We start from the raw sequence: 57671 nt of genomic DNA on the forward strand, positions 1-57671 counted from the left end.
TCGTCGAGAGAATAAAGCGTCGGCCAAGGATGGGGAGGGTGCAGGGAGGGGCCCGTGCGGCCTTCGCAACTCCGAGCTGGGGCCCCGCCCGCATGAAGTGCTATTTTGATTTGAAAAAGATTTAAAAAAGATTTGAAAAAGATGTATTATCTTTTTTCAAATCCATTGTCGAACTCGACCTTAAACCATTTCTCTTCGATGATTTCGTAATCGGAACCGCCGTTAAAGACGTTTGCGTTTCCGTAGACTTCGTAGCCTTTGCGCATGGAAACAGGGCACACGAATTTTATGGATAGCTGCTTGCAGACTTCCTTGACGTCTTCTTCCGAGATGTTCTGACAGTCGGCGCAGTTGCAGAGCCTTGCGCTGATCTGCTTATTGAACTTGCGGAGCAAAAACGTGTAGCTCTTGAACATGAATTCGGAGGATTCTTTTTCTCTGGCAAGGGCGTCCTCGCTACAGGAAATTGAACCTATGACGCTGTATTCGTAATCCATCGTCTATAAAGATAATAAAAAAGCCTGCTTTCGTTTTAGACCGGTTGGGTGTATGCGAATATTTTCACTTCTTGTCAAAAACAGACATTATCTATTTGTATATTTGCAATGAGGTAAAAAGATGGATATGACTTCCTTGATTGTTGCGACTGTTGCGATTGTAGCCTTTGCGCTTGGTGCACTGGTGGGGGCGCTTGTGATGCATAAAATGGAGCGCTCGATGCATGATGATCGCGAGGCTCTGTTCAATGCGGAACTTTCGGCCATGAAATCGCAATTTGAGGCGGTGTCGGCACGGCTCCTCAAGGAACGCAGTGAAGAATTTAAAGGCGAAAACCGTGAGCACATGGAAATGATCACGAAGCCTTTGTTCAAGGAACTCGACAACATGCGCGAAATGCTTGGCCGCGCGAAAGAAGGCAATGACAAGAATATAGCGGAGCTGAATGGAGCCATCAAGACGATGGTGGAACAGTCCAGAAAACTCGGGCTTGATGCCGAAAATCTGGCCGATGCGCTCAAGAACCGTGGCAAGGTGCAAGGCGACTGGGGCGAGGTGGTGCTCTCGAATATTTTAAGCGATAGCGGCCTGCGTGAAAATCAGGAATATTTTGTGCAAAAGAGCTACACTGACGAAAATGGGCGCGAGTTGCGTCCGGATGTGGTTGTGAAGTGTTCCGATGGCTCGAATGTCATAGTCGATTCGAAGGTCTCGCTGACGGCTTATTCGGAATACGTCTCGGCGGAAAATGACGAGGCTCGTGACGCGGCATGCAAGGAGAACTTGGCAAGCATCATGAAGCATGTCGATGAGCTTGCTGAAAAGAACTACCCGAAGGTCGTGCCGCATGCGGTACCGTATGTGCTCATGTTCGTGCCGAACGAAGGAAGCTATATTCTTGCGGTGAACAAGGACCCTGCCATTGCGCAAAAGGCGTATCGCAAGGGTGTACTGATTATCAATCCGACAAATCTGATGCTTGCGCTGAACTTGATTTTGCTGACCTGGCAGAATACGCGCCAGGAAGAAAACTGCGTGAATATCATGAAGACTGCCGAAGGGCTTTACGAAAAGTTCTGCGGCTTTACGGACAACTTTGTAAAGGTTGGACGTCAGTTAAATACGGTGCAGACGGCTTATGCCGATGCGCTTGGGCAGCTGAAGGATGGCAAGGGCAATATTTTAAGCCGTTTTGAAACGATGAAGCAACTCGGGATCGCAAGCACCAAGACAGTGAATGAAAAGTTGAAGTAATATATTGGGCGATTTAAAAAAGTATCTTTGTCTTGAGTAGAGGCGTTTTTACATGAAGTTTATCCATACCGCAGACTGGCATCTTGGCAATACGATGCATGACATTGACCGCACGGAAGAAACGGGCGCATTTTTTGACTGGCTGAAGTGTGAAATTGAATCTGCCGGTGCGCAGGCGCTTGTCATCGCGGGCGATATTTTTGATGTGGTGAATCCTTCGAACATTGCAAAGACGCAATATTACCGTTTTTTGGCATCGCTCTTGAATACTCGCTGTACCAATGTGATTGTCGTGGGCGGCAATCATGATTCTGGGACGCTTCTTGATGCGCCGGCGGGCATTCTTGATGCGCTGAACATAAAAGTTGTGGGTTCCATTAACAATCGCAAGGTTGAAGATCTGGTGATAGAACTCAAGGATGGCGGCGGCGATGTCATTGGCATTTGCTGTGCCGTGCCGTTCATGCGCAATCTGGAACTCGAACAATTCTATAAGGCGAACGGGCTACGCGAATCTGGCGAAAGCGCCGATGCGGTGTCTGACGAGGATTTACTGAAGCGCCTTTATGCAGATGCGTACCGTTGTGCACTTGAACTGCGTGGCGATCGGGATATCCCGATTATTGCAACGGGGCATTTGTATGCGGCGAAGCTTTCAGGTCGCGAAAACGATGGGCAAGAATCTGGTGCTGAAATTGCAAATGTTGAAAATGTAGCGCTTCCTGGAAATTCTGTTGACGATGGCGTTCGCGAAGTGATAGGAACGCTTGGCAATGTCGATGTTTCGACGTTCCCGGACGGACTCGATTATGTGGCGCTGGGCCATATCCATTATACGTCAATGGTCGCCAAGAATCCGAAAGTGCGCTATTCGGGTTCTCCGTTCGTGATGGGCTTTGATGAATCGTATTGCAAGCGCTATGTTCTTGGCGTTGATGCTCAAGCGAATGTGCCCCCGACTGTTGAAAAAATTTTGGTGCCCCAGACGATGCGGTTTGAACAGTTCAAGGGAAGCGTGGAGTCGCTCAAGCGCGATTTGCGCAATCTTGAAAAGGAACTGCTTCAAAATCCGGTGGAAACGTATGTTGACTTGCTTTTGACTTCTGGCGATTTTGTGAGCCTGAATGAAGCGCTCGAAGCCGAAGAATCCGGCAAGCATTTTGTGGTCAAGCGCCACCGCATTTCGCGTGATGTTTTGCGCAGCGCGAATGCGTTTGATGAATGCGTGGAATCGACAACGCAATACACGAAAGAAGATTATTTCAGAATGCTAATCGCCTCGAATGCAGAAGAAAGTGACGATTCCGAAGTTGTGAAAAGCCAGTACGACAAGTTTATTGGTCTGTTTAATGAAGCCGTGGCGAAAGCGCATGAGAACGCATAAGAGGGACCGATGAAGATTAAGAAGATCGAGTTTTGCAATATCAATTCCCTTGCGGGCGAATGGACGATTGATTTTGAATCTCCTGATTTTGCAAATAGCGGCATGTTCTGCATTTCGGGTCCGACAGGTTCTGGAAAGACATCGATTCTCGATGCAATTTGCCTTGGACTTTACGGCAAGACGCCGCGCTTGGGCGCCATTGTTGGAGATTCCAACGAGGTGATGACCTATGGTTCCAAGAGCTGCTATGCAAAGGTGGTTTTTGAATGTGGCGGAAATATTTATTCGGCGCACTGGAGCCAGCACCGCTCTTCGAGAACGAATAAGTTGCAAAAGTATTCCTGGGTGCTCTCGAATGAAACTACGCATACCGTAGAAGCGTCTTTTTCAAAGCAGTCCGAAATTGAATCGACGATGACTCGCGTGATTGGGCTTGACTTTGGGCAGTTTACCAAGTCCATGATGCTTGCACAGGGCGAATTCAACAAGTTCCTGAAATGCAATGAAAATGAACGAGCCGCCATTCTCGAAAAGCTGACGGGCGATAGCATCTACAGAAAAATTGCCGTTGCCGTTCACGATTTGTACGCAAGTGCCAATAAGGCTGTCGAAGATGTTGAAAACAAGATGGGCGCGGTCGCTTTGCTGAGTGAAGAAGAACTTGCTGAACTGAATTCAAAAATTGAGACAGCCTCGTCGCAAAAAGAATCGCTTGCTCTTGATGAAAAACGCTTTGGCGATATTTGCATTTGGTTCGAGAATCTGCACAACATTGAATCGCTTTTGCAAAAGGCAAAAAACGGGCTAGAAATTGCCGAACGTGAAAAGGCGGAATTCGAGCCGAATTGCGAAAGGCTCGAACGCGCCATGTGCGCGCAAGAAGTCGAATCGTCGTATGCCGAATTCAATTCTGTGCGCGGAAATCTTGAACGCATGAAAACGCAACTCGGCGAATGCAATAGTAAACTCCCGGTTGCTGTAGCCGATCTTGAAAAAGCTTCGAAGGATAGCGGTGAAAAACAGGCATCGTTCGAAAAGTGTAAAGCAGATTATTCTGAGAATGAATCTGTTTGGCAGCAGGTTTCTACGCTGGATGGCGATATTCGAAATGTCCGTGCGCAATTTAAGAATGCAGAGACGGATGCCACGAAGATTGAACAGGAAATTGTGGCGATTCAAACGAAAATCAAGGAGTACGGCGATAGAATTTCTGAAAATGAAAAGGCGTTAAAAAAAGTTGAAACGTATATCGCGGAAAACAGCAAGGACGAATCGATTGATGGATTGCTGACGCTCCTGAAATCGCAGGCGGCGGAATGGAAAACTGAAAGTTCGAATGTTGCTGAGGCTTTGCGAACGCTTGAATCTCAGAAAAAAGCGTTGCAAGAGTTTGACTGCGCTTGCGAACAGCAAAAGCTGGAATTGGGCGGGTTGCGGAATTACTTGACGGAACACCAGATTGATGCGGATCTTGTGAACCTTTTGCCCGAATTGAACGGCTATACCAACGATGTAGAGCGTCACCACAATGAATCGGCGCGTTTGCAGGGCGAAATTGAATCTAGACAGGGCCAGAGGGTGAACCTCTCAAGCGAACGCGAAAAGGCGCAAGCGGATTTAGCGGCGCTCCTGAAAGAGAAGGAATCTGTTATTCAAAACGATATCCCGGTTGTCGTTGCGGAACTTCGCCGTAGTTTGAAGCCGGGTGAGCCATGCCCTGTTTGCGGTTCGCGAGAACACCTGTCGTGCGAAGATTCGACGGCGATTGAAAATGGCGCTGACCGCCTGAACGATTTTGCGGATAAGTTGCGTAAGATCAATAGTGAAATGGAAAAGGTCCAGCGCTTGCTAGATAGCCTGGCTGCACGTGAGCAGAACCTCAATGAAGCGCTTTGTGAGCTTGCCGAAAGACAGAAGGTCGAAAAGGCTGCGGAAACATCTGCGATTAAGCTTTTGGATTCTAGGCTTGAACCGTGGCGAATCTCGGCGAATCTCGAAAGTGCGAATCTCGAAAATGAACGTGTAAATCTCGAAAGTGCGACTCCTGAAAAATTTCGCGAAATTTTGCAGAACTTGCAGACGCTTAAGACAACGTATCTGCAAAAAAAGGAAAGCGCGGATGACTTGCAGAACAAGGTCAACAATGATGTGGTCAATCGAGCAAAGCTTGCGGGCGAGTTGAATATCGTCGAAGATGCGGTCAAGAAATCGCAGGACAAATCGCAAAGCCTTTCGCAGAAAATTGAAGCTTCGCTTTCGCCGTGGTTCCCGGATATCCGCATGGAAAATGTGGATGATTCACTTCTCGAACTTGAAAAGAAGAATACCTGGTGGAAAAAGGCGCAAGAGAAAAAAGTCAGGGTTGAAGGTGAACTGGAAAAAGACCGCTCAGGTGTGGATCAGCACAAGGATCATCTTGAACAGGCGCAGTCGAGACTCGATGAATCCAAGCGAAAGCTAGACGGCCTTCGTGAAAATCTCGCCGCGCTCGAAAAGAACCGCAAGGAACTCTTTGGCGAAAAATCTGTGGACGACGAACGCCACAAAGCGAGAGCTTTGCGCGATTCTGCTGAACGTATGGCCAATGATGCCCGCCGCCTAGAACAGCAAATGCGCGAAGCGAAAATTGCGCTTGACAATACCATCGTAGAACTGAACCGCCACATTGCAGATGCTGAACCGAAACTTGCAGAACTTCAGACGATGTTCCTCGAGAATCTTGCTTCGAAGAATTTTGCTGATGAGCTGGAATTCATGGCCGCAAGGCTCCCGGAATCGGAACGCAAAATACTCCAGCAAAAGCAAAAGTCTGTGGACGATAACTTGACAACGGCGCAAACGTCGGTCAAGAATTTTAAAGACCAGCTGGCGGAACATCTGCAGAAGCGCAACTTCGAGGAATCCGAAGACGTAGCAAAGCAGAATCGCGATGATGCGAAGTCCAAGCTGAACGAATGCACCGTAAATCTTGCGACCTGGATTGCGCAGAAAAATAGCGATGTGCAGCAACGCCGAAAGTTTAGCGATATGCAGGCGGAACTTTCTCTACTCAAGTCCAAGCGAAACGACTGGGAACAGATGCAGCGCTGGTTTAATGGCAACAGGCTCGATACAGGCAACGGCGATGTGTTTGTCAAGTTTATCCAGACCATCACACTCCGCAATTTGCTGAAAATTGCAAACGGCTATTTGCGAGACATGTTCCCGCGTTACGAGATGGTGACTGAGCCCAATACGCTCAACATCCAGCTCGTGGACCATGACAATAGCGATGCCGTTCGCCCGATCGACAACATCTCCGGTGGCGAAGGATTCCTCGTGAGCCTCTCCTTGGCGCTTGGAATTTCGACGCTCGCGAGTCGCAATGTGCGCATCGATTCCATGTTCCTCGATGAAGGCTTTGGAACGCTTGATGCCAAGATGCTCCAGGAAACGGTCATCGTGCTACAGAAAATGCAGCAGGAGAAAGGCAAGCTCCTGGGTGTCATTACGCATGTTGATTTGGTCAAGAGCGAACTTCCCACGCATATTGAGGTCACGCCTTGCGGAGGGCGGAGCGTTCTCTCTGGCGCGGGTGTCGTATCATCTCGGGCTTAAGCCGGGAACCGTGAAATTAACTATAATATATTTGAATTTGTCGGGAGCATTTTTATGAATTTTAATGGTTTGATTAAAGGCGCTTGGTCGAATGGCATCGCCAAGAAGCTCTTGATTTTGCTTGGCTTGTCCTTGATTATTTTTGTCGTGGGCGTTTTGCTTGGCTCATGGGTACTTGGCGAAAAGACGCTTGGCTGGAAGGGGTTCCTGTCTGGCTACGTTGTTTTTGCGGTGCTCTTTATCAGCGTCATCATCAATGTTTTCAAGAATACGTCCGAATCGATGCGCGAAGGGAAAAAACATGTTGATGTGCGTGGCCATGTGCTTGTGCTTGGCGCAGGGCACCAGCTCAAAAGTATCTTGCGTGTGCTCAAGGGCGATAAGCGCCCGGTTGTTGTCGTGAGCCGCCGTGATATCGATGGGCATTTTATCCATTACAAAAAGGATTACGAAAACGAAGAAGATTTGCTCTTTGCTGGGGCGCTCCTGGCGGATCAGATTCTTGTGATTGGCGAAGACGGCCCGGAACGCGATTCCCGGAACTTGCATTGCATCGAGGTATTGCGAAACATTACGGAAAAAGCTCCGCGCGACATCCATTGTCATCTGTTGTTGTGCGAACCGTCGTCTTCTGAAATCTTGTGGTATTTGAAGGCGCCTGAACAGAGCAAGGGCCATTTGCTTGTTGATGTTTTTAATGAATATGAATTCATGTCGGAACAGTTGCTTGTGGGCACGGATTTTTTGCCGACCATCCGTGAACCGGAAAATGAACGTTTGCATGTGGTGCTGATTGGCACAGGGCCGATTGCGCAGGCGGTTGCTTTTGAGGTTGCGAATATTTGCCATTATCCGAATTATAGCCGCACGAATTTAAAGACCTGCATCACGTTTGTCGATGAAGATTGTGAAAAGTGGGTGGACCGCCTTGTGGTTTCGCGCATGGGGCTTTTCAGGCTTTCGAAGTACACTTATGTCGATGCGAATGGTAACAAAGTAACTCACGAGCCGGAGACGGCACGAGGCGACTATCTCGATGTGGAATGGAACTTTGTCGATGCCTACTGCGAAGCGGACTTGGCACGTAACTTTATTGCAGCCGTAGCCGCAAGCCCAAAGGAACGCCTTGTCGTTTGCATTTGTAAGGAAGATGCTTCCAAGGCTATTTCGACGCTTGTGCATTTACCACGTGCCGTTTATGACAATGCCGACATTGCCGTCTACTGGCGCGAAGCGAATGACGATATCATCAAGCGAATCAATGAAAGCGGAATGTATGGCTATGTGCGCATCATGGGTGACATTGATGAAATGAAGGAGTTTGTGCATTCCAAGCGTGTAGAACGCGGGCAGCGCGCAAATTATGTCCGTGAACGCCACCTGAATCCCGATACGCGTGATACCGAAGAGAAAATGTGGTATCGCTTGAGCGAGGCCGACAAAACCTCCGCTATTTACTGTGCGAACGCGCTCCCGCTCCGCAAGCGTTGTTTTGAAATTTCGGGCGATGACTACCTCCTCCGTGAGGCGGAACATCGCCGCTGGATGATGTCCATGCTCTTGATGGGGTACCACTCGGGGCCTACCGATGAACGCACGTTTACGCGTCACGATATCATCCCGTTCGAGCGCTTGCCGGAAGATCAAAAGTCGAAAGATTCGTACATTCTCGAAAATGCCGAATACATTATGAACGGGTAGTTTGCAACAAAAAAGCCTCCGCTTTTGCGGAGGCCTTTTCAAATACTTGCACGTTTAAGTTTGCGCAATCCTGAACATTACTGGATGCGGATGTTCACGCGGCGGTATTCTTCTCTGGAACCGTACTTGAACTTCTTGAACATGCGCTTGCCGTACCACTTGGCAGTGATCTTGGAAGCCGGGATGTACTTCGAGAATTCAGCCTTGACGGTTTCAGCACGGCGCTGAGAGAGCTCGTCGTTGTATGCGACAGAGCCGAGATCGCAGGTGTAGCCTTCCACGAGGAGAGATGCTGCATCGACGTTGGTCTGGGCGAACTTGGAGCCGAGTGTTGCGATGACTGCGCGGCCTTCGCTGCTGAGTTCGGCACTGGCGAGTTCGAACATGCTGCTTACGTTCGGGAATTCGATAGAGGTGGCCTGGCCGTTTTCAACCTTGGCGAATGCGTCGTTGAGGAATGCTTCTACTTCGCTGTTGGTGGTCAAGAATACCTGAGAGTTGTTCTTGGCGGCTGCAAACTTGGAGAAGTCAAACGGTGCCGGCTGTTCTGGTTCCGGTGCTGGAGCTTCGACCTTGGCCGGTTCCGGCTGCTTGACCGGAGCTGCCTTTTCAGATTTCTTGTCGCCGCAGGCAACGAGCACAGCAAGCGAGATGGCGACCGGAAGAATACGACCAATTGTTTTTACCAGATTCATTATAAAACCTCCGATTGAAAAGTGGTATAATCCTTGGATCGCTTTTTAATATAAGTAAAAAAAGCTAAAGAGGTAATTTTTTTTTATTTGTACAAAAAAAATTCGCCTTTTTAGACGAATTTTTATATGAAATTTGGGCGTCTTGTTTGAAAAAGTAGCCTAAAGCGTTATTTAAGTTTCCATTCGAGCGTTTGTCCGGCTGCAAGCGGTACGACGCCGTTCACGACGGCAGGAACGGTCCACGATTCCTTGACAACCTCGATTTGCTTTGTTGTTCGCGGGAGGTGGTAGAAGTCTGCGCCAAATCCTGCGATGAAGTTCGGGAGCTTATCGAGGGCGCCTGCGCGGTCAAATTCCTGCACCAAAAGCGGGATGGCGACCGGTGCGCTGTAGACGCCTGCGGCGCCGCACGGGCATTCCTTTTTGCCCTGCTGGTGCGGGGCGGAATCGGTACCGAGGAAGAACTTCGGGTTTCCGCTGAAGGCGGCTTCGCGGATGGCCTTGCGGTCTTCCGGGCGTTTCGGGAGCGGTTTGCAGAAGTGGTGCGGGCGGAGCGCGTCACCGACGATATCGTCGAGAGTCATCATCAGGTGGTGTACCGTGAATGTGGCGGCGACGTTTGCAGGGAGGCGCTTTACGGCTTCCACGGATTTTGCGCTGCTCAAGTGCTCGAATACAATGCGGAGCTTCGGGAACTTTTCGGCGAGCGTTTCGACACGCTTGATAAATGCGGGTTCGCGGTCCAGGCAGAATTCACCCGGCTCTTCGCCGTGAACGCAAAGCACGAGGCCGAGCTTTTCCATCATCGCGACAACCGGGAAGACCGCTTCGAAATCGCTGATGCCGTCTGCGCTGTTGGTTGTCACGCCTGCGGGGTAGTACTTGCCTGCGACAACGCCAACGGCCATCATGTCCTTCAAGTCCTGTTCCGTGTAGTTCGGGTTCAGCTTGAACGTCATGAGCGGCTCGAAGTCCGGGCGTACAGGAGCGGCGGCTTCGAGAATCTGCTTCTTGTATTCTGCGATGGCTTTTGCGCTTGTCATCGCGGGGACTGTGTTCGGCATGATGATGGCGCGGCCAAACTGGGCTGCGAGATCGCGGACGTAACCGGGCATAAATTCGCCCTGGCGCAAGTGCGCATGAAAATCGTCTGGTAATGGAAGGAACATAACTTTTATCAGGTGTTAGGTGAAACGGATTGAAGATCGCGGAACTGGTCTTTGGAAATTTCGCTGTCCGAACGGAGCCAGTAGTCAAAGGAATGCGGCTCGGTGAGCTTTTTCTGGTGCAAGAATACGAGATTGCAGTCCAGTTCCTTTGCAATCATGAGGTCGTGCGTGACGATGATGATGGATGTCTTGAACATCGTTCGCATGTTGTCGATCAACGGCAAGAGGTTTCTGCGGTTGTAGTTGTCGAGACCTGCGGTCGGTTCGTCCATGAGCAAGAGCTTTGGGTCCATTGCCCACGACCTTGCGATGGCGACGCGCTTTTGCATGCCCACGCTGAGTTCATGCGGGTACATGTATGCGAAGTTGCGGACGCGCATCAGGTCCATGGCCATGTTGACCTTCTTCGTAATTTCTCCTTCGGAACCCATCTTGTGGTAGCGAAGTGGTAATGCGATGTTGTCTACAACTTTTAGGTTTGAAATCAGTGCTGCATTCTGGAGCACGTAACCCACCTGGCGCTTAGCGACTTCAAGTGCGGTGAGTCTTTCTGACGGAATGTATTCGCCAAAATAATAGATGTGCCCCTTGAGCGGACGCGCAAGCCCAGCAATCATGCGGAGAATGGCGCTCTTTCCTTTGCCGGAGGGGCCTGCGATGCAAATCGTCTCGCCAAGTTTTAGCGTGAGGTTTGCCCCTGCGATGAGCTGGTAGTCCTTGTTGCTTTCGCTGGCCTTTATATTCTCGAAATAGCTGACTGCCCTCGGGATCGAAAACATCGTTCCCGACAATTCGTTGGTAGAAAGGTAAACATCTTCAAGTCTGAGGGCTTCGTCTAGCATATTTTAGATAATCGCTGAAAGGTTCTGCATATAATCGTTAACGAAGTACATCAAGAATAAGGCGTCAGTAAAAACGATATAGAGGAAGGACATGATGACCGAGCGGGATGTTGCCTTGGGGACTTGGCGGATATCACGCTTGATGTTCAGCGCCTGGTAACATGCGTTGATCGTAATGATGATGCCGAATACGAGCGGCTTTATGATTGCAAAAACGAAGTCCGGGATGGTAAGTGCCTTGATAATTTCGGTAGAGAGGATGCTCCATGTGATCTGCAGGTTGGACAAGTTTCCAGTAACGAAGACGATTCCTTTCGTGACGAGGAACCCAGCACCGATAGCGCATGCGCTAAAGATGATGTTCATGATGATCATGGCGATGGTTCCGCCGATAACGCTTGGCATGACAAGGTAACGGATCGGGTTAATGCCCATGGTCGCAAGAGCGTCAACTTCGGAATCGATAACCATGCTGCCAATGTAAGTGGTCAGAGAGGATCCTGTACGGCCTGCAATGAGGAACGCCGTGAAGATGGGACTCAGTTCGCGGATGATGATCACCACGATGAGGGTGCCGATGTTGTTTGAAAAACCCATCTTGCCCATGAGGGAGAACAGGTAGATAATGACGACGGTTCCGAACAACGTGGCCACGGCAAAGAGCGGCGGAAAAATTTCAACGCCGGTGAAGAACGTCTGCAAGATAATGTTGCGGGAGTCGCTCTTGAAGTTATGGCTTTTGTCGAAAAGGGATGCAACTGTGCGGAGAAACAGGGCGACGAGTTGCCCCATTCTTCTTTTCAAGATGAATATCCCGAGCGTATGGAATAATCGCCCGACGGGAGTCATCTTTTGCCAGTTCTTAAGTTGCGTCTTTTCCATTATCGCTATGTATTGCCTCTAGGATTTCGGTCCAGAGTTCGTCGAGTCCTGTTTTCTTGAGCGAACTGACGCAAAGCGGCTTTTGGTCGAGGTCCAGGCGCTGCTGGATGTCCCTGAGTCCCTTGGCGAGTTCGGACTGGTTCACCTTGTCACGCTTGCTCGCGACAACCAGCACGGGGCAGCCCGTGGCTCGGATGCTTTCGACGGTCTCGATGTCGATCGGCGTTCCTCCGTGGCGGATATCTACGAGGTAGATGAGCCCCTTGAGGTCCTTGCACTTCTCGACATATTCACGGATAAAGTCGGACATCTGGTCGCGCTTCGCATTGTTGACTTTGGCGAACCCTACACCAGGTAAATCTACAAGAAAAAATTCGTCATTGACTTTGAAAAAATTCAATTCGCGCGTTTTTCCGGGGGTCGAACTGATTTTCACGAGCTTTTTCTGGCCCATGAGCGTGTTCATGAGCGAGGACTTGCCTACGTTGGAGCGTCCGAGGAACGCAATTTGCGGGAGGTGTTCTTCGGGGAGGCCCTTGAGGCTCACGGCGGCCTTGACAAACTTTGCCGAACGGACGGTGTAACCGCCAACTTCAACAGGGGCCTGGTGGACGACTTTTTCTTTTGTACTCATAAGGAAACTCTCCCTTCGAATGCGCGAAGCATGGTAACTTCGTCGATGAATTCCAGGTCGCTGCCCATCGGAATGCCGCGGGCAAGGCGGGTGCGCTTGACGTTGACGCCGGCGAGCATGCGATCGATCATGAGCGCGGTACTGTCGGCTTCTGGGCTAGAACCCAAGGCAAGGACAAGTTCTTCGATGTTTTCTGCTTTGATGCGTTCCACGAGTTGCGGCAGATGGAGCGCTTCGGGGCCGATGCCGTCGAGCGGTGAAATTACGCCGCCAAGGACAAAGTAAAGACCCTTGTGCACGGAGGATCGTTCAAAAGGCAGGATGTCCGAATTCTTTTCGACAACGCAAATGGACTTGGCGCCTTCGCGGGCCCTGCATGTGGGGCAGATGTCTTCGTCAGTGAAGGCGTGGCAGCGCGGACACTGGTGTACCTTTTCGGCGGCCTGCATCAGGCTATCGGCAAAGCGCTCGACATCGCCTTTCTTGCGCGAGAGCATGTGATAGGCGAGGCGGCGTGCCGTCTTTAAGCCAATCCCCGGGAGGGAGGCAAATTCAGAAATCAGGTTTTCCAGACTTTGCGGTTCTACGTTCATGAGCGTGTGTCCAAATGCGCGTACAGCATGATCGTCAGCCATTCCTGGATGTGCTTCATGCCGACCCAGACGATGGCGCCTTTGACGTTTTCGATGACGGGCTTGTTGCGGATGTCGGAATTTACGAATTGCAAAAGGTTTGCCGAAATGTCCGGGTGCTTGTCGAATTCATCGCAGAGGCTTTCGAGCGTCGGGCGTGTGCGCAAGAGCTTGATGATTTCAAGGATGGCGGCCGATGTCGCGTCGATCTTTTGGCCTGTTACGATTTCGGGCTTTGCAAAATAGAATCCCTGGAAGTAATCGTAGCCGAAGTCCTTGCAACGTTTGTATGTTGGTTCATCTTCGACTTTTTCGGCGAGCAGCTTGATGTTTCTTGCCTTGAAGAACTGCGATGCTTTCGCGATATCCTCGGGCGAGTTATCGACCAGGTCCATCTTGACGTAGGAGACGTATTCAAACAGCGGTTCGAAGCGGCGGATATATTCGTCGCTCATGATAAAGTCATCGAGCGCAAGCTCGAAACCGAAAGACTTGTGGCGCTGAATGGCCCGGATGAGATTTTCGTCTACAGCGACGTCTTCAAGAATCTCGAGGACGAAACGGTCGGGGTTCAAAAGCCCGAACAAGTTGTCGAGAAGAATCTCGCGGCTGCAGTTGATGAACGCCTTGCTTTCACCGACGAGGCGCGTAAGCCCGATGCTGTTCAAGATGTTCTCGAGCACCTGGGCGGTCGCCTGCAAGTCGCTAGCAATTATTGCGGTATCGCTGCTTGGCGAGTCTCGGAATAGCAATTCGTACGCGAAGATATTTCCATCGCGGTCGAGAATCGGTTGACGTGCCAAGTAAGCGAGAGATTGCATGGTTTAGATGAGAGACGAAAGACTAAAGACGAGAGAGTTTCTTTTCAAGAATTTTAGAAACTCGTTGATTGAAAATTAGATGAAAAAACGGACAGAGAGAGAAAAATTTAAGTGTGTTTTTGCTGAATTGCAAAATTGTGCGAAGCACGACTATTAAATCTTTCGTCTCTCGTCTGTAGCCCGCTGTGGCGGGCGTTCTTTCGTCTAAATGCGAGCGCTTTCGATGCCGAACAGGAGGATGCTCCTTGCGCCTGCGTCCCAGAGCTTGTCCATGATGGCGTTGGCTTCTTCACGCGGCACCATAGCCTTCACGGAGTACCATTCGCGACCGTGGAGCTTTGTGACTGTCGGGGCGTCGAGACCCGGAGTCATTTCGCATGCCTTGGCCAAGAGTTCGGAGGGGCAGTCGTACTCGATCATCATGTACGTCTGGGCGACGAGCTTGCCCTGGATGCGGCGGATGAGCGTGTTGACTTCTTCGAGTTCGGTCTTCTGCGGGTTGCAGAAAATGGCGGCGTTAGAGCGGAAGAGCGGTTCGCCGATAATGCGCAGCCCTGCCTGCTTGAGCGTCGTACCCGTTTCGACCACGTCCACGATGGCGTTTGCAACACCGAGACTCACGGAGATTTCGACGGCGCCTTCGAGCACCACGAAGTCCATCTTCTTCTTGTAGTAGCCTTCCACGATGTTCGGGAAGCTTGTGGCGATCGTTGCGTCCTTGAGGTCAGCGAGACTCTGGATCGGGCTTTCGTTCGGCACTGCAGCGCAGAGCTTGGAAGCGCCAAACGGGAGGTCCAAAACCTTCACGGCCGGGCTTTTTGCTTCGGCGTTGAAGTCGATACCCGTGATGCCAGCGTCGATGATGCCGCGACCCACGTACATCGGGATGTCGCTCGGGCGCAGGAAGAAGAATTCGATACCGTTCTTGGAATCGATCTGGGTCAAAGTCTTGTAGGGCTTCGATGCCTTGTAACCGCAGGCCTTGAGGAGTTCCTGGGTCGGTTCAAAGAGCATGCCCTTGTTGGGGAGAGCTACCTTAATCATAGTTTAGCGTACACTTCTTCGAGGGTGAGACCTTTTTCTGCCATCATGACGGCAACATAGTAGAGCACTTGAGAAAGTTCGAGACACTGGGCGTCGCGCGATTCAAAGCGTGCAGCCATCCAGCTTTCGGCGGCTTCTTCGACGAGCTTCTTGCCGATGCCGTGCGGACCCTTCTTGAAGAGTTCCGTGGTGCCCTTGCCTTCCGGCATGTCTTTCTTGCGCTGGCAGGCCAGTGCGTACATTTCTTCAAACGTCATAATTAGACCTCTTTAGTTTTACACGCGCAAAGATAGAAATTTAGGAGTTGCTTGTACCGACGCATTCAGTGAAAATGCTGGGAAATCGTTGATTTGTCATATCTGTAGTCAAACGTGCATGTCCTTTCACAAAATGTCATGCCCCACTTGATGGGGCATCTCCTTTTTAACGATTTTATATTTATATTCATTACTATGAGTTGGTTTGTACATTCGACATTTGGGTTTGCTTTGTTCGGGGCTTGTGTGTTTTCCGCGTCTTTGGCGTGGGCAGAAACATCATCTGAAGAAAACATCGTGATGGAAAAAATCATCTACACCGGTGATATGCTCCAAGCGCGCACTCCAAGCGGAATGTCTAAAATCCGTTCCAGCAACGATGCCGAGGTTTTCTCGTCTGGTGAACGTTATTTCCCGGTGATGCTTGTATCGACGGCCGACTACAAGGCTCTGGATTCATCGTTTATCTCGCGCCTGTTCAACGAAGAGGGTTTTAAGGACAACGGAAACTTTGGTAGCGTTCGTGATTATTTTATTGCAAGTTCTGCTGGACAGTTTAAGCCGACTTACGATATTTACCCTATAACGCTCCCTAAGAATTTTAGCAGTTATGCTAGCGATAGCGCCCTGATTTTGCCTTCGCTGGATATTCTTATTGAACGCGATGATTTTAAATCCCGGGCCGTGAAATACGAAAGCGTAATTCCGTTTGTCATTTTGCATCCCTTGTCTAGGGAAAAGGCGATTTCGTATAATTCGAGCCTGTTTAACCATCAGTACAAACTACAGTATAGCGCAAAACGGGTCTATTCGAAAAATGGCTACAAGTTTAACAGCTATGCGTTTGTCTCGCAGAAGGCAGAAAGCAAGGCTTCCTCGACAAGTACAAATGATGTCAACATGCTTGGCACTTTTGTTCATGAATTTAGTCATGTGATTGGACTTCAGGACTTGTACAGCAACGATGCGAACGGCTATGCAACTATTGGGCCTTTGCCTTATGACGTCATGGCGCTTGGGCTTCGCAATGGGAGTGGCTGCTATCCTCCGACGTTTTCTGCGTTTGAACGTGAAGCGGTGGGATGGCTCAAGCCCACGGAGATTGTGAATCGCGATACCGTCTATGAACTTAGAAATATTTCTGGGATGCAGGCGTATGCGGTATCGAACCCGAATCATCCCGATGAGTATTTTCTCATTGAGTACCGCCCAGCGGTTGGATTCGATTCGAAAATCGGAAGCTCGTCTTACAGTGGCAAGCAGGGCAAGAACGGAGTTATGATCTGGTACATTGACTATGACTTCAACGCCTTTTTCAGCAACGACCCGAACGGAGATGTAAACCACCAGCGCGTTGAAGTGCGCTCTGTGCTTAGCAAAGACCAGGAATCTTTTGCAAAGTTCAATTTTGTCAACAAAAATGGCAAAGCTTCTATTGATGGCATTTTCAATGTGGTCTTCGACGGAAACGACCGCGTATGCTTTACGGTGAACCCTTCCAGGAGTCTAGACAAGTGTCCCGAAAAGATTGCAGAGTCGTCGAGTTCTGTGGCTTCGAGTTCGTCGGAAACCGTGAAATTGCCTATGGGAAAAATGCTGCCCCAAATGCAGATGCGCGTTGATGGTAAAAAATTGAATGTCGAGGTCCACCTGGAGGGTAAGAAAAACCTTCGTTTTTACGATGCGCTCGGAAACATGATCGGTTCGCATTCCTTTGAAGAACATTTTGCGTCAATCGATATTTCTGGGTGGAATCGTCCCGTATTTGTGCAACTCGACGTCAATGGAATTTTGTTGCTTACAAAACGAGTCCTGCGCCGTTAAACTTTCTCTATCCCCAAAGAGGAGTTAATTATATTTTAAATGTTGAATAGATACCTAGCCGTGGTGCATTAGCAGGATGAGGAATTGATGAAGAACATTTATTTGTTGGGGAGCGCGTTTGCTCTTGCGTTACTTGGATGTGCATTTACAAGAGGCGACAGCGTCTCTAAGGCGGAAAATTTCCAGGGTAAAACAGGCATTATTGGCGTGTTTCGCCAGCCCGCCTATTACTGTGGCGAAGGTATTCCGCATACAATGATGCTTGGCGGCAAGTCCATCATCGTAAAGCCAGCCTTTAGCAGCGAACAGGAAAATGTGTTCTTTAGCGAAATGAAGCCTGGTGTGGCAACGCTGACGGAATACAATTACACATGCGGTGAAAATGAAAACAAGATGGCGCTTGATACGGCGGGTGCTGGGAATGAGCGCTTCCCGACGTCGGTCGTGATTCCCGAAAAGGGGTTCTGCAAGGTTGTCATTTCCTTTATGGAAGGCGACAAGCTTTTTTCGTATAACGGCGAAATCTTGAGCGAACAGTTTGCAAAGGCGGAAGTTGCCGTGAATACCGACAGCATCCCGTATTGCGAAATTCGCGACAACAAGGGTAATAAGGTTTCGATGGCGAACCGCGATTCCATTCTGGATGTAAAATTTGAAGCTGCGGTGAAAGATGCGTCGGAAGCGCTGGAAGAAGAAAAGTTCACGATCGTGACGCTTGATGAGTACAGTGACAAGGTCACCTGGAACGGCGACAAATCTAGGCTTCTCGTCGTGACGCTTACTTCGGATCCGGAAACTTATAAGGATGGCGAACTTGTCAAGTCCGATAGCGTGGTCTGGGTCGTGAATGAAAAGGAACTTTTGATTTGGTTCCAGGATCACAAGGACGGGGTCCGCAACTGGGACTTGAGATTCAAGCAGCTGTTTGGTGAACCGAGAACTTCCAAGGCGACGCACATGGCGTTCTTGTGGGTGAAACCTGAAGATTTGATGCGCCCAGCTTATGTGCCCGACGTAAAAGCTTTTGATATGCGTACGGCATTCGAAGGAGAGCTGAGCAACGATGCCGAAATCTCGGAACGCATGATGTGGTTCAAGAACTGGTTTGACGCTCGAGCTTCTAAGATTTATTCAGGACCGGATGCCCGCCCATGGACGCGTCTAGGTTATACGTACGACTGGGGCAGCAAGGGCGACAAGTACGGACTTACGGAATTTATTGTAGTGCCCGGAGCCGAGATGGATGTGCGCTTTACACGCAACTTGAAGTTCATCGCCAACTGGATGAAGGACCGTAAATAATTAGGATTTAGGAAATAGGAATTAGGACTAATGCATAGGGCGAGTGAAGCTGGATTGCTTGCAAGCCTATTTCCGAGTCCAGCATTAGGTACTTTGATTTAATGTGGCGGCTTTGCCGCGATTATTATAATTCCGTATTCCGAACTCCGAATTCCTAATTATTCAGTTTTAATTATAGTTCTCCACAGCTTTTGTCCGGCTTCTTTGTACTTGCGTTCGAACGCCGTTTCAGGATTCTCGGGGTCGAAGCTCTCGCATTTGATTGTCTTTCCCGTCCCCGAGTGGGAATCTCCTCTTTCGTCATCCTCGAAGCGAAGCGTAGGGGATCCATTAAGTTCTTTCGCGGCAATCCTTGCAGCTTCGGCAAATTCCCGGGCGTAGATTTCCCAGTTCGTGCGGAGTTCAATTGTTTCTCCGAGCGCAAGGAGCGTCGGGAATATCGGGTGCATGTGGAAGCGTCTTGTGGCCTCGCTTTGCTTGGGCCACGGATTCGGGTAATACACCGCATGGTACGGGATTGTCCACTGGCCCGATCTGACGTGATCCAGTGCGAGCCGCCAAAAGTCTAAGAGTTCAGCGCGGATCCAGAATGCGTTTGACGGAACGTCTTCGCCCGCCGTTTGCGATGGGTTCCCGGCCTTGTTCAGGCGGGCGCAGGACTTGTCTATCCCGATGACGGGAATGCCCGGAAAGCGGCGAGCGATGTGGATCGTGCTTTCGCCAGTTCCGCAGCCGGAATCTAGAATGACCGCGACCGGCGCAGTCACGTCGCGCTTGTCATCCTCGGAGCAACGCGGAGGGGATCCATTATTTCTAGCATCGTAGAACTTTTTGACGAATTCTTCGACTTCCGCAAATGCTTCTCGCGTGTGGTCTGCGATAGGGCGCAAAAAAGTTGTCCGCGCGTACTTGCGGACAACTTCTTCAAGATCTTTGTGCAGAGTTTCCTGGTTCGATGTTACAGAATTTGCGCCTGGCATTATTCCTTTGGTTTCCAGATGTTGAGCAAGTCCTTGCCGATGAACTCAAGATTGTCCAAGTGGAATTCTGCATCGCTATGGAATACAAATGCAAGCGAGCTTACGTTTTTGCGGTCAATCTCGTTCGGAAAGAGGTCGGAGAATGCAAGCTTGTACTTTGTCTTGGTCTCAGCAAGTGTAATGGTGTAATTTCCCGCCGTATATGTAACTACTCCTGGTGGCGGATTTTCTGGCTTGCGGTTCTCGTCGGACATCTGGATTTCTGCGGTGCCTTTTCCCCAGGCTTCAAAAGCGATGGAGTCTACAGAACTCAAGTCATAAGTCCGAGAAAGGTTGCCGATAGCCATGCTGACGCAAAGCCAGGACTGTTTAACCAGCGTTGTATCCGGGAATCCAAAGGTAAAGTTGACTTCCTTGCCTCCGTTTTCAGAATCCTGGATGCCAAGATTAAACGGGTGACCCGACACAAACATTGGAAGTTCTGGAATTATTTTGAAATCGTACAGGCTGGGGTATGTGCTTATATTCCACATGCCGTCCAAAGCGCTGGTTGCGTATTCGGGAGCGATAAGGTTGATATTGTCTCCGTCTTCGAAATCGTCGATGAGGAGGGTTTCGTTTTCGGATTCGGGAGCCTTCGGCTTGAGTGTCGTAATCGAGTCGCCGGCGTCCGTTTCGACAGAAATCTTTACCGTATCCGTCACGCTTTCTGGAATGAACACCATGTTGATGGTGCCTGCCGGGAGTCCAAAGACCTGGAACTTGCCGTTCGTGATGGCGGCGGAATGGTCAAGACCACGGAACTTGACAAAGCCGTTCATGTTCTTAAAGCTTTCGCTGCTGGAGTCGTCAATAAAGTCGGCAATCGAGCCGCCGATGAAGACGGACTTCTGCAAGCTCTGCTGGCCAAGATCGATGTCGTTCACCGTATCCTTGACATTGACAGGGAGCTGGAGCGAAAGCGCGGAATCATCAACGATGGCTTCCATCGTGTAATTGCCAACGGCGACTTTTTCAATGGTCACGATGCCGCTGTCATTTGTGACGGCCGTGTAGCCTTCACCGTCGAGACTGTTTTGCACGACGAGCTTCACTTGGGCGTGTGCGGCAGGTGCATTTGCAATAAGGATCTGTGCAGTGATGGCGTTGCCGGCTTCTGTGCCGCTTGGGCCGCCACCTGCAACCTTTTCAGAACCGCAGGCGCAAAGCGAGAACCCGATTGCAAGCGGTGCAATCAGCGAAACCATGCGTCTGTACTTGTTCTGTTTCAATTCCATACCCTTAATATATAATTTCTTTCTGAAAATCATTTGGCACCTCCGTTGTTTTCGGGCGAGGTAGGGCCTGTTGCCGGGTCGTCCACCTTGTCGGAGAGGGGGTACATGGCGATGTTCAGTGCGTAAACGCGGTCAGCGCGTTCGCTCTTGCGGGCAAATTGCAAAAGTCCGCGGCGAAATTCTTCGATCTTGTGCTTGATTTCGGGCAGGTCGGATTCATCAGCGGTAAACACCACGCTCGAAATGTCGCGTTCTTCGGGCTTGTGGCGGTCGAGCGATTCCTGCGCAAGTTCCATCGTGTGCCTGTGGAAGCTACGGACTGCGGAACTCTTGACTTCGCCGCCGGTGCTGATGATCTGGTCGGTGATGTTCCAGCCGCCAGTGCCGTCCGGCACGACGAGTCCAAGCTGCTTCAAGATGCCGAGCGCATTGCGGGCGTCATCCTGCGAAATAGGCGGGTTCAAGTGCTTGCCGAGGCCAGCGATATCGCTCGTGTCCTTCGTGATGCCGATGAGGGCGCGGAGGGCTGCGCATGCCCAGCTGCCAAAGTAGGCAAGTTCCGGTTCCGAAAGCACACGCGTTTCAAGCGAGCGGAGTTCCAGAAGCTTGTAGTAAAGCTCGGAAAGCGTCTGCTTTGCCTTGGTCTTGTTGAACCTGTAAAGGGTCTTGAAGTATTCGGCGCGACGGTCGTCAAGGCCGCAAATTCTGATGAACACGGGGAGTGTGCTCTCGTTCAGATGGCCTTCTTTTTGGAAAACACGAACAAGCCAGGCCGGGTCCACGCCGGTTTTCTGGCCGAGATAGCGGTACGATGTGAACGGGTTGTCTTTTTTGGTCTCGACAAACCAGTCTTTGAGGTACTCGCGATATTCCAGGTAGTCTAATACTTCGGGCATACCCTATAATCTATATTATTATAGGGATGTGTTGCGAAAACCCGTTGAGAAACCGTGCTTCGCGTTGTAAAATTTTCAACGAGTGTTGTAAATTGCCGTTTTTTCGCAAAAAAAAACGCAGGGTACCCGGCTGCGTCATCCCGAGCGGATGCGAGGGATCCAGTGATTATCCTTCCAAAAATTTCAGCAATTCGGGCATTTTGTTGTGTGCGTCTTCCTTGCCGAGCTCGTAAAGTTGGGTGATTTTCTTCTTGTTGTGCTCGATGTCCGAAATCTTGATGAGGCGGCTCGGACGGTAGATAAAGACTTTGCCCTCGGATTCGAGTTTCGCGAGCCTGTCGAGCGCCTGGTTGTAGCGGATATGGCGCGTGGCGACCGCTTCGACGAATTTCGGGTAATGGCGGAATGCAAGCTTGACGAGCGGGAGCGCCTTGTTGATTTTCTTGCGGTAGCCGAGCGGTCGCGTAAGAATCACCACGGCGCGTTCGAAACCGCTTTTGAACATGGGCTCGAACGGGATGCTGTCGGCAACGCCGCCGTCCAGGAACTTTCTCCCGTGAATCTCGACGATTTTGCTCAAAATCGGGAGGCTTGCCGATGCACGGATGCTATTCATGTCGTCTTCGTTGCGGTAGTCCAGAATGCGCGGGTATTCGGCAAGACCTGTTTCGACATCTGTCATGCAGACGCGGAATTCGGTCTCTTGGCATTGGGCTGCGAACTTGTCAAATTCGAACGGGTCGATTTTATACGGAATCTGCTTGTAGCAATAGTCAAAAGCAAAGTAGTCGCCTGTGAAAAGCAAATTCCTGAAGCTCATGTAGCGCGGACTCTTGGAGTGTACGGTATCAACGCGGAAATTGCGACCGATTTGCCCCGAAAGGAAACTGCACAGGTGCGTGGCGCCTGCAGAGGTGCCGCATGCCCCGCCAAACTTGATTTCTTTGTCGGCGAGTACATCAAGAACGCCGCCGGCATACGACCCGCGTAAACCGCCGCCCTCGACAACGATGGCTGTGTTTTTGTACTTCATAAAATTAACCCGAACCCGATTTATTAATCTACATTAATTAGTTTGGCTTTTTAACTACTTTAAACTTATTTTTGCATAATTTGTATTGACTGTATCCAAGCGTAATCTTTGGGGTGGTCCACAAATTTTTCGGGATTTTGGGTGTGCATGGCCAAAAAATCTTCGCGCGTCATCAAAATGAAGTCGTCCACTTCGCCTGGCTGCGGAACAAGGTTTTTTACCTCTTCGTTAGATAGTGTTATTTTGTACGTGTCGTAATACTCGTTGTCGAAATACGTTCCGTTGTTCAGGATGTTCTCGTGGGTCGCTTCGAAAAGGTATTCCAGATCTTCGGGACGCTTGGTGACGCCCATTTCCTCGTGGAGTTCACGGACGCCGGCGTGACGGCTGTCGTCGCCTGCCGAAATGTGCCCTGCGCAGCTCGTGTCGAGCAGGTTCGGGTTGTTTTCCTTGAGATGGCTCCGGAGCTGAAAGACGATTCTACCGTCGGGTGCAAATGCCCAGATGTGGACGGTGCGGTGCCAGAGACCCTTCGCATGGACTTCTGTTCGGCCGCGGGAATACCCCGCCGGAGTTCCGTCGCTGTTCAAAATGTCAATCATCTCTTCTGCCATGTTCGCCACCCGCGGTTTGAGGAATTATTGAAGAATATAGCAATGTTCCCTGAAAAAGTATTTATATTACTATAGCAGGGGAGCGATGCTCAGAATGATAAATATCTATCATTTTTTATGATTAATCTAATATGAATAATCTATTAGTCATTATTAATCTCCTATGCTACATTTGGGTGCGAAAAAAAGAAGGTGTATAAAATGGACTGGCTAATTGACCTGTTTGCAAAGCCCTCCGTGGGGCAACAAGTACTCGCGCTATCCTTGACGGCTGCCATCGGCATCATGCTGGGAAAAGTCAAGGTGAAAGGCGTGAGTCTTGGGGGAGCTGGCGCTCTTTTCGTAGGAATCCTTCTCGGTCATATCGGAATGCGAATCGAGCCCAGCGTTCTCCATTTTATGCAGGAATTCGGTCTCATTCTCTTTGTCTATACAATCGGTATGCAAGTAGGCCCGGGCTTTATTGACTCCATAAAGCGACACGGTCTGGTGCTCAATATTCTTGCAGTGAGCATTGTCCTCCTGGGTGTACTTGCTACCGTTCTTATTTACTTCACGACGAACATGCACGATAACGTGCCGGTGCTTATCGGTATGCTTTGCGGTGCAGTGACAAACACTCCGTCGCTCGGTGCTGCAAATTCGGCGCTTACGGCGGCTGGCGTGGATGCGTCCTTGACGGGCGTTGGCTATGCGGTGGCTTATCCGTTCGGCGTGATTGGCATTATCCTCGTGATGATTCTTGTGCGCATCTTCTTTAGGCAAAAGCCGGACACCGCTGCTGCTGAATACCAGAAAGAAATTGCAGAACAGTCCAAGGAAATCGTCTCTTGCACACTCCGTGTGGACAACGCAAATCTTGTGGGCTGCAAAATCAAGGACATTCCGGGACTTACTTCTTCGGGTGCTGTGGTGACGCGCCATGCTCGTGACCAGGTGATTAACATGCCGAAGGGCGATATGACGCTTGAACTCCATGACTTGGTGCATGTCGTCGGGATGCCGGATGCGATTGAAAGCTTGCAGAAGATTATTGGCGAAAAGCAGGAAACTCCGATTACGCTCCAGAAGTCGAATCTGGCGGTCAAGACGATTCTCGTGACGAACAAGAAAATTCTTGGTAAGAGCATCCAGCAGCTTGCGCTCAACGACCGCTTTGGCGTGACCGTGAGCCGTGTGACGCGTGGCGGATTCAAGTTCACCGGGCGCCTCGATATTCGTGTGAAGTTTGCTGATAAGTTGCTTGTTGTCGGTACGCCGGAAAGCATTGCCGCTGCTGCAAAGGAACTCGGTGACTCTCTCACGGCGCTTGACCATCCGGAAATTCTCCCTGCTTTCCTCGGCATTTTCCTCGGCGTGATTGTCGGAAGCATCCCGCTTGCAATTCCTGGAATGCCGACACCCTTGAAGCTTGGCCTTGCTGGCGGTCCTTTGATTGTCGCGATTATCCTTAGCCGCAAGCGTAAGATTGGTCCGCTCAACTTCTTCATGGCAAACAGCGCAAACCTCATGCTGCGTGAACTCGGCATTACGATATTCCTCAGCTGCGTGGGCCTCAATGCCGGTATCAAGTTCTTTGATGTGCTCTTGAATGGCGACGGATTCTACTACATGGCGCTCTCGGCAATTATCACGTTCTTCCCGCTGATGATTGTGGCGATTGTTGGCAAGGCGGTGTTCAAGGTCAATTACCTCTCGCTTTGCGGTGTGCTTGCAGGTGCAACGACAGACCCTCCGGCACTTGCTTTTGCGAACGGCCTCAGCAGTTCTGAAGCGACGAACGTCGGTTATGCGTCTGTCTATCCGCTTACGATGTTGCTCAGAATTTTAAGCGGTCAGGTGCTTGCGATACTCTTGATTTCGTGATGAAATAAGCACCATTTTTAAGTTCTTTTTTGTTTTTCCTGATGAATCAAAGGGCGGCCCAGAAGGGTCGCCCTTTTCGAATGAATTGTCTTTGCGTCTACGCATGACTGTTTGCCTTGGATATAGAAACACGCAAGCAGTTTCTGCATCACTCGGCTCAGCAGTCATCCTCCGTTAGGAGGATCCATACAGTCTTGATTATGCTTGCCTAAACCATTATTTCCCGTTTCTACGTTTGCGAGATGATTTATTAAGCCTGGACTTTCTTCTTGTCCATGTGCGCGTAGATGCCGGCGAGGATTGTTCCGCTGATGGAATGGTAGGCGCAGCTGATGGCACAAGGCACGACGCAGAGCGCTGCTTCCGGGTGGAGGGCTAGATTTTCCGGGTTCGCGAAGAATGCGCCTGCGAGTACGGTTGCCATGCCTGCGTTCTGCACACCGACTTCGATGGAGATGGTGCGCTTCTTGGCGGTGTTGAATTTGAACAAACGACCGACGTTGTAACCGAGCACGTAACCGAGGGCGTTGTGCAGGAACACGACAGCGAGAACGAGCGCGATAAGCCCCATGCCGTTTGTCAAGAGCTGCGGACGCACGGTCACGATGACGCCACCGACGATTAAAGCGAGACCGATGACGCTCACGGCAGGCATGTTGGATTGGAATTCCTTGAAGCCTGCGCGCTTACCGAAGAAGTAGTTGCAGGTGAAACCGATCACAATTGGGAAAACGGTCACGTAAAGGATGTTGAGGAACATGCCGACGGCGTTCACTTCAATGCTCGTGTCGGCGAGCCAAAGGACCAAAAGCGGAGTCATGAGCGGGGCGAGAAGCGTACTTGCCATAGTCATGCTCACGGAGTAGGTCACGTCGCCTTTAGCCAAGAAACTCATGACGTTGCTCGAAACGCCACCCGGGCAGCAGCCGACGAGAATAATGCCGATTGCCAAATACGGGTCAAGCCCAAAAATCTTCGTGAGCGTAAACGCGACGAGCGGCATGATGGTGTACTGTGCCACGGCGCCGAGGAAAATGTCGGCGGGGCGTTTCATCAAGTTGCGGACGTCGTCCATGGTAATGGTAAGGCCCATGCTGAGCATAATGATGCCGAGAATGATCGAGCTTGTGTTGCCGTGAACCCAGCCAAAAAGCGTGGGAATGAAAAACGCGATGACTGCGCATGCGATGACGAAAAGCGATGTGTATGTCGATAAAAAGCGGCTAACTGCCCTTATTAAATTAAGCATTATTATATCCTTCTTTTTGAGGTGCCCTAAATATAGGCATATACGCGGGGCGTGGCTAGGTAATAAAAACACGGCACCGAATGCCGGTGCCGTGTTTTTTGGTGTATAGAAGTGTAAAAAATTAGACCTTGTCGAGAGCCTGCGTGAGGTCGGCGATAATGTCTTCGACATTTTCGATACCGACGCTGAAGCGGATCAAATCCGGTGCAACGCCTGCTTCAATGAGCTGTTCGTCGCTGAGCTGACGGTGCGTGTGACTTGCCGGGTGCAGTACGCAGCTGCGGGCATCGGCCACGTGGGTCACGATGCAGATCATCTTGAGGCTATCCATGAACTGGATGGACTTTTCACGACCGCCCTTGATGCCGAACGTGAGAACGCCGCACGGGAGGCCGCCCTTGAACTGCTTCTGGGAAAGTTCATAGTACTTGTCGCCTTCGAGACCAGCGTAGTTGACCCAAGCGACCTTCGGGTGGTTCTTAAGGAACTTGGCGCAAGCGAGAGCGTTTTCGCAGTGGCGCGGCATGCGGAGGTGAAGCGTTTCAAGACCGACGTTCAGGAGGAATGCGTTCTGCGGAGACTGGATTGAACCGAAGTCGCGCATGAGCTGTGCGGTAGCCTTCGTGATGTAAGCGCCCTTGCCGAATGCCTTCGTGTAGGCGAGACCGTGGTAGCTCGGATCCGGTTCGGTGAGGCCCTTGAAACGGTCGTGGTTTGCTTCCCAGTCAAAGTTGCCGCTATCGACGATGCAGCCACCGACTGCCATGGCGTGGCCGTCCATGTACTTGGTCGTGGAGTGGGTCACGATGTCAACGCCGAATTCAATCGGACGGCAGAGAATCGGGGTCGGGAAGGTGTTATCGACGATCATCGGAACGCCGTGCTTGTGGGCGAGATCGGCAAAGCGTTTGAGGTCCAAAACCTTACCAGCCGGGTTTGCGACAGTTTCGCCGAAGACGCACTTGGTGTTCGGGCGGAAAGCCTTTTCGATTTCTTCGTCGGAGGCATCCTGGTCCACGAACGTGCATTCGATGCCGAGCTTCTTCATCGTGACGGAGAAGAGGTTGCTCGTGCCACCGTAAATAGCGGAAGTGCTGATGAAGTGGTCGCCGGATTCGCAGATGTTAAAGACGGCGTAGAAGTTTGCGGCCTGACCGGAACTCGTGAGCATGGCGGCAACACCACCTTCGAGAGCGGCGATCTTGTTGGCGACAGCGTCGTTTGTCGGGTTCTGCAAACGGGTGTAGAAGTAGCCGGAAGCCTTCAGGTCGAACAAGTCGGCCATGTCATTGGTGGTTTCGTACTTGAACGTAGTGCTCTGGTAGATGGGGAGAACGCGCGGTTCGCCATTTTTCGGCTGCCAACCGCCCTGAATGCAAAGAGTTTCGATCTTGGACATTTTTTTAGAATCCTTTATAAAATTTTTATGGCTTGTAATATAGCTAGATTCTATAGCTTGGTCTAGTAAAAAGGTTCTTGAAAGTGGGTGAAATTTAGAAAATGTGGGTGAAGTTAGGGAAAAGTTATAGATGGTAATAGTTTTAAGTTATAACTAAGGGCGTAATTGCTCTTTTGGCTTTATTGCGAATTTTCGTTTTGTCCTTTTAGTTTATATATTATGAACAAGAAAAGGAGACCGTATGCGGAACGCTAAACTTGCAATTACACTATTCAGTTTTGCAATTTATTTTGCTTCTTGTGGGGATGTTTCTCCGTCGTCGAGTAGTTTTTTGACGGTGCCTGAATCGAACGGTTCAATGTCTTCTGAAGTTGTAACATCTTCTAGCAGTTCTATCGAGGGCGTTTCGTCTCTAGAGGTTTCTTCTTCAAGTGCCCTTTCTTCATCGAGTGAATTGTCGTCATCGAGTGTTCCTAATGTCAAATCGAGTTCGTCGGTTCGAGTCAATGGCGTTATTATAAAGAATGGAGATAAAGAAGAGACTGTTCAAAAATTCGATGCGGATCCTAAAATGACGCAGTCTGCCGGACGTTTTTGGTTGTTGATGGCGGGCGATCTTGATAAAACCGAAACAGAATCTCTTGAAAAAATTGGAATTCATAGACAGCGTTGCTACAGTGGCTCCATTCATTATCTCTTTGAATATAGCGGTAATAGAAGTGAATATTCCTATATGTGTCTTTGTCTGATGAATGCTGATAAAGATGTTGAAAAAATGACCATTATGTCTTTGGTTGATGAGGTGTACAATACGTATGATGCTGATGAATCTGTAGCGAATGGTATTGTATATCGTTCTCGCGGTAAAGAAACTCTAGTTAGAAGGATTGATGAAGATTCGCTTATGACGCAAGTGGCAGGGCGATTTTGGATCATCAAGGATTACCCAATGGACAAAGAGGAACGCAATTCGCTTAAGGAAATCGGCATTGACATTGTAAATTGTTCTGCTCTTCATGCGGATAACTTAGATATGGGCATCTGCTTTGCAACATCGGAAAAGGATGTTGAAAAGACGGCTATCAATTCTCGTATTGATGGGCTGTATAATACGTTCAGTGTCAATGATACGACGAAACTGGAATTTGACTACACGGGGGCACATTGGGTTGTTGAAGATGTGTCTCTTGAAATCGTTGTGGGCTGTTGGAATGATGTTCCAATGGATGCTTGTAAAGAAATTCTGAAAGCTTGCAAAGGCGAGGATGTCGCATTAGATAGATCAATCATTCTTGGCACCGCTACGAGCGAAACGATCGATTGCCTTTTGTCGAATAAAGATGTTAACAGTGTGGAACCTTTGCGATATGGGACCCCGTTATAGACTACTGGCTTTATAAAAAAAAACTATCTTTTCGTTCGATGAAACCGACACCGATTAAAAATTTTTGGGGGCTAATGAACTAATTGCATGTTTATAACCGTGTAATAAATATGTAATATATTTTCTGGCTTGTTTTTTGTTACTTGGTGCGAAATAGAATAAATTTGTACGCGTTTCATTTAAAAAAGTAAGAAAATGTCTTCAAGTAAAAAAACTTCGAAACTTACATTTCCAAAGATTGTTTTAGCTCTTTTTGGGGCGATTTGCCTTCTTTTTATATTTATTGCTTTTTTTGTGCCTCGGGTAGCATCTACTTTTAATGATTATTCTTCAGGGTTTTATCAGGCGTCCGCAAATATTAGTGCCACGTTGTATAATTCAATGTCCCCTTTTATAGCCATTGTTGCTGCACTTTTGACATTTATGGCTTTTTGGGTACAGCATGAAGCGAATGAAAAAATGTTGAAAAATCATGAAAGGCAAGAAGTTGAACGCCAATTTTATGAAATGCTTCATATCCATAAAGAAAATGTTAAAGAATTAAAATGGGATCGATGGTCGATTGTGGAATCGTCTAATCCTAAGTATGTCTGTGAAGATGAAACAATAGGGAGAGGGAAGTTTTTCTATAACAATAAATATGCGTTTTAACCCGTAATGGGAAATGGGGTGTTCGAGTATTATGAAGTTGAATTTCATTTTATAGAAACTTGTTTAATGAAAGCTATTGAGGTGGTTAAAAGGAATCCAAATGTGAATTTAAGTTTTAATCACAAAAATATAAATGATTATAAGACTGCTTTTGCTTTTGCTTATAAGATTTTTTATGAAGGAATAGGTGTGATTGAAAATTGCTTTTTTGAAAGCGCGAGTTTCTTTTTTAGGGCATGTGAGAAAAAAAATAGTATGATGAAAAAAATTATGGGAGGAGGAAATTGGTTTAGCTTCAAAAAGAAAAAGTTTATATTAAATAGTGAATGCTTGTTTAATGATTATAATGGGTATATTTATCTTTACTGTTACTTTTTTATTTGTATGTATAGAAGTAAATTAGAGTCGTATTCGTTTAAATCTTCTTTTCGAAGGACTTTTGGTGGCAGCTTGGATTTATTTGAGGGACATTCTGCTGACTTGAATCGCTATTATCGGCATTTGTATCAAATGGTAGACGTCGTTGCTAATTATGATGAAAATATTATAGAAAAAGGCGAAAAACGAAGATTTCTGAGGATGCTCAGGCCTCTGCTTACTGGTACTGAACAGTTGATGCTTTTTTATAATTGGTTTTCTGGGTATGATAGTGAATGGGAAAATGAAAAAAATCATTTTTTTACAGAATTTCGCATGATCCATAATATGGATGTGGAAGATAGCGAAATCTTCAAAAAAATCAAATATGATAAAATTGTAAATATGATAAAAAATAAAAATCCTGGTTATCGTGATTATGAAAATGATTATTTGTTTGAGTTTGAAAAAGTAAAGATAAAGACGATTACAAGTTTGTATGAAAAAAAATTAAAAAGTAATAGCATCCTTATAAATTATGATTTGTTGCCTGTTGAGGTGATCGAGGTTATAGGGCCTAGACGTTATTTTAAAGTTCAAAAATATGTGTCTGAAAAATATCAAAACAAATGGCCTATTACTGGAATGCCGAAGGAAAAATATAAATTGGCTATAACAGATATCCAGAATTTCATAAAGCAAATGTTTATCTGGGAAGATTAGTTTTTCTATCTTTCCGTTCGATGAAACCTGCTCCGATTAAAGCTTTCGAATCTTCTGCAAGCGCCTCGCGTGGACTTGCGCTTTGGCATGCCCTTGCGATTGGGACGATTGCGTTTTGGGGCACGAGTTTTGTGAGCACGAAGGTGCTCTTGAATCACGGTTTCTCGGCGGTGCAGATTTTTACGTTGCGTTTCACGGTGACGTACTTGTTGCTGCTCGCGATGACGCATAAAAATTTCCGTTGCGAAAACTGGAAGCATGAGCTGATTCTTTGCTTGTGCGGGCTTACGGGTTGCACTCTTTACTTTTGGGCGGAGAATACGGCGCTCTCGATTTCGCCGTCGAGCAATGTCTCGTTGATTGTCTGTACGAATCCGCTTTTGACGATGATTTTTGGCGGTCTCATTTACAAGAGCGAACGTCTCGGCAAAAGGCAGATTCTTGGCTGTGTGATTACGTTTGTCGGCATGGTTCTCGTGGTGCTGAATGGGAAGTTTATTCTAAAGCTTTCGCCGGTGGGCGATTTGCTCGCGTTCAGCTCGGCTTGCATGTGGACGATTTATTCATTGATTGTGCGACCGCTCAATGGAAAATACTCTACGTTGTTTATCACGCGAAAGATGTTTTTCTATGGTGCGCTCTCGTCAATAATCATTATGCTTGGCGAAACGGCTTTTGCTCCAAATGAGGCGGGCGCTGGACATTTCCTCGGAGTCCCGTGGCAGAACTTTGCGGAGCCTGTCGTGTCGCTTAACTTCCTTTGCCTTACGGTGTTCTCGTCGCTGTTTGGGTACCTCATCTGGAATAAGGTACTGAAACAGCTCGGGACGGTTTTGGCAAGCAATTATATATATGCGATTCCGCTGGTGACAATTATTACGGCGGTCATTGCTCTTGGGGAACGCATCACGTCGGTCGCGATTGCGGGTGCTGTTGCCATCGTTGCTGGAATGGTCCTTGCCGAATGGAAACCGCGGGGATGACAATGTCCCGAATTGTTTACTATATTTTTCATAGGAAATGCCTTATGCGGTAAAACGCTGTATTGCATCGCCATTGATGCGATATAAGAGAATCCCGTGAAAGCCGGGAACGGTCTCGCCGCTGTAAGGGAGGACGAAACCAGCATAAACCAATGCTTGCCGCCATGGCGGGTGTGAAGGGGCTGGGTGTAGAATGATCCCCGAGTCAGAAGAACTGTAAGGCACAACGGGCGCTTTGCGCCACGGGTTGTTAAACGGTGCGAAAGACATCGCTTTGCATAGCCACGCGTTTGCGTGGGTGTTTGACTGCATGCTATCGTTCTGGCAGTCTCTTGGGCGTTCGCGTGTGCGCGGCCGTACTGCTTGCGGGCGTTTCTGGTTTTTCCGAAGAGTTTATTCAAGATTTAGGCGAGACCTCGATTTACGAGGCTTCTAGCGTAGAAAAGCCTTTGCAGGCGTCATCGAGCTATGCCGAAGTTTTGCCCGAATCGTGGGAGGGCCGAGGTCTTTCGGCTGCAGAAGTTTTGGCTGCGCTTCCGGGCGTACAGTATTACCGCCAAGGCGGTGTCGGAAGTTTTCAGACCGTGAGCATCCGCGGTGTCGCTGCAAAGAACATTGTCGTTTGCATGGACGGAATTCCGCTGAACGATGCGTCGGGCGGTGCGGTCGATTTGGGAACGATTGACTTGAACCAGGTCGAAAAGATTGAAGTCTACAAGGACCGTGTGCCGGCGAAGTTTGGCGGTCGCGGCATTGGCGGTGCCATTAACTTTGTGACGAAGGGTTCGAAGCCTGCCGAAGCTGTGCTCAAGCCGGAAGATAAAAAGTCGGGCCGTGTGCTTTTGAGCTACGGTAGCCATAATACGTGGGAGGCTTCGACGCAGTTGCTCTCGCGCTTGACGGATAGCGCCTCGGTGAGTGCGTCCCTGTCGGCACGGCACAGCGATAACGATTACGAGTTTAAAAGCCAAAACGGAACTCAGTACGATCCGGATGATGATTATACGGATACGCGTAGAAACGCCGAGTTTACAGAATACTCGGGGCTTTTCAAGGCTCGCGTTCTGCATGCAAGTGGCGTGTTCTCGACGTTGAATTTTAACTTTAGCCGTTCGGAAGGCGGTAATCCGGGTCGCGATGATTATCAGACGTCTGTCGCGGGCTACAAGGGCGAGTTTGCGCAGGCGACATACCGTGCGGAACTCCCGCAGTTGCTCGGTTGGCTCTGGCTTGAATTTTCGCTGACGGGAAAATTTGAAAAGGCTGTTTCGCATTCGTATTATCCGCTCGATCACTTGGGCTATGCTTCATCGGATTTTTTGAAGTATGGAGCTGCGGGCTATAGCCTTATTCCTGAAATTTTGGCAAACTACTCTAGCGAAAAGATTGAAGCGAATTTGCGCTTGTCGCTGGATATGAGCTACTATTCGGGACGCGGTTCTTCGAAACCTTGGAACTTGACTCGCTACGCGACGACATCTTCGGGAGATGTTTCGTATAACATCCTAAAGACGCTTTCTGTGGGCGGCGAAGGTTCGGCTCTCTTTATTAAGGACGATATTCACGGCGGTGAATATGTTTCTCCTGTATTGACGAAAAAGTTGAAATCGGCTAAAGATCGCGATGTTTCTTTTGCGGGCCGTGGGTTTGTGCGGTATGATGCATCTGATTCTAGATATGGCGGCAGCATGAGCATTGGACGCTTATTCCGTGCGCCGCAGCTGATGGAGATTTATGGTGTTTATCCTGGTATGGTCTCGAATCCGGATCTTCTTGATGAATCGGCTCTCCGTTTTGAGGTGGGCGGCTATTATATGATCCCTAAAAGCCAAACGGTTATCCGGGCCACATATTTTCAGACGAGTGTAAAGAATGCGATTTGCTGGATCAATAGCGGAAATTTTCTGAAACCGTTGAATGTCGGCAAGTCGCATATTCGGGGCCTTGAAGCCGAATTAGAAAGCAAGCCTAAAAAGTGGTTTACTGCGATTTTACGTGCAACATTCCAAAAAACGGAAGACAAAAGCGAGGAACATTATTATAACGGAAAAATGCTCCCGTATGAGCCGGCGCGTTCGTACTATGCGGAGGCAAAATTTGATTTGCCGTACCATTTTGATTTTATCTGGACGTCGGAATATCGTACAAAGATTTTTGAAGATAGGACAAACCGTGTCGAGCAACCTGCGGTGGATTTGCACCATCTTTCGCTAGGTTATAATCCCTTTAATAAAACCAGACTTGTATTTGCGTTGCGGAATATTACGGATAAGACATATAGAAATGTATATACGCCGTTCCCTACTCCTGGACGAGAGTACAAATTAACATTAACACAGGGGTTTTAACCCCGCGCAGTGAAAACCTTGCAAAACATGTAATGCTTTTGCTGCGAAAACATAAAGAGGTAAACGATGAAAAAACTCCTTACACTTCTTGCAGGCTCTACGCTTGCTCTCTACATGCAGGGCTGCTCGGATAGCGGTACTTCTGCTAATAATGATAACCCGTTTAAGGCTTCCGTCTATGTTTTCGGAAGCAACCGTTCGGATGCTGGAGAACTCCGCTGGATCGACGAAGATGGTGAAGTCTCTGAAGCCAAGGTCTCGCTCTATCAGGACTCTAGAATTTTCCCCATTGATGGAAAAATCTTTGTTCTTGAAGGTCTTTCTATAGATAACATTTCTGTTTTCGATCCTTCGAAGAACAAGGTCACGGCGCAGATTAAACTGGACGACTCGTCGAATCCGGTTGATGTTGTAAAGGCAAACGATGATGAAGTTTGGGTTGCTCTTCAGAATGCCCCCAAGATTGCAAAGGTCTCCGTTGAAAAGAAGAAGGAAACAAAGAAAATTAAGACTAAGGACTTTATTCAGGGTAAGGCAATCTCTCCGAACGTTGTTGATCTTGAAGTGACTGGCGACACCTTGATCGCTCTCTTCCAGCGTATGGATGAAAATTGGGGAACTCCTGCTCCGGGCCTCATTGCCTTGTATACGCTTGATGAAGGCAAGTTGCTCGACACCATTAGACTTGCTAAGTACAATCCGCAGACAATGGGTTTTGCTAAGGGCAAGCTTTATGTAGGCTCTATTGCTGGTTATGCAACTGAAGACAATGGCATTGAAGTTGTTGATTTGGCTAAGAAGAAGTCTTCTGTGGTTGTTGACGGTAAGAAGCTTGGCGGTGGCGTTTTCTCGATGGCGCTTAACTCGGATGATGGCATAGCATATGTAGCCGTTTATGAGGCTTGGGGAAAGATTACTCTTGCTCAAGTCAATCTTTCTGATAAGTCTGTAAAGAAGATCAAGGGCGTTTCCAATATCATCGGTTCTATGGCCTATGATTCCGATGCCGAAACCTTGTACATTGGTAACGACGACTATTTCTATAGCTATAAGGGCGACAAGGTCGAAAAAGTTGAAAATGCGGCAAAGGATGCTCTCCAGCCGTACGGCATTGCTATTGTGAGATAGTGTTACTGGGTCCTTCGCAACGTAATGTTGCTCAGGATGACGGATTGAACATTTTAGTTCGAGGCGGCTATTCCTAGCCGCCTCATTGTATAACCGAAAAAAAAACGCCAGCGCTGGGCTGGTGTTTTTTTCGGTTGTACAATAAAGTGATTTTTCCTGTCGGAAAAATCCGAGCACTTAGTCAACCAATAACCTTATTTTATATGGCGAAGTATAGTATTCTTCTGAGTCTCCATTAAAAGAAATGGCACTTTATCTTTGTCTACATTCACACACCTGCAAAAGAGGGAACAATTGCGAATTTAGCACTATAGGATCAGCTCCCCAGTTGATCTGAGAGTTTTTCTTTCTGATGTTTGTGAGTGGACGGGTCTTGGGGGCTGGTTTAAGCAGTACTTTGCGAAAGATGATGTTCTTAGCATTGAAATTGTTGTAACCACTCATTGTCTTTATACGTTCTGCAGATGCTATGACATAGTCAATGAAGGTCTTGGATGCTGCCAGTTGCTGGTTGGCGCCAGTAGTGACGCCGCTCTTCATCTCTACTAAAATAACATATAATTTTTGGTTAACTGTAGCTAACAGAATATAGTCGCAAAACTTCAAGAGTCCTGTAGGTGTGTTATTTACGGCGGTGTGTTCTCTATTGAAGAAAGGCAGGAAGTTGTGCTCTTCTAGATCGTAGCGGTATGCCTTATAATTGTCAACACCCTTGTCAACAATCTTGCACGTATGATTTCCCGCCTGTTTCGGTTCCTCCATCTTCTGCTGATTGGGTGACAAGAAACTCTCTGATAGCATCTGGATAAAAAGGTCGTACTCAATCATTTTTCCTCAGAACACAATGCAGCATACAATGTTTCCGCTGTAAAATTCTGCTTCTGAATAGTGTCATCTATGGATTCCACAGCAAAGCCTTCGTCATTTATTTCAAGAGAGTATGTATTGACAGTATTTCTCTTGACCAACTTGAACAATAGAACAGAAAGTTCATTCTGTTGAATGAGCATGTTTTCTGTATAGCCAAGTTCGGTGACTGTCTCCATATCGCCTTTAGCTGCTATTGCTCCAGCCATAATCAGATTATTGAACTCTCTGACGATATAATCACTATGAGTACTGATTACAACTTTCAAACCCTTGTTGACAAGAATAGCAAATATCCTGGCTAATACAACCTGGACGTCAGGATGAAAGTTCATTTCCGGTTCGTCAATAATAAGAGTATCGGACGGACGAGCCATATGCCTCAAATATACTACCAGACTAGCCATGGTCTTAACAATAGAGGATGACAGGTGGAATGGTAGCCGCTTAGATTTAAGCATATTCTTAGCGTGGAATTCCACATCACCGTTTTTTGTCATACTCACTTCACCGCAAAGTATATTCTCCTCAATCTGTTTGGAGAGATCTGCGTATGGGCTTTCTGCCTTCTGGACATTCTCCAAATCATTGGCCACTCTCAGACTGCTTCTAACAGCCAATGGATAACGACGTGATGAACTATTAATGATGTCGACAATGTCAATTTCGGACTTGTCTGACTGGGACTGTATCCTATCTATCAGCTCATTGCGACTCAATGACAATTCTGTTTTGAAGGTGTAGATGCTGTTTCTCTCTACTGTAAGCATTCTGACACCGCTGTCTTTGCCGAGTGTCAAATCCCGAAAAATATTGCATAGAAGATTGTTAAGTCTGAAAGACTCTGCTGACATAACACTAGCGTCATCAACATTACACTCCACACGAACTTGGACTTCTCCTGCCTTTTTTTCTATTTTCCAAACATACTGGCTATCGGAAATCTGAATATCAATAACCGTATTGTCGATAGCATATTGATAGTCGTTGTCGGTGAAATCCACACTAAGGTTAAAATCAGAGAATAATTTTTCCTTAGTCTTGTCGGATATAGCAAAAACGCTCCCCAATTGGTTCATTACTTCGCGGCAATTTTTCGACAACCACTCATCAATAATGCTCTTTTCTATTTGGAAACTATGATTCTCCATTATCTGACGGGCTAATTTTTTTGCACTATCAAGGCGAAATACTTTCGGCTGTGTTAGAAACGCGTGGAGTATATAAGACACGTACGTCTTTCCTGTACTATTTTTTCCACAGAAAAGTGTCAGTTTCTTGGAAAGATCAATCCTCGCCGACTTGACAGTTCCTAAATTATCTATATTAAGTATCATATCGATCCCGTATATTTGTCATGACCTTTTTTATGTAAAACTACTATTTTTTATTATTGCTGTCAGCTAAAATTCATAAAATTACGGCTTTGCAAAGGAAAAATAAAAATTTGATGATGCCTATGCTAATTTGGTTGATGATTGTTGCGTAAAAGCATGGCTATGTATGTAGTTTTTCTGAAAAAATGGTTTTGGTTGGCGGAAAATATATAGGATTAATTACGCCGTGACGTGTGGTAGTGAAGAATGTTTGAATTTGTGGACTGATTTTGCTTTAGAAGATGAGAAGAAAGCAGAAAAAGATTTGAATCAAAACATTTGGCGTTAGCCATAAATCGAATGCGTCTTTTGTGGAAGGTGCAAGACCGGGGTGACAATGCGCTTAGTTCGAGGCGGCTATTCCTAGCCGCCTTATTTTGTAAATAAATGTATGAAAAGTAAATTTATATTGATTAAATATTGTATATATTTTATTTTGTATTGCATCTAAATAGGTGATGGATATGGCCAACCTAATTTTGGCGGGGCTATAGGTGGTTTTAGATTGGTGAGGAGGTTGAAATAGAATGAAAAAGTCCGTTATGTTTTTTTTAATAGCGTCATTTTTATTGGCGTCCTGTGCGGATAGTGTTTCTGAAGATCAGACTTTTGGCAGTGTTTTTGCTGATAAGGAAGAGTTTCATGTAGACTCTCTGCTTTTGAGTCAAATAGCAGGATCGAAAAAAATAGATGGCGGTCTTTATGTGTCTTTTTTGAAGCCGAACTCAAAGAATTCTTTGGATACGGTGACTGTTTTGACTTCAGAAAATAAAGTTCTTTATTTGAAGGATAGTTCCTTTAATTATGTTGCTGCTTATGATTGTCGTAATTCTGACGCTAAATCAGATATCGCTGGTGGTTATGACACAATGTTTGTTAATTATGGTGAATCTAAAAAGATGAACTATATACCATATCAAAAAATACCTTCCATAAACAAGCAGCTTCTGAAAAGTGTGCTTTCGGTAATCTCCAAAGAAAAAGACCATGTTTTGTCAGATACGATAGTTTCAAGTTATAAATTAAAAGCAAAAAATTTTATAGATGGAATTGAATTTGTTGATGCGAACGATTATCCTGAATATGTGGATGATCCTTGCCGTGGTCATATGGAGTATCCAGAGCCGTTGGAAAACTGGAAATATTATTTAGAGAATGTGAGTCGAATTACTTTGCCTAAGGATACGACTGTTGATTGGATTTTAGTATATACTGATCAATATGGCCGCAGTGATTCGTTGGCGATCACAACGCAATTTAAATAGTTGTGTTTTTTTTTGAACGTAGCTTTTGCAAATCTAGTTCGAGGCGGCTATTCCTAGTCGCCTTATTTTGTATATTGAACAGAGTAACAGTGAAAATGTATTTGTTCAAATCGTGAATACTGCTATGAAGGTAATAAGATAAGGTGAAAAACATTTTAAAGATTTTTTTTATTGGTTTCGCATTTGTTACTTCGATTGCGTTTGCTGATGTCGGCCGGCAAGATCATGATTTTTTCCATGTTGCTTTACGTGATTCGGTTCACTGGCTTGAAATGGAAAAGAATATGGACTATACTATTTGCACTGACGATGCTCATGATGGTACGTGGAAAGGAACAGATTTTTCTTTTAAAAAGGAAAATAATTGTATTCAATTAAATTCTGGCAATTACGTGAAGAGCGGAAAGCTTTGGTATGTGACAAACATGGGTAATGTGCATACGTTCAATCTTCTTGTGGGGATGAAATATGTTGATTTGTCAACGCAAGAACACCTAATAGGAACAGATTTGCGTTGTTTGCGAACGAAATCAGGTAGTTGTGTCTATAAAGATCCTATAAGGCGAGTTCGTATAGAAAAAGTTCTTGCTGTTGATAAATATAAGGTCACAGATTGTGAATTTATTCATGCGTTGTGGGATTCGATTCCTGTACAGAAAATCAAAAATTTAGATGATAACAATAATTTTTGGATTGAAAAGAAAATGCTCATGAAAAAGGATGGGACTTGTGATGCTCATGATTCCGCTGCAATTCGTGTTCATCTTTATCATGCTTTTGTATATGCGAATATTAGAAGTTTACGAGATGGTTTTAAACCGGTATACTCTTTTAAAAAAACGGAATCAATGAAGAGATCCTTTGATAAAAAGGATGGTTCTTTCAATATTGATGGGACTAGTTTTTTTGCTAATGTTGCAGAAAACGTGAATGTGGTGATTGATGAAAATGCTGATGGCTATCGTTTGCCATATTATGATGAGTGGATGGCTTTTTCGCGAGGCAGTGTAGGAACATATGGTGAGAATAACTTGAATGATTCTACAAGAAAATCTCAGTATGCTTGGTTTGGTGTTCGAGAAAGTGATGATTTTTATTCAACTTTAGATAAAAATAAATTTGAAAATAAAATTACTCTAAAACATTCTTGTGGCCTTTGGAAACAAAAATCTCGCCCTGTGGGAATGCTAAAACCCAATGATTATGGCTTGTACGATATGCTTGGACTAGTTTGCGAAAGAGTAATGTTGCCTGGCAGAAGCCTGTTCCATAATGAAGTCTCGTCATGTAAAGGAGGCTTTTTAACATCCTCTATTGATGAATTAAATGTAAGGAACCATTGTGATGATGATGGTTTTGCTAGCAAACTGTTCCAAGGCCTTCGTCTAGTTCGTCAGATTAGATAAACTTTAGAAAGTGTATTGTATAAATGTTCCTATACTTTGTTATAGGAACTTTTTATTTTATATTTAGTACAAATGTTTGTTAAGGAGTAAGAATGAAACGTTTGTTTTATGTAGCATTGTTTTCCACTTTGATTCTTGTCGCTTGCGGTGATGATGACTCTGGCAATCCTTTTGTTGCGAATGAAGATTCGTCATCGTCATTTGTTTTACTGTCATCATCGTCATCCGTTGCTGAATCAAGTAGTTCTAATCATGAAGAAAAGAAAAAAAACTTTCTTCATCCTCGGCTCCGATTGAAGATCTATTCAGCAGTAGCAGTGAAAGTTCTGTCAGCTCTTCAAGTGTCCAAAATGAAGAGTCTTCATCGTCTATAAAAGTGGATTGGCCGACGGATTCTATAATTGATGACCGCGATGGTCAGAAGTACAAAATTGTGAAGATTGATAGGCTATGGTGGTTTGCTCAGAATCTCAATTATGAAACTGAAAATAGCCATTGCTATAATGATTCTACGAAATATTGCGATAAGTATGGGCGCCTTTATACGTGGGCTGCTGCAGTGGGCAAATCTGAAGAGGAATGCGGAGAAAGACATGTTTGTAATCTTTCTTTGCCGGTGCAGGGCGTATGCCCATCGGGTTGGCATGTTCCTTCAAATTATGAATGGAATGATTTGTTTGTTTTTGTTGGAGGCGACAAGGTTGCTGGCGAGGTCTTGAGGAATTCTAGTGAAGGTGGCTTCGCATTGCTTTATGCGGGGCGAATTAATTTTGCGGGCGATTTTGTTCAAGAAGGGCGTAGTGCGTGTATATGGAGTTCTAATGAAGTTGATGATTATGACTCTTATTATGTGGATTTTTATTATACTTATAGCAAAGTCTTTTTAGAGGATGCGGATAAGACAGACGGCTATTCTGTTCGGTGCGTGAAAGACGAATCGTAGTTTTTGCAAATCTAGTTCGAGGCGGCTATTCCTAGCCGCCTTATTTTATATAGCATCATGCGTGGGCTCACGGAAAGGTCGCGGCCGGCTGCGCTCATGTTGCCGTCGTGACGGCGGAGCGCTTCGCTCAAGATTTCGCGCTCGTAGCTGTCCATCAGCGTGGCGAGAGGGCTATTGCCTTCGGGGAGTACGGACGTGCCTGATGTGATGTCTGTTTGCAGCGTGGGCGGTAGGTCGTAGGCATTGATGCATACGTCTGTTGTTGCAAGACATGCGTGTTCAATGCAGTTTTCGAGTTCGCGCACGTTGCCGGGCCAATGGTAGCTCATGAGCATGTCGATGGCGGGCGAACTTAAACGCAAAATTTTCTTGCCGTATTTGTGGTTCATCTTTTCGATGAAGTGATCGGCTAAAAGTAGAATGTCCGTCTTGCGCTGGATGAGTTCGGGGAGCGAAATCTGGAAGATGTTCAGGCGGTAATAAAGGTCTTCGCGGAATGCGCCGTGCTGCATCATGGCTTCGAGATTCTTGCCGGTGCTTGCGATAAGGCGCACGTTGCAGCGCTGCTCGATGTTGCTGCCGAGGCGCTTGAAGCTTTGTTCCTGAATAAATTGCAAAAGCTTGATTTGCGCGGGGAGCGGCAGGTCGGCGACTTCGTCTAGAAAGAGCGTACCGCCGTTAGCTTGTTCGGCCTTGCCGATGTGGCGGTTGGTGGCGCCAGTGAATGCCCCGCGTTCAAAGCCGAAAAGTTCGCTTTCGAAAGAGTTCGCGCCTTCGGTGAGGGCGTCGCAGTTGAGCGCTACGAACGGGGAATCTTTGCGTTCCGAAAGCTCGTGGATGCTGCGGGCTACATATTCCTTGCCGGTACCGGCCTTGCCGCGGATGAGGACGGTTGCTGCGGTGGGGGCAATTTGACGGACGAGCTTGCTCACTTCGCGCATTTCGCGCGTGTTGCCGATGAGTTCGCCTGGAATGCCTTCAATGACGTTGCGGATTTTCTGGCATTCGATTTGGTGCTCAGCTTCGACGGTTTCGAAGTTTTTCTTTAAAATCCCGTGGATGCTCTCTAAAAGCTCGCCACGCTTGCGAACCTTTTGGATTTTCTCGACGATGGCCGCGAAAGTCGTGTTTTCAAGAGCTTCGATATCCATTTTGCATTTCGGGGAATCTCTGTTGCTGCATCGGGCCGTTTTTGGCGACCCGACGCAGCTCTAGGAGAGATGAACGTGAATAATATAGTAATAAATTGCGTTCTTGTTTTACAAAAATGTAATAAAGTGATATAATTTTACAAAAATGTAATGAAAAGCGAAAAAAATAGGCGATTTTGTACAGTGCAAAGGGGTAAAAGCATTGCTAGTTTTAAGTCTGTTAATTAAAAATCTCTGAAATGGCGATCCCGGAACAAGTCCGGGATGACAAGACGGGGAAGACATTATAGGATAAAAAATGAACAATAGTCGTAATAAGGCCATCTACGATATCGCAACTGCTCCGGTGAGTGCTGTGATGCCTGCCGCTCCTGCGAATGTCGATTTCTATGGCGAAGACGTTTTCAATGCCGATGCCATGCGCACCTACCTCCCGAAGGACATTTGCGAAAAGTTGCTCGCAACGATCGACGAGGGCGTGGCTCTTGATCCGAGCATTGCAGGCGATGTCGCTCACGCTATGAAGCGCTGGGCAATGGATCGCGGCGCGACGCACTTTACGCATTGGTTCCAGCCTTTGACGGGTTCGACGGCCGAAAAGCACGACAGCTTTATTGAACCGTCTGGTGGCAAGGCCATTATGGCTTTCAGTGGCAAGAATTTGATTGTGGGCGAACCGGATGCTTCGAGCTTCCCGAGCGGCGGTCTCCGTTCCACATTCGAGGCTCGCGGCTATACCGCTTGGGACCCGACTTCACCGGCTTTCATCAAGCGTCACGGCAATGGTGCAACACTCTGCATCCCGACCGCATTCTGCAGCTACACCGGTGAAGCTCTCGACAAGAAGACTCCGCTCCTCCGCAGCTTGCAGGCTCTTTCCAAGTCGACTCGCCGCCTCATGACTTGCTTTAAGGCTGGTCCGAAGAAGACGACTGTTACGCTCGGCGCCGAACAGGAATACTTCCTCATCGACAAGAGATTTTATCTGCAACGCCCGGACCTGTACCAGGCTGGCCGCACGATTTTCGGTGCTACCCCTGCAAAGCACCAACAAATGAATGACCATTACTTTGGCAGCATCCCAAGCCGCATCTTGAACTTTATGAACGATGTGGAAAAGGAACTGTGGAAGCTTGGCATCCCGGCAAAGACCCGTCACAACGAAGTGGCCCCGGCTCAGTTCGAACTTGCTCCGCTCTTTGAAGAAGTGAACCTTGCTTGCGACCACAACATGCTCGTGATGGAAACTCTCCGCAATGTGGCGGACCGCTACGGTCTCGTTTGCCTGTTGCACGAAAAGCCGTTTGCAGGCGTGAATGGTTCTGGCAAGCATAACAACTGGAGCCTTTCTTACGGCAAGGGCAATTTGCTCAATCCGGGTAAGGACCCGCATCAGAACGCCGTGTTCCTCACCGCCATTTGCGCCATCATGTATGCTGTCGATACGCATGCTGATTTGCTCCGCATGACTTGCGCTGGTGCAGGTAATGACCACCGTCTCGGCGCTCATGAAGCTCCTCCGGCAATCATCTCCATTTACCTTGGCGATCAGCTCACCGACGTGATTGAACAACTCGAACAAGGTGTGCCGAAGTCCAGCAAGCAGGCTGGTGCCATGAAGCTTGGTTCCGATACACTCCCGCCGCTCCCGCGTGACGCTACCGACCGTAACAGAACTTCGCCGTTTGCATTTACGGGCAACAAGTTTGAATTCCGTGCACCGGGCTCTAGCCAGAGCTGCTCTGAGCCGAACGTTGTTCTGAATACGATTGTCGCTGAAGCTTTCGACATGATCTCTGAACAGCTCGAAAAGCTCGATGACAAGAATTTCCACACGGGCCTGCAAAAGATTTTGCAAAAGATTGTGAAGGAACACAAGCGCATTTTGTACAACGGAAACGGTTACACCGAAGAATGGGTGAAGGAAGCTGAAAAGCGTGGCCTCCCGAACATCCGCACTTCTATGGAAGCGCTCAAGGCTTTGACGAAGGACGAAAACATTGCGCTCTTCGAGAAGTATGGCGTGATGAACCGTGCTGAAATGGTTTCCCGTTACGAAGTGAATGTGGAAGATTACCACAAGCGCATCCATATCGAAGGTGAAATCGCTCGCGACATGGCAAAGAACATCATTATGCCGGCTGTTGTCGAGGCTTATTCCAAGGCGCTCAAGACAAACGAAATGGCTCTCAACCAGGGCTTCCCGGGACTTGACGGTTACGCCAAATCGCTTGGCGAAGGCATGAACCGCTTGCTCGCCGCAATTGACGTGATGGAAAAATCTCTCGGTGGACTCCACGAAGGCATTGTCGATGCGATTGCCGCTCTCCGCAAGGAAGTGGATGGCCTTGAAAAGATTGTGCCGAACGAACTTTGGCCGCTGCCGAAGTATCGCGAGATGCTTTTTATATATTAGACGAAAGAACAGTTTCTGTTTGTTTGATTTGTAATTAAAAAAGTCGCGGGAATGCCTCGCGACTTTTTCTGTTATTTCTTTCTCAAGCTCGCCAGCGCAAACGCAAGCGATATGGCAATCCCGACAAGCGGCAAGTAAGCGGGACTTTGGATTTTTGCAGTCGAAGCGAGAATCGCGGGGATGAACCCGAAGAGTCCGCCGATAATCACGCCTGCGTACCAGAGCGTTTTCTTGACTTTGAATTTTTTGTGCGCGATGATGGCGACCGCGAGCGGGGCAACGATACCTGGCGTGTAAACGGAGTACGCCATCGTTAAAAGCCCGATGATGTCTTTGCCTTGGAGCGCAAGGTAGGTGGCGATAATGCCGATGACAACGACGGAAATACGCACGACAGAAATGCGGCGCGTGTTCAGAATGTCGTTCCCGAAAATGGCGGCGGAATTGATAAGGCATGTATCTGCCGACGAAAGGAGTGCCGACAAAAGCCCGACGGAAAGAAGTGCTGCAAGCGGGAGTGGGAGTACGCCGGAGGCGAGGCGGAATAGCGGATTTGTGGCGGAGCCTGCTGTTGCGGGAGTGTAAGTGGCGGCCCACATACCGAGTAAAACGATAATCACGCTAAAGACGAGGATGGCGAAACTGCCCGCAACAACGGCTTTGCGTGCCGATGTTGCATCTTTAGCGACGAGGTTTCTGGAGATGACGTCGGGACCGAGGAAGTATGCTCCGCCGATAGTGAACAGCATGATGGCTAAATCGCTTGCGCCGAATTTTTCGTTCAGAAGATTGAAGCTGCCGAATGTGGCGAGGCTGGCAGAATGCGCGGCTATTGAACTGCTGGTGGCGAGACCTGCGGAATGCGCGGCGTTTTCGATTCCCGAAAATCCGCCGAATAGATAAATGGCGGCGGCGAAAAATCCGAGTGTCAAAATTCCAAATTGCAAGGCGTCGGTACGGACAACAGAAAGCTGCCCGCCCAATAGCGTATAGACAATGACGATCACGGCGGTAATCAATACGGATTGCGTTCCGGCATCGTGACCGAGCACAAGACCGATGAATCCTGCAACGGCTGCAAATTGCGCGGCGATAATTCCAATCCAAGAAACGGCTATGATTAAAGCGACGAGCTTTCGACCTGTTTTGCCGACAGTCTTTTCGGCGATTTCGGGGAGCGTACGTACATCGAGATCGTGAACGGGCTTGCTCAAAAATGCGGCTTGAAACCAAAACCCAATTGCTCCAACGGCAAGCCACCAGAAGGCGGCAAATCCGATGCTCTCGGCACGTGCAGCAATGCCCACTGTAGCGGAAGCCCCAAGGACAGTTGCCATGAGACTCATGAATACGAATGGGGAGCTTTGTTTGCGACCTGCAACAACGTAATCGTCAAAATTCTTGACTTTGAACAAGTCTCGAATGCAGATGAAACCGAGAACAAAGAAGTAAATGAGTAGAAGCTTCATAGCGACATGAAAAGGAGATGCCCGAATAAATCGGGCATGACAGGTTTACGGTATTGTAAAGTTAGAAATTTTACAGGTTGCCGTATTCTCCGATGTCGGGGATGAGCGATCCCGATTTCATGTGGTACGTGCGATTGCTGTAGCCAAATGCAGAGCGGTCGTGCGTGGCGACAATGACGGCTGCGCCTGATTTTGCAAGCCTTCCGAAAAGGCTGAAAACCTTGCGGCTGTTGTCTTCGTCGAGATTGCTTGTCGGTTCATCGGCGATAATCAAGTCGGGATTGTTGACGAGCGCTCGTGCGATGGCGACGCGACGGAGTTCTCCGCCCGATAAGTTGGCGGGGTATTCGTTTGCCAAATGAGCGATGCCGAGCTTTTTGAGAAGACTCTGAATTTGCTCCTTGTCGATGCGACGCTTGTAAAGGCTTGCGGCAAGTTCGATGTTTTCGGTTACGGTGAATGTGGGCAAGCAGGCTGCATTTTGCGGGATGTAGCCGATGCGCTCGTTGCGTAACTTTGAACGGTCTTCGTCATTCAAGGTGTAAAGCGGTTGTCCGTCAATGACGATGCTGCCTGAAGTTGGTGCACTGATGCCTGCGAGAGCGTTCAGAAGTGTACTCTTGCCACTCCCGGATTCTCCGAAGATGACCGTGTAATCGCCTGACCAGGCGAAGAAATCGGCGTTGTTGACGGCAGGGAACTTTTCACCGCGTCGGGTATATTCTTTTGTAATGTTGTTGCCATTGAGTATCATTAAGTTTCCTCCTTTAAAGCCGAGTAAACATCTAGACGGCCAACTTGTTTAGCTATTCGATAGGCGGCTCCTGTGCCTGTGATTGTAGGGATAAGTATTGCGGCGATGATCGTCGCAAAAATTGTGAGTACGCTCGGGAGTAAGAACGGTACGGACAAACTGTCAATGATGAATATGCGGAACGAGAGCGTTGCAAAAATGCTGATGAACGTACCTATGATGGTTCCAATGACGGTTGCGAGCAGAGATTCGCCAAGGACGATGTGTTCCAATCTCTTTTGCGTGAAACCGATGACGCGGAGCGTTGCGAATTCACGCTTGCGCTCGTTTGCTGAAATTGAGAACGCGATGGAAACAGCGGCGATGGCGACAATCAAGAAAAATACGGCGATAACCCAGACAATGATCTTGAAGGAGCCTGCCGTGGCGATGACGTTGTCGAACAGGTCCTTGCGCGGAATCACGTGAATGTCGTCGAATTTCTCGTGAAGCGTCTGTGAGATTTTTTCGAAGTCTGCACCTTTTTCGAGATTTGCAAGAATGGCGGAAGGTTCGCCTTCGGAAATGAAGTTGACGCCTTTTGCCTTGGCTGCTTTCTGCAAAATTTCGATGGTCCCGATGTCGGCAAAAATGGCTTGGTCAAGCTTGTTGCCCATGCGCTCTAGGCTTGCAACGACGGTGAATTCCTGGTCGAAGAACTTGATTTTCCCGGATTCGTCCACTTGAATGTCGCTACCTGCGATTACAGAACCGATGGGGAAGTCTTTCTTGTAGGTCTTGCGAATCCATGGCTTGATGGTAAAATCTGTCTTGGAATCGAAACCGATGATGTTGACTTTCTTATCGCAGCAGCTAGACCCGAGCGTGGAAAAATAGAATTGTGATGTGGCAATCTTGATTCCCGGAATTTTTCGAGTGAATTCGAGAATGTCTTTGGGAAGCGTACGATGGCTTAATTCTCCTTGCAAGAGAACGGGTTGGTCTTTTGCTTCGCTGCCGTAAGGAACAACGAGTAAGTCTGCGCCCATGCGCGTTGAAAGCTGCTCCAGACCTGCGTCAAGGCTTTCAGAAAAAAGAGCGCTTGATAAAAGTGTTGCCGAAGCGACTGCCGTTAAAATAACAAGTCCAATGCTTCGGAACGGATGACGCCAAAAGTTTGTATAAATAATCCTAAGTATGATTTGATTCATTTAAAGTCTCCTGTCGCGTTATACTGCGATTCAATAAGTAGATGCTGTTGACAATTCCAACGAGCGCAATGACGATTCCTGTGATTTGCAAAACCGGTGAAGAGATGGAATGGCAATGCATGTGGGGTGCGGCGCAAACGCCTACGATCACGGCGGGCACAAGGGCTGTGAATACGCCGCCTGCAATCACTGCTACCGACAATGCCTTTTGTGCTTTCGGGATAGCGATGTAGGCAATGCCGAAAAATGCGATGACAATACCGATAATTCCGTCAACACTGGAGGTCCTTTGGCAACGCATGATCATGTCGCCGTGACCCGAGCAAAATGGGAGTAGAACAAATGAAAGTAGCGAAACGAGAACGCCAAATGCAATTGCTGTTGCGCCGAATAAAATACCTTGTTTCATAATGACCTCCTAGTTGACTTTGTGCTTTTGTTCGATGCCAAATATAGAAGGCAAATATGAGTTTGTCCAATACTTTATTTTTAAGGGCTGTTATAGAAAAATTCTATACAAGATGTGTATGGAGATGCCCGCTCGGTGGCGGGCATGACAAAGTGGTTGGCCGGGATGACGTAATGAAAAACGCCCATCGTGATGATGGGCGTGGTGCAATGATTTTGTGCGCTTGGGTTAAGCGTTCGGATTGTGCTCGGCGGTGTATGATTTGAGGTATTCTTCCATCTCGCGGATGTAAATGCGGCAGATGGTGCTGAGCATAAAGTTTTTCTTGGTGATGTAGCCAATTTCCATTGAACGGTCGTCTTCGCCTTTTGCGTCCTTGAACGGTACCGCAACGTAATCGGAGCCGTTGATTTCTTCGCTGATGATGCCGGAGCAAAGCGTGTAACCGTTGAGGCCCACCATCAAGTTGAGCATTGTAGCGCGGTCGTTTGCCTTGATGGTCTTGTGGTATTCGTTTGTACTCAGGATTTCTTCGGCGAAGTAATAGTTACCGCTTTCGCCCTGTTCAAACGAAAGGCACGGATAATCCGAAAGGTCTTCAAGCGTCACGTAAGGCTTGCTTGCGAGCGGATTATTTTTCCACATGTAGGCGTAGGCCTTGCAGTCAATCAGCTTCTGGAAGACGAGGTCGTGTTCCTTGAGCAAATACGTGATATACTTGCGGTTGAAATCGCTCAAGTAGATGATGCCGATTTCGCTGCGGAGGCTCGTCACGTCATCGATGACTTCTTTAGTCTTTGTTTCGCGGATGGCGAATTCGTAATCATCGATGTTAAACTTCTTGGCCATGTTCACGAAGGACTTGACGGCGAAGGAATAGTGCTGTGTCGAAACGGCAAAGCGCTTTTTCTTCTGTTCTTCCTTGCTGTAGCGTTCGAGAACGGATTCGTAATGGTTGTAGAGTTCGTTCGCGCGGGCGATGAATTCTTCGCCTTCGGGCGTGAGCGTGATGCCGCGGCTTGTGCGGTTGAAAACGGTGATGCCGATTTCATCTTCAAGTTCGCGGATGGCGGTCGTGAGAGACGGTTGGGATATGAACAAGGATTCGGCAGCCTTGTTGAAGGAGCCTGCTTTTGCAATCCCGATGGCGTAACGTAATTGTTGTAATGTCATGGTCTGTTTATATCCTTTCTTTGATTTGTCATTCCCGTCCCGGAACAGGTCCGGGATGACAGTCGGGAATCTCCATTGGGAGTGCCTGCGGTAAATATAAAAAATTTAATAGTCTAATCCTATACGTATGGTAGGAATATCAAAAAAAGAAGAACCCCCAGGTGGATTCTAAGCATCCCGGGGGCTCTCGTTGCTTCTATTTGATAGAATCAAGCGCAACTTTTAATCTGTTGAGAGCCTCCGCCAGCGTACTTCGCGGACATGCAAGGTTCAAACGCTGGAATCCTGCGCCGGTTTTTCCAAATTTTGTGCCGCTGTTGAGCCAGAGTTTTGCCTTGCGGAGGACAAGACTATCGACCTGTTCGCTCGTGAGTCCGGCGCCGTTAAAATCTAACCAGGCGAGGTATGTCGCTTCCATTGGTACGAGCTTAACTCCTTCAAGGTTATTACGTACAAAGTTTTCGGTATAGTCGATATTGCCTTTAATGTACTTCAAAAGTGCATCGAGCCAAACATCGCCTTTGGAGTAGGCCGCTTCGGCAGCGACGATTCCCTGAATGCTGACTTGGCTGTAGCCTGTTGCATTGATTTGGTAGCGGAGGGCGCGTCGAATTACGGGATTTTTCACGAAAGTATGGGAAATCTGGACGCCGGCCAAGTTGAACGTTTTTGTCGGGGCGGTGACAGTGATGGAATTGTTTGCAATTTCTTCGCTGAGGGAACCGAATACGGTGTGTGTTCCTTCAAAGACAAAGTCACTGTGGATCTCGTCGCTTACGACAAGGACGTGGTGCTTTAGGCAAATCTCGCCGATGCGCAAAAGCTCTTCGCGAGTCCAGACGCGGCAAACGGGATTGTGCGGGCTGCAAAGCAAAAAAAGCTTGATGTTGTTTTCGATAATCTTCTTTTCAAAATCTTCAAAGTCAATATGGTAGCGACCGTCTTCGCCGTAAACAAGATTGTTGCTGACGACTTTTCGTTCGTTAAATTCAATGACATCGACGAAGTGCATGTAGACCGGCTGCTGGATGAGCACTGCATCACCGACATTCGTGAACGCTTTTACAGCCATGCCGATTGTAAACATCACGCCGGGCGTTTTTCTGACCCAGCGCGGGCTTTCAATTTCGTAATTGTGACGGCGGCGATAAAAATCCTGGAGAATGTGGAAGTAATCTTCTTGCGTTTCGCTATAGCCAAAAATTCCATGTTCTGCGGTACGGATCAAAGCGTCCTGAACGAATGAACTTGTCTTGAAATCCATGTCCGCAATCCAAAGCGGAAGAATGCCGCTTGCGTCGTCGCCGGGTTTCACAAGTCCGCGTTCTACAAAGAAGTCGTACTTGATGCTTTTCGTATGGCGACGATCAATAACGGTGTCAAAATCTAAATTTCTTTCTTCCGAATACATACGAGGTCAAATATAGAAGTACGTTATAGTTTTGTCCAATACATTATTTCTAGTATGTTTTATAGGATATTTCTATAACTGTAGGCTTTTCGTCAGCTTTTTTTACAAGTAATATTCTGGTTCTGGAATCTTTCCTGCAAAGTTCAAGATTTCAAGAATCTTTTTGCGGTACAAAATGAACGTGTCTTGCGTGCGGATTCTTGGGAACGGCAAATCAATATGGATGACTTGCTCGATTTTGGATGGGCGCGCTTTCATCACAACAACGTAATTGCTGAGGTAAAGCGCTTCATCGACATCGTGCGTGACCATCACCATCGTGGTCTTGTATTTTTCCCAAAGTCTGTGAATTTCGTCTTGCATGGCCATGCGCGTAAATGCGTCCAATGCGCCGAGCGGTTCGTCCAAAAGCAGAATGTTCGGGTGCCCGACAAGTGCTCTTGCGAGACTTGCGCGTTGATTCATGCCGCCCGAAAGCTCGTGCGGATACGATTTTTCAAAACCCTTGAGGCCTACGGTTTCGATGAATTCGTCGACGTCTTGCTTGTGCTCTTTGTAGATGTGGCGAGCCTTCAGGCCGAGCGCAATGTTGTCACGGATGTTGAGCCACGGGAAAAGTGTCGCCTGCTGGAAGGCAAAACCTCGATCGGCTCCGGGCTTTGTGACTTTTTGGCCATCGACAAAAACGCCGCCAGAAGTCGGTGTGGCAAGTCCTGCGATTTGTCGCAAGAGCGTTGTCTTACCGCAGCCAGAAGGGCCGATCAAGCTTACAAAACTTCCAGGAGGAATATCAAGATTGACGCCATTTAAAGCGGTAACGGTTTCGCCCTCGTTGCTGATAAACGTCTTGACGAGATTTTCAATACGGATTGCGCCTTTCAATTTTTCTTTATTTTCTGTTACCATTTTAACGTACCCTTTTGCCAGTTCAAGACTTTATCGCGGAACTTGAAGAGAAGTGTGAGAATGAGCATGCAGTAGACGGCGATGACAATGATGCCTGCGTAAACGCCACTGTAGACGAGCATTGCCTTTTGCCAGGAAATGTACCAGCCAATTCCGTATTTTGCACCGAACATTTCGGCGGTCATGAGAGCCAAAAATGCGTTGATGATGCCGTAGAAAACGCCGAGGAAAATTGAGGGCATGGCGGCAGGAATGCCAACGCGGAACACCTGGAAAGCGCCGCTTGCGCCGAGCGTGCGCGAAACTTCAAAATACGCTTTCGGGACACTCTGGATTGCAGAACTTGTCATCAATGCGACCGAGAACCATACGGAAAGTGCGACAATGAAAACGCTTGCGCCAAAGGGCGTCGGGAAAATCGTGAGTGAAATCGGGATCCAGATTGTTGCGGGAATCGGGCCGATGAGCTTGATGTAGGGATTCACCCAGTAATTGAATTTTTTGCTGAATCCGAGAAAGACGCCGGTGATAAATCCGATGACGGAGCCGTACACAAAGCCTAAAACCAATAGCTTTGTCGAGTGCCAAATGCATTTCAGGATGATGTCGTAGCCTTCGAAGAACATTGCCAAAATGTTGTCGTATTTTGGGAAGAACAAAACAGGCAAAAGAGCGTACTTGCCGATAGCGATATCGATAACGGCGACAACAACGCCGACGCCACCCCAAAATGGGCCGGAGTGTTCAAGTTTTGCCCTGAAATTTTTCAAGAAGAAGGAAACTGCGCCGATGATAAATGTTGCGGTCAAGAAAAAATACAGAAAGTAGCTGTAATAAGTGTCTTCTGCTTCGGGGTGTTCAATGTCGTCTTCAATCAGCACATGAACAAGAAACGCGATAACGGTGCCTAGAAATGGCAAGAATCTCTTTAAAATGTCAATCATTTCGTCTCCTTTGTTTACCAATCGCTTGGAATAAAAAAATGGCCCCCTCCCATGTGAGGTTTCGGGAAGGAGCCAAACGCAGTGAGTCTTACTTCTTCAATGCGTAAACCTTGGTGGAGAGGTATTTGAAGCCGTTGTCTGCAGTAATGACGACAACGTTCTTTCCTTCGTTTTCCGGGCGGGCTGCAACGATGGATGCTGCGTAGATGCCTGCTGCGCCAGAGGTTCCGAGGAACACACCTTCGTGTTCGGCAAGTTCGTGGGCAACGCCGGTGGCCTGGAGCGTAGAGACTTCGATGTATTCGTCATAGATCGTAGAGTCTTTCAGCAGAGGAGGCGGTTCCGGGACGTTTGCGAACGGGGCGACACCATCGATCACGCCGTGTTCTTCGGCTTCCGGGGTGAAGAAGCGGGAATCCGGAGTGGCCTGCACACCGACAATCTTCACGTTCGGATTGTGTTCGCGGAAGTACTTGGAAAGGCCATTGAGCGTGCCGCCCGTACCTGCCATGGAAACGATGAAGTCTACCTTGCCATCCGTATCGGCAACGATTTCCGGGCCGGTGGTGTAGTAATGGGCGAGCGGGTTGTTCTCGTTTTCAATCTGGTTGATGAAGAAGGCGTTGTGTTCTTCGGCATACTTGCGGACGTCGGAGAGCAAGACGGCAACGGAGAAAGAACCTTCCTGCAAGAGCTTGCTTACGTTCGGGAGAGAATCGTAACCGAGGAGTGTTGCGCCGTAGGTCTTGATGACCTGTACGCGTTCTTCGGAACCACCCGGTTCAAAGAAGACCGTGAGCTTGTAACCCTTGGCGGCGGCAATTGCGGCAAGGCCGATGCCTGTGTTGCCGCTTGTGATTTCTACGATTTCTCCACCCGGCTTGAGTTTGCCTTCGCGTTCGGCTTCTTCAATCATTCTGAGAGCGGCACGGTCCTTCACAGAACCGGACGGGTTGAAGTATTCAAGCTTGGCAAGAATGTGGGCTTTGGCGTTGTGGTTTTTCTCGAAGTTGTGGAGTTCGAGGAGAGGAGTATGACCGACAAGTTCGGTTATAGAATGGTGAATATTGGACATCGTTACCTCTTTTTTATTTTTAAATGTTTTTTTAATGTCACCCCGGACTTGTTCCGGGGTCGCCATTGTTTATTTGGATGCTAGAGACTTGGGCTCTTCGAAGGTCTCTGTAAATTTGTCTGTTTTTGCATCGTAGATGTAACCGTCAGGAATCTTGATTCCCTTGGCTTCAAAGTCTGCGAAGTGCTTGTTAATGAATTTTTCAATGTTCAGCTTTGCCTTGAGAACGCCTGTCTGCTGGAGTTCTGTAGCGACAATCTTGAACGTGCGGCGAGCGGCCTTGCGGGACGGAATGTGACCGTAGCTTTCAAGCAACTTGGCGTTGAATTCCTGATTGCCGGCGACAACATCCTTGGAAAGCTGGAGTCTTGCTGCTTCTTGCGGGTTTGCTGCAACGAATGCGGAACCGCGGGCGACAGCGCGCGTGTATGCGGCGGCACCTTCAGGATTTTCTTTCCAGAGCTTGAGGCTCACGAATGCGACACAGCAGTATTCCGGGGCGAACTTCGGGTCGGTAGAAGTGTCGAGCAACTTCTTGAAGCCGTACTGTTCTTCTGCGGTGGCTGCGGTCGGGTCGTGTAATGCAATCACGTCAACTGCGCCTTTTTCGAGGGCAATCGGCAAGTCGCTTGCGCCATAGACGATGAATTCTACATCAGCTTCTGGGCCGTCGGCAACAATGCCCAAGTCACGGAGTTTACGCCTAAAAGACATCACGGAACTGTCGGACAAACCGATGACGCCCACCTTGGTCTTTCTGCCTTTCAGAGCATTGAGGTTCTGGATGGCGGAATTTTTTGTCACGTAGAATTTTGTACAGCCGGTATGGACGCCAATCACGAATGTAATCGGAAGTCCGTTCTGGATCGGCTGCAATTCCGTGGCCAAGAGGTCGTTCCCTGCATCGACTTTGTTTGCGACGATGAGTTCGTTGATGGAATTCTTTTCGGCGTTCACCGGGACCATCTCGTACTTCTGACCAATCTTCTTGAATTCTTCGTCAAGGTAACCCTTGAGCCATGCGACGTGAACCGGGGCACTGCACAACACACCAGTGTAGTGGGCGATTCGGACGGGCTTGAATTCTGCGAAAACGCTAGTCACGCCGAAGATGAGTGTAGAGACGAATGCTGTTTTGATGATGCTTTTGAAATTCATTGTCTGGTCCTTTTGAGATTTAGAAGGCAAATGTGGTTTGGAAGATATAGCCGGAGTAGTAGGCTCCATGGGCTGCATATTCAATGTCTGTGAACAGGGTCAGTGTCACGTGCGGGTTGACGGCATAGGAAGTGCCTGCCCAGAAAGAAATGTTTGAAGAACCTGTTCCAGATTTCTTTTTATCGGCGTCTCTGCCGTCTGTCAACTGGCTTGTGAATACCCAACCCGTGAACGGCGTGAATCCAGACTTGAATGCGTAATAGAATTCAAATCCATAGTCTGCGGTGATTCCACCATGCTGGCCGCCATCGTGCTTAAATGGGAAAGTCAACGCGAATTCGTTGCCGATGCCAAACTGGTCGGTGATGGGCAAGTGCCATTGTACACCAGTCTTGAGGCTGAATTCGTTGTTTGTGACATCATCTGTACCTGTAGGGATGTTTGCATCGATGAATGCGTAGAAGTTCGGGTCAAAGGCATACTTGAGGCCGACTGTAATGTCCTTGAAGCCGTTATTGCCGCTAGCGCCGTCATGGTCGTTGGCGAAGAACTGGTAGCCCAGATTCTGGAGGCTGATTTCCAGGCCTTTTACGACAGTGAAGCGGGCGTCTACATCGAAATCCGTAGAATGGAAATCTCCGTTGTACCAGTAATGGGCACGTACGCGGGCTTCGCCGTGGTGTTCTTCGGGGATGTTGTAGTAATCCCATGCGGCAAAGGAACTAGCTGTAGCAAGGGCGATTACAGATGCGATTTTTTTAACGTTAAAATTCATTGGTTAAACTCCTTAGATTCTTGATGTATTGTTATGCCACCAACATTGTGCGGGGCATCTCCTTACAAACGTCTTGTGTTGATTTTAAGAGGCATGCGTACTGAAGATGACCTCCGTTTTTATCAACTGAATTTGAATCGTTTCTGCGGTCTTATCCTTTTGAATTTGAGGGTGGATCGTTGTTTTTGATCCGCTTTTTTATCGTTTCCTTGCGACGAGCTTAAAATTAAAAACCGTATTTGCATTCTCAAAGACTTTGTGCAAGCGGAAAAGTGAAATACTTAAAAAAAGTTTGTCCTTAATTTTCTATGAATATTGGGGGTAATAGGTAAATATTATAGGAGCGTCTTTTGTTGGTGTGATATGAAAAACGCCCGCAGCGTAGTGCTGCGAGCGCAGTGGTGTTGTTTGGAGGCTCTTTAAATGTTCTGGTTTCTGGCGAGCGATTTTGGCTCTTCGTAAGTTTCTTTGAACGTATCGGTTTTTAGGTCGTAGGCGTAGCCGTCCGGGACTTTGATGCCTTTGGATTCGAAGTCTGCAAAGTGTGCCTTGATGAACTTGTCGATGTCTAGCTTTTTCTTGAGGACGCCCGTCTGCTGAAGTTCCGTGGCGACTCGCTTGAATGTGCGAAGTGTAGCCTTGCGGGAGGGAATGTGGCTGTACGTGTCAAGAAGTTTGGTGTTGAAATCGAGGCTCCCGGTAACGATATCCTTTGAAAGCTGGAGACGTGCGGCTTCACGCGGGTTTACCGAGATGAATGCGGATGCGCGGGCGATAGCGCGAGTGAATGCGGCGGCACCTTCGGGGTTGTTTTTCCAAAGCTTGAGGCTTACGAATGCAACGCAGCAGTATTCCACAGCGAATTTCGGATCTTGAGCGGTGTCAAGCAACTTGGTGAATCCGTATTCTTCTTCGGCCAACGCTGCAGTCGGATCGTGCAAAGCGATGATGTCAACGGCGCCCTTGTTGAGTGCGAGTGGCAAATCCGAAGCACCGTAGACGATAAATTCAACTTCTGCTTCGGGGCCTTCTGCAATGACGCCCAAGTCGCGGAGCTTGCGCTTGAATGACATGATGGAACTGTCGGAAAGGCCAATCACGCCCACCTTGGTTTTGCGCCCTTTTAAGTCCGTGAGCTTTTGGATGGTTGATTTCTTGGTGACGTAGAATTTTGTACAACCTGTGTGCACACCCGTCACAAATGTAATGGGGAGACCATTCTGGATTGGCTGCAGTTCAGTAGCCAAAAGTTCATTGCCTGCATCGGCCTTATCGGCAACGATGAGGTCATTGACAGAACCCGAGCCTTCGGCAATCGGGATCATTTCGTATTTTTGTCCGATTTTCTTGAATTCTTCGTCAAAGTAGCCTTTGAGCCAAGCGGTGTGAACGGGAGCGCTGCACAAAACTCCTGTGTAATGTGCAATTCGGACGGGCTTGCTTGCTGCGAAAACGCTTGTGATGCCGAAGAAAAGCGAAATTGCAAATGCTGTTTTGATAGAGCCTTTTAAATTCATTATTGTAACTCCTTAGTTTTACATCGTTTTATTGATGTAGGT

General features: G+C 48.0%; 50 protein-coding genes and 1 riboswitch. Of the genes, 18 read left to right on the forward strand and 32 right to left on the reverse strand.

Annotation, left to right across the window (positions count from 1 at the left end):
* Positions 1 to 146 precede the first annotated feature (146 nt).
* Positions 147 to 497 carry a hypothetical protein gene (locus tag ACJMM9_RS16895; RefSeq protein ID WP_405329631.1) on the reverse strand — a complete coding sequence of 117 codons (351 nt, stop codon included), beginning with the start codon at positions 495 to 497 and terminating at the stop codon, positions 147 to 149.
* A gap of 121 nt (positions 498 to 618) precedes the next feature.
* On the opposite strand from ACJMM9_RS16895, the gene ACJMM9_RS16900 reads away from it, so the two are divergent.
* Genes ACJMM9_RS16900 through ACJMM9_RS16915 form a run of 4 tightly spaced genes read left to right on the forward strand, consistent with a single transcriptional unit; the run spans position 619 to position 8434 of the window.
* Complete coding sequence (locus ACJMM9_RS16900; protein ID WP_405329633.1) at positions 619 to 1752, forward strand: DNA recombination protein RmuC; 1134 nt, start codon at positions 619 to 621, stop codon at positions 1750 to 1752.
* A gap of 52 nt (positions 1753 to 1804) precedes the next feature.
* The gene (gene sbcD, locus ACJMM9_RS16905; protein WP_405329635.1) at positions 1805 to 3136 is read left to right on the forward strand and encodes an exonuclease subunit SbcD; all 1332 of its coding nucleotides are present in this window, start codon (positions 1805 to 1807) and stop codon (positions 3134 to 3136) included.
* Between the two features lie 9 nt (positions 3137 to 3145).
* Entirely contained in the window at positions 3146 to 6733 is a 3588-nt protein-coding gene (locus ACJMM9_RS16910) for an AAA family ATPase (protein WP_405329637.1), read from the forward strand.
* A gap of 54 nt (positions 6734 to 6787) precedes the next feature.
* The gene (locus tag ACJMM9_RS16915; protein ID WP_405329639.1) at positions 6788 to 8434 is read left to right on the forward strand and encodes a hypothetical protein; all 1647 of its coding nucleotides are present in this window, start codon (positions 6788 to 6790) and stop codon (positions 8432 to 8434) included.
* Between the two features lie 77 nt (positions 8435 to 8511).
* Here ACJMM9_RS16915 and ACJMM9_RS16920 read toward each other — a convergent pair whose 3' ends face one another.
* The 9 genes from ACJMM9_RS16920 to hisE all read right to left on the reverse strand — a co-directional run bounded on the left by ACJMM9_RS16920 (position 8512) and on the right by hisE (position 15410).
* Positions 8512 to 9129 (reverse strand): OmpA family protein, encoded by a 618-nt coding sequence (locus ACJMM9_RS16920; protein ID WP_088641038.1) that lies wholly within the window; start codon positions 9127 to 9129, stop codon positions 8512 to 8514.
* 167 nt (positions 9130 to 9296) lie between these two features.
* Positions 9297 to 10298, reverse strand: a complete 1002-nt coding sequence (gene pyrC, locus ACJMM9_RS16925; protein WP_405329641.1) for a dihydroorotase — start codon at positions 10296 to 10298, stop codon at positions 9297 to 9299.
* A gap of 8 nt (positions 10299 to 10306) precedes the next feature.
* On the reverse strand, positions 10307 to 11140 hold the full coding sequence (locus ACJMM9_RS16930) for an ABC transporter ATP-binding protein (RefSeq protein WP_088641040.1): 834 nt from the start codon (positions 11138 to 11140) through the stop codon (positions 10307 to 10309).
* Positions 11141 to 11143: 3 nt separating this feature from the next.
* Positions 11144 to 12022 (reverse strand): MlaE family ABC transporter permease, encoded by an 879-nt coding sequence (locus ACJMM9_RS16935; protein ID WP_405329644.1) that lies wholly within the window; start codon positions 12020 to 12022, stop codon positions 11144 to 11146.
* Positions 12003 to 12656 (reverse strand): ribosome biogenesis GTP-binding protein YihA/YsxC, encoded by a 654-nt coding sequence (gene yihA / locus ACJMM9_RS16940; RefSeq protein ID WP_014545874.1) that lies wholly within the window; start codon positions 12654 to 12656, stop codon positions 12003 to 12005. Before yihA ends, ACJMM9_RS16935 begins: the two co-directional genes overlap by 20 nt.
* A complete protein-coding gene (gene recR / locus ACJMM9_RS16945; protein WP_405329647.1) occupies positions 12653 to 13291 on the reverse strand; it encodes a recombination mediator RecR in 639 nt (212 codons plus the stop codon). The genes yihA and recR overlap by 4 nt, the downstream gene beginning before the upstream one ends.
* The gene (locus ACJMM9_RS16950; RefSeq protein ID WP_405329649.1) at positions 13246 to 14109 is read right to left on the reverse strand and encodes an EAL and HDOD domain-containing protein; all 864 of its coding nucleotides are present in this window, start codon (positions 14107 to 14109) and stop codon (positions 13246 to 13248) included. Before ACJMM9_RS16950 ends, recR begins: the two co-directional genes overlap by 46 nt.
* 204 nt (positions 14110 to 14313) lie before the next feature.
* Positions 14314 to 15153 carry an ATP phosphoribosyltransferase gene (gene hisG, locus ACJMM9_RS16955; protein WP_405329650.1) on the reverse strand — a complete coding sequence of 280 codons (840 nt, stop codon included), beginning with the start codon at positions 15151 to 15153 and terminating at the stop codon, positions 14314 to 14316.
* On the reverse strand, positions 15150 to 15410 hold the full coding sequence (gene hisE / locus ACJMM9_RS16960) for a phosphoribosyl-ATP diphosphatase (RefSeq protein WP_014545870.1): 261 nt from the start codon (positions 15408 to 15410) through the stop codon (positions 15150 to 15152). The genes hisG and hisE overlap by 4 nt, the downstream gene beginning before the upstream one ends.
* Before the next feature lie 246 nt (positions 15411 to 15656).
* Between hisE and ACJMM9_RS16965 the strand changes: the two genes are divergently transcribed.
* The gene (locus ACJMM9_RS16965; protein WP_405329653.1) at positions 15657 to 17234 is read left to right on the forward strand and encodes a hypothetical protein; all 1578 of its coding nucleotides are present in this window, start codon (positions 15657 to 15659) and stop codon (positions 17232 to 17234) included.
* Positions 17235 to 17321: 87 nt separating this feature from the next.
* Complete coding sequence (locus ACJMM9_RS16970; protein ID WP_405329656.1) at positions 17322 to 18536, forward strand: hypothetical protein; 1215 nt, start codon at positions 17322 to 17324, stop codon at positions 18534 to 18536.
* 158 nt (positions 18537 to 18694) lie between these two features.
* Here ACJMM9_RS16970 and ACJMM9_RS16975 read toward each other — a convergent pair whose 3' ends face one another.
* The 5 genes from ACJMM9_RS16975 to ACJMM9_RS16995 form a co-directional block, all read right to left on the reverse strand.
* Entirely contained in the window at positions 18695 to 19516 is an 822-nt protein-coding gene (locus ACJMM9_RS16975; protein WP_405329658.1) for a tRNA (guanine(46)-N(7))-methyltransferase TrmB, read from the reverse strand.
* Entirely contained in the window at positions 19516 to 20793 is a 1278-nt protein-coding gene (locus ACJMM9_RS16980) for a carboxypeptidase-like regulatory domain-containing protein (RefSeq protein WP_405329659.1), read from the reverse strand. The genes ACJMM9_RS16975 and ACJMM9_RS16980 overlap by 1 nt, the downstream gene beginning before the upstream one ends.
* 29 nt (positions 20794 to 20822) lie before the next feature.
* Entirely contained in the window at positions 20823 to 21689 is an 867-nt protein-coding gene (locus ACJMM9_RS16985) for a TIGR02147 family protein (RefSeq protein WP_088641048.1), read from the reverse strand.
* Between the two features lie 166 nt (positions 21690 to 21855).
* The gene (locus ACJMM9_RS16990) at positions 21856 to 22722 is read right to left on the reverse strand and encodes a patatin family protein (RefSeq protein WP_405329661.1); all 867 of its coding nucleotides are present in this window, start codon (positions 22720 to 22722) and stop codon (positions 21856 to 21858) included.
* A gap of 65 nt (positions 22723 to 22787) precedes the next feature.
* Positions 22788 to 23336, reverse strand: a complete 549-nt coding sequence (locus tag ACJMM9_RS16995; protein WP_405329664.1) for an NUDIX domain-containing protein — start codon at positions 23334 to 23336, stop codon at positions 22788 to 22790.
* Between the two features lie 201 nt (positions 23337 to 23537).
* Between ACJMM9_RS16995 and ACJMM9_RS17000 the strand changes: the two genes are divergently transcribed.
* Complete coding sequence (locus ACJMM9_RS17000) at positions 23538 to 25202, forward strand: putative transporter (RefSeq protein WP_405329667.1); 1665 nt, start codon at positions 23538 to 23540, stop codon at positions 25200 to 25202.
* A 250-nt stretch (positions 25203 to 25452) separates the two neighbouring features.
* Here ACJMM9_RS17000 and ACJMM9_RS17005 read toward each other — a convergent pair whose 3' ends face one another.
* Positions 25453 to 26451: a bile acid:sodium symporter family protein gene (locus ACJMM9_RS17005; RefSeq protein WP_405329670.1), complete on the reverse strand. Its 999-nt coding sequence runs from the start codon at positions 26449 to 26451 to the stop codon at positions 25453 to 25455.
* 121 nt (positions 26452 to 26572) lie between these two features.
* Entirely contained in the window at positions 26573 to 27850 is a 1278-nt protein-coding gene (locus tag ACJMM9_RS17010) for an O-acetylhomoserine aminocarboxypropyltransferase/cysteine synthase family protein (RefSeq protein WP_088641081.1), read from the reverse strand.
* Positions 27851 to 28091: 241 nt separating this feature from the next.
* Between ACJMM9_RS17010 and ACJMM9_RS17015 the strand changes: the two genes are divergently transcribed.
* The 6 genes from ACJMM9_RS17015 to ACJMM9_RS17040 all read left to right on the forward strand — a co-directional run bounded on the left by ACJMM9_RS17015 (position 28092) and on the right by ACJMM9_RS17040 (position 35424).
* On the forward strand, positions 28092 to 29234 hold the full coding sequence (locus ACJMM9_RS17015) for a hypothetical protein (protein ID WP_405329673.1): 1143 nt from the start codon (positions 28092 to 28094) through the stop codon (positions 29232 to 29234).
* 195 nt (positions 29235 to 29429) lie between these two features.
* On the forward strand, positions 29430 to 29885 hold the full coding sequence (locus ACJMM9_RS17020; protein ID WP_405329675.1) for a hypothetical protein: 456 nt from the start codon (positions 29430 to 29432) through the stop codon (positions 29883 to 29885).
* A 66-nt stretch (positions 29886 to 29951) separates the two neighbouring features.
* Positions 29952 to 30965 (forward strand): putative phage abortive infection protein, encoded by a 1014-nt coding sequence (locus ACJMM9_RS17025; RefSeq protein ID WP_405329678.1) that lies wholly within the window; start codon positions 29952 to 29954, stop codon positions 30963 to 30965.
* Positions 30966 to 30985: 20 nt separating this feature from the next.
* Positions 30986 to 31948, forward strand: coding sequence for a DMT family transporter (locus tag ACJMM9_RS17030; protein WP_405329681.1), 963 nt, complete (start codon positions 30986 to 30988; stop codon positions 31946 to 31948).
* A gap of 42 nt (positions 31949 to 31990) precedes the next feature.
* Positions 31991 to 32185: riboswitch (cobalamin riboswitch) on the forward strand.
* A 65-nt stretch (positions 32186 to 32250) separates the two neighbouring features.
* Positions 32251 to 34296 carry a TonB-dependent receptor gene (locus tag ACJMM9_RS17035; RefSeq protein WP_405329684.1) on the forward strand — a complete coding sequence of 682 codons (2046 nt, stop codon included), beginning with the start codon at positions 32251 to 32253 and terminating at the stop codon, positions 34294 to 34296.
* Between the two features lie 66 nt (positions 34297 to 34362).
* Positions 34363 to 35424 carry a hypothetical protein gene (locus ACJMM9_RS17040; RefSeq protein ID WP_405329687.1) on the forward strand — a complete coding sequence of 354 codons (1062 nt, stop codon included), beginning with the start codon at positions 34363 to 34365 and terminating at the stop codon, positions 35422 to 35424.
* A 252-nt stretch (positions 35425 to 35676) separates the two neighbouring features.
* On the opposite strand, the gene ACJMM9_RS17045 is transcribed toward ACJMM9_RS17040, so the two are convergent.
* Positions 35677 to 36252 (reverse strand): hypothetical protein, encoded by a 576-nt coding sequence (locus ACJMM9_RS17045; protein WP_405329690.1) that lies wholly within the window; start codon positions 36250 to 36252, stop codon positions 35677 to 35679.
* The gene (locus ACJMM9_RS17050; RefSeq protein ID WP_405329693.1) at positions 36249 to 37628 is read right to left on the reverse strand and encodes an AAA family ATPase; all 1380 of its coding nucleotides are present in this window, start codon (positions 37626 to 37628) and stop codon (positions 36249 to 36251) included. The genes ACJMM9_RS17045 and ACJMM9_RS17050 overlap by 4 nt, the downstream gene beginning before the upstream one ends.
* Positions 37629 to 38194: 566 nt before the next feature.
* Here ACJMM9_RS17050 and ACJMM9_RS17055 point away from each other — a divergent pair.
* From ACJMM9_RS17055 to ACJMM9_RS17070, 4 genes are all read left to right on the forward strand, one after another.
* On the forward strand, positions 38195 to 38932 hold the full coding sequence (locus ACJMM9_RS17055) for a hypothetical protein (RefSeq protein ID WP_405329695.1): 738 nt from the start codon (positions 38195 to 38197) through the stop codon (positions 38930 to 38932).
* Between the two features lie 143 nt (positions 38933 to 39075).
* A complete protein-coding gene (locus tag ACJMM9_RS17060; RefSeq protein ID WP_405329698.1) occupies positions 39076 to 40338 on the forward strand; it encodes an SUMF1/EgtB/PvdO family nonheme iron enzyme in 1263 nt (420 codons plus the stop codon).
* Positions 40339 to 40430: 92 nt separating this feature from the next.
* Positions 40431 to 40712, forward strand: a complete 282-nt coding sequence (locus tag ACJMM9_RS17065; protein WP_405329701.1) for a hypothetical protein — start codon at positions 40431 to 40433, stop codon at positions 40710 to 40712.
* Positions 40713 to 40714: 2 nt separating this feature from the next.
* Positions 40715 to 41281 (forward strand): fibrobacter succinogenes major paralogous domain-containing protein, encoded by a 567-nt coding sequence (locus ACJMM9_RS17070; RefSeq protein ID WP_405329703.1) that lies wholly within the window; start codon positions 40715 to 40717, stop codon positions 41279 to 41281.
* Positions 41282 to 41292: 11 nt separating this feature from the next.
* On the opposite strand, the gene ACJMM9_RS17075 is transcribed toward ACJMM9_RS17070, so the two are convergent.
* Positions 41293 to 42432, reverse strand: a complete 1140-nt coding sequence (locus ACJMM9_RS17075; RefSeq protein WP_405329706.1) for a sigma-54 interaction domain-containing protein — start codon at positions 42430 to 42432, stop codon at positions 41293 to 41295.
* A gap of 358 nt (positions 42433 to 42790) precedes the next feature.
* On the opposite strand from ACJMM9_RS17075, the gene ACJMM9_RS17080 reads away from it, so the two are divergent.
* A complete protein-coding gene (locus tag ACJMM9_RS17080) occupies positions 42791 to 44848 on the forward strand; it encodes a glutamine synthetase III (RefSeq protein ID WP_405329755.1) in 2058 nt (685 codons plus the stop codon).
* A gap of 71 nt (positions 44849 to 44919) precedes the next feature.
* Here ACJMM9_RS17080 and ACJMM9_RS17085 read toward each other — a convergent pair whose 3' ends face one another.
* From ACJMM9_RS17085 to ACJMM9_RS17140, 12 genes are all read right to left on the reverse strand, one after another.
* Positions 44920 to 46317 carry a sodium:solute symporter gene (locus ACJMM9_RS17085; protein WP_405329708.1) on the reverse strand — a complete coding sequence of 466 codons (1398 nt, stop codon included), beginning with the start codon at positions 46315 to 46317 and terminating at the stop codon, positions 44920 to 44922.
* A 70-nt stretch (positions 46318 to 46387) separates the two neighbouring features.
* Positions 46388 to 47071 (reverse strand): ABC transporter ATP-binding protein, encoded by a 684-nt coding sequence (locus tag ACJMM9_RS17090; protein ID WP_405329711.1) that lies wholly within the window; start codon positions 47069 to 47071, stop codon positions 46388 to 46390.
* Positions 47071 to 48261: an ABC transporter permease gene (locus tag ACJMM9_RS17095; protein WP_405329713.1), complete on the reverse strand. Its 1191-nt coding sequence runs from the start codon at positions 48259 to 48261 to the stop codon at positions 47071 to 47073. Before ACJMM9_RS17095 ends, ACJMM9_RS17090 begins: the two co-directional genes overlap by 1 nt.
* The gene (locus ACJMM9_RS17100) at positions 48242 to 48670 is read right to left on the reverse strand and encodes a DUF4418 family protein (protein ID WP_405329716.1); all 429 of its coding nucleotides are present in this window, start codon (positions 48668 to 48670) and stop codon (positions 48242 to 48244) included. The genes ACJMM9_RS17095 and ACJMM9_RS17100 overlap by 20 nt, the downstream gene beginning before the upstream one ends.
* A 228-nt stretch (positions 48671 to 48898) precedes the next feature.
* Positions 48899 to 49843: a LysR family transcriptional regulator gene (locus ACJMM9_RS17105; RefSeq protein ID WP_405329717.1), complete on the reverse strand. Its 945-nt coding sequence runs from the start codon at positions 49841 to 49843 to the stop codon at positions 48899 to 48901.
* Positions 49844 to 50039: 196 nt separating this feature from the next.
* The gene (locus tag ACJMM9_RS17110; protein ID WP_405329720.1) at positions 50040 to 51254 is read right to left on the reverse strand and encodes a MalY/PatB family protein; all 1215 of its coding nucleotides are present in this window, start codon (positions 51252 to 51254) and stop codon (positions 50040 to 50042) included.
* 102 nt (positions 51255 to 51356) lie between these two features.
* Positions 51357 to 52160, reverse strand: coding sequence for an ABC transporter ATP-binding protein (locus ACJMM9_RS17115; RefSeq protein ID WP_405329723.1), 804 nt, complete (start codon positions 52158 to 52160; stop codon positions 51357 to 51359).
* Positions 52154 to 53104, reverse strand: a complete 951-nt coding sequence (locus ACJMM9_RS17120) for an ABC transporter permease (protein WP_405329726.1) — start codon at positions 53102 to 53104, stop codon at positions 52154 to 52156. The genes ACJMM9_RS17115 and ACJMM9_RS17120 overlap by 7 nt, the downstream gene beginning before the upstream one ends.
* Positions 53105 to 53192: 88 nt before the next feature.
* Complete coding sequence (locus ACJMM9_RS17125; RefSeq protein ID WP_405329729.1) at positions 53193 to 54179, reverse strand: PLP-dependent cysteine synthase family protein; 987 nt, start codon at positions 54177 to 54179, stop codon at positions 53193 to 53195.
* A 69-nt stretch (positions 54180 to 54248) separates the two neighbouring features.
* On the reverse strand, positions 54249 to 55337 hold the full coding sequence (locus ACJMM9_RS17130; protein ID WP_405329732.1) for an ABC transporter substrate-binding protein: 1089 nt from the start codon (positions 55335 to 55337) through the stop codon (positions 54249 to 54251).
* Between the two features lie 19 nt (positions 55338 to 55356).
* Positions 55357 to 56112 (reverse strand): hypothetical protein, encoded by a 756-nt coding sequence (locus tag ACJMM9_RS17135; protein WP_405329735.1) that lies wholly within the window; start codon positions 56110 to 56112, stop codon positions 55357 to 55359.
* 419 nt (positions 56113 to 56531) lie between these two features.
* Positions 56532 to 57629, reverse strand: coding sequence for an ABC transporter substrate-binding protein (locus tag ACJMM9_RS17140; protein ID WP_405329738.1), 1098 nt, complete (start codon positions 57627 to 57629; stop codon positions 56532 to 56534).
* Between the last annotated feature and the right edge of the window lie 42 nt (positions 57630 to 57671).

Origin of the sequence: Fibrobacter sp., from assembly GCF_045112255.1 — a bacterium.
GTDB lineage: Bacteria > Fibrobacterota > Fibrobacteria > Fibrobacterales > Fibrobacteraceae > Fibrobacter.

Excerpts from the sequence above, each read along its gene's own strand:
- ACJMM9_RS17080 (WP_405329755.1), top strand. The coding sequence starts at position 42,791 with ATGCCTGCCGCTCCTGCGAATGTCGATTTCTATGGCGAAGACGTTTTC.
- ACJMM9_RS16930 (WP_088641040.1), bottom strand. The coding sequence starts at position 11,140 with ATGCTAGACGAAGCCCTCAGACTTGAAGATGTTTACCTTTCTACCAAC.
- ACJMM9_RS17135 (WP_405329735.1), bottom strand. The coding sequence starts at position 56,112 with ATGAATTTTAACGTTAAAAAAATCGCATCTGTAATCGCCCTTGCTACA.
- ACJMM9_RS17105 (WP_405329717.1), bottom strand. The coding sequence starts at position 49,843 with ATGACATTACAACAATTACGTTACGCCATCGGGATTGCAAAAGCAGGC.
- hisE (WP_014545870.1), bottom strand. The coding sequence starts at position 15,410 with ATGACGTTTGAAGAAATGTACGCACTGGCCTGCCAGCGCAAGAAAGAC.
- ACJMM9_RS16895 (WP_405329631.1), bottom strand. The coding sequence starts at position 497 with ATGGATTACGAATACAGCGTCATAGGTTCAATTTCCTGTAGCGAGGAC.
- ACJMM9_RS17090 (WP_405329711.1), bottom strand. The coding sequence starts at position 47,071 with ATGATACTCAATGGCAACAACATTACAAAAGAATATACCCGACGCGGT.
- ACJMM9_RS17125 (WP_405329729.1), bottom strand. The coding sequence starts at position 54,179 with ATGTCCAATATTCACCATTCTATAACCGAACTTGTCGGTCATACTCCT.
- ACJMM9_RS17015 (WP_405329673.1), top strand. The coding sequence starts at position 28,092 with ATGCGGAACGCTAAACTTGCAATTACACTATTCAGTTTTGCAATTTAT.
- ACJMM9_RS16970 (WP_405329656.1), top strand. The coding sequence starts at position 17,322 with ATGAAGAACATTTATTTGTTGGGGAGCGCGTTTGCTCTTGCGTTACTT.
- ACJMM9_RS16975 (WP_405329658.1), bottom strand. The coding sequence starts at position 19,516 with ATGCCAGGCGCAAATTCTGTAACATCGAACCAGGAAACTCTGCACAAA.
- ACJMM9_RS17010 (WP_088641081.1), bottom strand. The coding sequence starts at position 27,850 with ATGTCCAAGATCGAAACTCTTTGCATTCAGGGCGGTTGGCAGCCGAAA.
- ACJMM9_RS16990 (WP_405329661.1), bottom strand. The coding sequence starts at position 22,722 with ATGAAGTACAAAAACACAGCCATCGTTGTCGAGGGCGGCGGTTTACGC.
- ACJMM9_RS16995 (WP_405329664.1), bottom strand. The coding sequence starts at position 23,336 with ATGGCAGAAGAGATGATTGACATTTTGAACAGCGACGGAACTCCGGCG.
- yihA (WP_014545874.1), bottom strand. The coding sequence starts at position 12,656 with ATGAGTACAAAAGAAAAAGTCGTCCACCAGGCCCCTGTTGAAGTTGGC.
- ACJMM9_RS16980 (WP_405329659.1), bottom strand. The coding sequence starts at position 20,793 with ATGGAATTGAAACAGAACAAGTACAGACGCATGGTTTCGCTGATTGCA.
- ACJMM9_RS17025 (WP_405329678.1), top strand. The coding sequence starts at position 29,952 with ATGAAAGCTATTGAGGTGGTTAAAAGGAATCCAAATGTGAATTTAAGT.
- ACJMM9_RS17110 (WP_405329720.1), bottom strand. The coding sequence starts at position 51,254 with ATGTATTCGGAAGAAAGAAATTTAGATTTTGACACCGTTATTGATCGT.
- ACJMM9_RS16920 (WP_088641038.1), bottom strand. The coding sequence starts at position 9,129 with ATGAATCTGGTAAAAACAATTGGTCGTATTCTTCCGGTCGCCATCTCG.
- sbcD (WP_405329635.1), top strand. The coding sequence starts at position 1,805 with ATGAAGTTTATCCATACCGCAGACTGGCATCTTGGCAATACGATGCAT.
- ACJMM9_RS17040 (WP_405329687.1), top strand. The coding sequence starts at position 34,363 with ATGAAAAAACTCCTTACACTTCTTGCAGGCTCTACGCTTGCTCTCTAC.
- ACJMM9_RS17095 (WP_405329713.1), bottom strand. The coding sequence starts at position 48,261 with ATGAATCAAATCATACTTAGGATTATTTATACAAACTTTTGGCGTCAT.
- ACJMM9_RS16915 (WP_405329639.1), top strand. The coding sequence starts at position 6,788 with ATGAATTTTAATGGTTTGATTAAAGGCGCTTGGTCGAATGGCATCGCC.
- hisG (WP_405329650.1), bottom strand. The coding sequence starts at position 15,153 with ATGATTAAGGTAGCTCTCCCCAACAAGGGCATGCTCTTTGAACCGACC.
- ACJMM9_RS17120 (WP_405329726.1), bottom strand. The coding sequence starts at position 53,104 with ATGATTGACATTTTAAAGAGATTCTTGCCATTTCTAGGCACCGTTATC.
- ACJMM9_RS17050 (WP_405329693.1), bottom strand. The coding sequence starts at position 37,628 with ATGATACTTAATATAGATAATTTAGGAACTGTCAAGTCGGCGAGGATT.
- ACJMM9_RS16935 (WP_405329644.1), bottom strand. The coding sequence starts at position 12,022 with ATGGAAAAGACGCAACTTAAGAACTGGCAAAAGATGACTCCCGTCGGG.
- ACJMM9_RS17130 (WP_405329732.1), bottom strand. The coding sequence starts at position 55,337 with ATGAATTTCAAAAGCATCATCAAAACAGCATTCGTCTCTACACTCATC.
- ACJMM9_RS17000 (WP_405329667.1), top strand. The coding sequence starts at position 23,538 with ATGGACTGGCTAATTGACCTGTTTGCAAAGCCCTCCGTGGGGCAACAA.
- ACJMM9_RS17065 (WP_405329701.1), top strand. The coding sequence starts at position 40,431 with ATGAAACGTTTGTTTTATGTAGCATTGTTTTCCACTTTGATTCTTGTC.
- recR (WP_405329647.1), bottom strand. The coding sequence starts at position 13,291 with ATGGCTGACGATCATGCTGTACGCGCATTTGGACACACGCTCATGAAC.
- ACJMM9_RS16900 (WP_405329633.1), top strand. The coding sequence starts at position 619 with ATGGATATGACTTCCTTGATTGTTGCGACTGTTGCGATTGTAGCCTTT.
- ACJMM9_RS17115 (WP_405329723.1), bottom strand. The coding sequence starts at position 52,160 with ATGGTAACAGAAAATAAAGAAAAATTGAAAGGCGCAATCCGTATTGAA.
- ACJMM9_RS17100 (WP_405329716.1), bottom strand. The coding sequence starts at position 48,670 with ATGAAACAAGGTATTTTATTCGGCGCAACAGCAATTGCATTTGGCGTT.
- ACJMM9_RS17085 (WP_405329708.1), bottom strand. The coding sequence starts at position 46,317 with ATGAAGCTTCTACTCATTTACTTCTTTGTTCTCGGTTTCATCTGCATT.
- ACJMM9_RS17020 (WP_405329675.1), top strand. The coding sequence starts at position 29,430 with ATGTCTTCAAGTAAAAAAACTTCGAAACTTACATTTCCAAAGATTGTT.
- ACJMM9_RS17075 (WP_405329706.1), bottom strand. The coding sequence starts at position 42,432 with ATGGATATCGAAGCTCTTGAAAACACGACTTTCGCGGCCATCGTCGAG.
- ACJMM9_RS17005 (WP_405329670.1), bottom strand. The coding sequence starts at position 26,451 with ATGCTTAATTTAATAAGGGCAGTTAGCCGCTTTTTATCGACATACACA.
- pyrC (WP_405329641.1), bottom strand. The coding sequence starts at position 10,298 with ATGTTCCTTCCATTACCAGACGATTTTCATGCGCACTTGCGCCAGGGC.
- ACJMM9_RS17055 (WP_405329695.1), top strand. The coding sequence starts at position 38,195 with ATGAAAAAGTCCGTTATGTTTTTTTTAATAGCGTCATTTTTATTGGCG.
- ACJMM9_RS16985 (WP_088641048.1), bottom strand. The coding sequence starts at position 21,689 with ATGCCCGAAGTATTAGACTACCTGGAATATCGCGAGTACCTCAAAGAC.
- ACJMM9_RS17045 (WP_405329690.1), bottom strand. The coding sequence starts at position 36,252 with ATGATTGAGTACGACCTTTTTATCCAGATGCTATCAGAGAGTTTCTTG.
- ACJMM9_RS16910 (WP_405329637.1), top strand. The coding sequence starts at position 3,146 with ATGAAGATTAAGAAGATCGAGTTTTGCAATATCAATTCCCTTGCGGGC.
- ACJMM9_RS17140 (WP_405329738.1), bottom strand. The coding sequence starts at position 57,629 with ATGAATTTAAAAGGCTCTATCAAAACAGCATTTGCAATTTCGCTTTTC.
- ACJMM9_RS16950 (WP_405329649.1), bottom strand. The coding sequence starts at position 14,109 with ATGCAATCTCTCGCTTACTTGGCACGTCAACCGATTCTCGACCGCGAT.
- ACJMM9_RS17030 (WP_405329681.1), top strand. The coding sequence starts at position 30,986 with ATGAAACCTGCTCCGATTAAAGCTTTCGAATCTTCTGCAAGCGCCTCG.